The 57671-nt window shown below is 61.3% G+C and carries 46 protein-coding genes and 1 pseudogene (2 of these 47 cut by a window edge); 24 read left to right on the forward strand and 23 right to left on the reverse strand.

Annotation, left to right across the window (positions count from 1 at the left end; genetic code table 11):
• The 9 genes from mdtD to FBY02_RS09325 form a co-directional block, all read right to left on the reverse strand.
• On the reverse strand, window positions 1-1090 hold the 5' portion of the coding sequence (gene mdtD / locus FBY02_RS09285) for a multidrug transporter subunit MdtD (RefSeq protein ID WP_144926355.1). Its footprint begins 338 nt before the window's first position; the window shows 1090 of its 1428 coding nt (coding positions 1-1090); its start codon is at window positions 1088-1090; its stop codon lies off the left edge, out of view.
• A gap of 108 nt (window positions 1091-1198) precedes the next feature.
• Window positions 1199-2536, reverse strand: coding sequence for a TldD/PmbA family protein (locus FBY02_RS09290; protein ID WP_144926358.1), 1338 nt, complete (start codon window positions 2534-2536; stop codon window positions 1199-1201).
• A complete protein-coding gene (locus tag FBY02_RS09295) occupies window positions 2536-3978 on the reverse strand; it encodes a TldD/PmbA family protein (RefSeq protein WP_144926361.1) in 1443 nt (480 codons plus the stop codon). Before FBY02_RS09295 ends, FBY02_RS09290 begins: the two co-directional genes overlap by 1 nt.
• 503 nt (window positions 3979-4481) lie before the next feature.
• Window positions 4482-6185: a choline dehydrogenase gene (gene betA / locus FBY02_RS09300; protein WP_144926364.1), complete on the reverse strand. Its 1704-nt coding sequence runs from the start codon at window positions 6183-6185 to the stop codon at window positions 4482-4484.
• 128 nt (window positions 6186-6313) lie between these two features.
• Entirely contained in the window at window positions 6314-7786 is a 1473-nt protein-coding gene (betB, locus tag FBY02_RS09305; protein ID WP_144926367.1) for a betaine-aldehyde dehydrogenase, read from the reverse strand.
• Between the two features lie 77 nt (window positions 7787-7863).
• Window positions 7864-8484 (reverse strand): transcriptional regulator BetI, encoded by a 621-nt coding sequence (betI, locus tag FBY02_RS09310; protein ID WP_144926370.1) that lies wholly within the window; start codon window positions 8482-8484, stop codon window positions 7864-7866.
• Window positions 8485-8681: 197 nt separating this feature from the next.
• Window positions 8682-9860: a choline ABC transporter ATP-binding protein gene (gene choV / locus FBY02_RS09315; protein WP_144926372.1), complete on the reverse strand. Its 1179-nt coding sequence runs from the start codon at window positions 9858-9860 to the stop codon at window positions 8682-8684.
• Window positions 9857-10702 (reverse strand): choline ABC transporter permease subunit, encoded by an 846-nt coding sequence (gene choW, locus FBY02_RS09320; protein ID WP_144926375.1) that lies wholly within the window; start codon window positions 10700-10702, stop codon window positions 9857-9859. Before choW ends, choV begins: the two co-directional genes overlap by 4 nt.
• A gap of 64 nt (window positions 10703-10766) precedes the next feature.
• The gene (locus tag FBY02_RS09325) at window positions 10767-11714 is read right to left on the reverse strand and encodes a choline ABC transporter substrate-binding protein (RefSeq protein ID WP_144926378.1); all 948 of its coding nucleotides are present in this window, start codon (window positions 11712-11714) and stop codon (window positions 10767-10769) included.
• Window positions 11715-12139: 425 nt separating this feature from the next.
• Between FBY02_RS09325 and FBY02_RS09330 the strand changes: the two genes are divergently transcribed.
• Window positions 12140-13516 (forward strand): L-serine ammonia-lyase, encoded by a 1377-nt coding sequence (locus tag FBY02_RS09330; RefSeq protein WP_144926381.1) that lies wholly within the window; start codon window positions 12140-12142, stop codon window positions 13514-13516.
• Window positions 13517-14003: 487 nt separating this feature from the next.
• Complete coding sequence (locus FBY02_RS09335; protein ID WP_024776554.1) at window positions 14004-15107, forward strand: GlxA family transcriptional regulator; 1104 nt, start codon at window positions 14004-14006, stop codon at window positions 15105-15107.
• Window positions 15108-15221: 114 nt separating this feature from the next.
• Here FBY02_RS09335 and FBY02_RS09340 read toward each other — a convergent pair whose 3' ends face one another.
• On the reverse strand, window positions 15222-15485 hold the full coding sequence (locus FBY02_RS09340) for a hypothetical protein (RefSeq protein ID WP_144926384.1): 264 nt from the start codon (window positions 15483-15485) through the stop codon (window positions 15222-15224).
• Window positions 15486-15945: 460 nt separating this feature from the next.
• On the opposite strand from FBY02_RS09340, the gene FBY02_RS09345 reads away from it, so the two are divergent.
• Complete coding sequence (locus FBY02_RS09345) at window positions 15946-17238, forward strand: AAA family ATPase (RefSeq protein ID WP_144926387.1); 1293 nt, start codon at window positions 15946-15948, stop codon at window positions 17236-17238.
• Complete coding sequence (locus tag FBY02_RS28225) at window positions 17235-18167, forward strand: hypothetical protein (RefSeq protein WP_218570568.1); 933 nt, start codon at window positions 17235-17237, stop codon at window positions 18165-18167. The genes FBY02_RS09345 and FBY02_RS28225 overlap by 4 nt, the downstream gene beginning before the upstream one ends.
• Before the next feature lie 36 nt (window positions 18168-18203).
• Here FBY02_RS28225 and FBY02_RS09355 read toward each other — a convergent pair whose 3' ends face one another.
• The 5 genes from FBY02_RS09355 to FBY02_RS09375 all read right to left on the reverse strand — a co-directional run bounded on the left by FBY02_RS09355 (window position 18204) and on the right by FBY02_RS09375 (window position 23048).
• Window positions 18204-19367, reverse strand: a complete 1164-nt coding sequence (locus FBY02_RS09355) for a gamma-butyrobetaine dioxygenase (protein ID WP_144926390.1) — start codon at window positions 19365-19367, stop codon at window positions 18204-18206.
• 20 nt (window positions 19368-19387) lie between these two features.
• Complete coding sequence (locus FBY02_RS09360) at window positions 19388-19864, reverse strand: thioesterase family protein (protein ID WP_144926393.1); 477 nt, start codon at window positions 19862-19864, stop codon at window positions 19388-19390.
• 126 nt (window positions 19865-19990) lie between these two features.
• Window positions 19991-20956 carry an L-carnitine dehydrogenase gene (locus FBY02_RS09365; RefSeq protein WP_144926396.1) on the reverse strand — a complete coding sequence of 322 codons (966 nt, stop codon included), beginning with the start codon at window positions 20954-20956 and terminating at the stop codon, window positions 19991-19993.
• A 181-nt stretch (window positions 20957-21137) separates the two neighbouring features.
• Window positions 21138-22025 carry a 3-keto-5-aminohexanoate cleavage protein gene (locus FBY02_RS09370; RefSeq protein WP_144926399.1) on the reverse strand — a complete coding sequence of 296 codons (888 nt, stop codon included), beginning with the start codon at window positions 22023-22025 and terminating at the stop codon, window positions 21138-21140.
• A 72-nt stretch (window positions 22026-22097) separates the two neighbouring features.
• A complete protein-coding gene (locus FBY02_RS09375) occupies window positions 22098-23048 on the reverse strand; it encodes a choline ABC transporter substrate-binding protein (RefSeq protein ID WP_144926402.1) in 951 nt (316 codons plus the stop codon).
• A gap of 185 nt (window positions 23049-23233) precedes the next feature.
• On the opposite strand from FBY02_RS09375, the gene FBY02_RS09380 reads away from it, so the two are divergent.
• A complete protein-coding gene (locus FBY02_RS09380) occupies window positions 23234-24175 on the forward strand; it encodes a GlxA family transcriptional regulator (protein ID WP_047702367.1) in 942 nt (313 codons plus the stop codon).
• A gap of 32 nt (window positions 24176-24207) precedes the next feature.
• Here the strand turns inward: FBY02_RS09380 and FBY02_RS09385 are convergent, their stop codons facing one another.
• The 3 genes from FBY02_RS09385 to FBY02_RS09395 form a co-directional block, all read right to left on the reverse strand.
• Entirely contained in the window at window positions 24208-24624 is a 417-nt protein-coding gene (locus FBY02_RS09385) for a DUF3010 family protein (RefSeq protein WP_144926406.1), read from the reverse strand.
• Window positions 24625-24699: 75 nt separating this feature from the next.
• Window positions 24700-25476, reverse strand: coding sequence for a DUF4239 domain-containing protein (locus tag FBY02_RS09390; protein ID WP_144926409.1), 777 nt, complete (start codon window positions 25474-25476; stop codon window positions 24700-24702).
• 100 nt (window positions 25477-25576) lie between these two features.
• Window positions 25577-25978, reverse strand: coding sequence for a lysozyme inhibitor LprI family protein (locus FBY02_RS09395; protein ID WP_144926565.1), 402 nt, complete (start codon window positions 25976-25978; stop codon window positions 25577-25579).
• 234 nt (window positions 25979-26212) lie between these two features.
• Here FBY02_RS09395 and FBY02_RS09400 point away from each other — a divergent pair, with 234 nt between their 5' ends.
• The 10 genes from FBY02_RS09400 to FBY02_RS09445 all read left to right on the forward strand — a co-directional run bounded on the left by FBY02_RS09400 (window position 26213) and on the right by FBY02_RS09445 (window position 42665).
• Window positions 26213-27190 carry a dipeptidase gene (locus tag FBY02_RS09400; protein ID WP_072342246.1) on the forward strand — a complete coding sequence of 326 codons (978 nt, stop codon included), beginning with the start codon at window positions 26213-26215 and terminating at the stop codon, window positions 27188-27190.
• A 210-nt stretch (window positions 27191-27400) separates the two neighbouring features.
• The gene (locus tag FBY02_RS09405) at window positions 27401-27931 is read left to right on the forward strand and encodes a DUF5943 domain-containing protein (RefSeq protein WP_024776567.1); all 531 of its coding nucleotides are present in this window, start codon (window positions 27401-27403) and stop codon (window positions 27929-27931) included.
• A gap of 15 nt (window positions 27932-27946) precedes the next feature.
• Window positions 27947-30007, forward strand: coding sequence for a dimethylglycine demethylation protein DgcA (dgcA, locus tag FBY02_RS09410; protein ID WP_144926412.1), 2061 nt, complete (start codon window positions 27947-27949; stop codon window positions 30005-30007).
• 170 nt (window positions 30008-30177) lie between these two features.
• On the forward strand, window positions 30178-32127 hold the full coding sequence (gene dgcB, locus FBY02_RS09415) for a dimethylglycine demethylation protein DgcB (RefSeq protein ID WP_144926415.1): 1950 nt from the start codon (window positions 30178-30180) through the stop codon (window positions 32125-32127).
• Window positions 32127-33347 carry an electron transfer flavoprotein subunit alpha/FixB family protein gene (locus FBY02_RS09420; protein WP_144926418.1) on the forward strand — a complete coding sequence of 407 codons (1221 nt, stop codon included), beginning with the start codon at window positions 32127-32129 and terminating at the stop codon, window positions 33345-33347. The genes dgcB and FBY02_RS09420 overlap by 1 nt, the downstream gene beginning before the upstream one ends.
• Window positions 33348-33362: 15 nt before the next feature.
• Window positions 33363-34133, forward strand: a complete 771-nt coding sequence (locus FBY02_RS09425; RefSeq protein WP_047702359.1) for an electron transfer flavoprotein subunit beta — start codon at window positions 33363-33365, stop codon at window positions 34131-34133.
• A gap of 193 nt (window positions 34134-34326) precedes the next feature.
• Entirely contained in the window at window positions 34327-34893 is a 567-nt protein-coding gene (locus tag FBY02_RS09430; RefSeq protein ID WP_144926421.1) for a GNAT family N-acetyltransferase, read from the forward strand.
• A gap of 1039 nt (window positions 34894-35932) precedes the next feature.
• A complete protein-coding gene (locus FBY02_RS09435) occupies window positions 35933-39385 on the forward strand; it encodes a GMC oxidoreductase (protein WP_144926424.1) in 3453 nt (1150 codons plus the stop codon).
• A gap of 139 nt (window positions 39386-39524) precedes the next feature.
• On the forward strand, window positions 39525-41393 hold the full coding sequence (locus FBY02_RS09440) for a hypothetical protein (RefSeq protein ID WP_144926427.1): 1869 nt from the start codon (window positions 39525-39527) through the stop codon (window positions 41391-41393).
• Window positions 41394-41420: 27 nt separating this feature from the next.
• Entirely contained in the window at window positions 41421-42665 is a 1245-nt protein-coding gene (locus FBY02_RS09445) for a metallophosphoesterase (protein ID WP_144926429.1), read from the forward strand.
• 87 nt (window positions 42666-42752) lie between these two features.
• On the opposite strand, the gene gbcA is transcribed toward FBY02_RS09445, so the two are convergent.
• Window positions 42753-44048: a glycine-betaine demethylase subunit GbcA gene (gene gbcA, locus FBY02_RS09450; RefSeq protein ID WP_047702354.1), complete on the reverse strand. Its 1296-nt coding sequence runs from the start codon at window positions 44046-44048 to the stop codon at window positions 42753-42755.
• 283 nt (window positions 44049-44331) lie between these two features.
• On the opposite strand from gbcA, the gene gbcB reads away from it, so the two are divergent.
• Window positions 44332-45432, forward strand: a complete 1101-nt coding sequence (gene gbcB, locus FBY02_RS09460; protein ID WP_144926432.1) for a glycine-betaine demethylase subunit GbcB — start codon at window positions 44332-44334, stop codon at window positions 45430-45432.
• A 165-nt stretch (window positions 45433-45597) separates the two neighbouring features.
• Here gbcB and FBY02_RS28355 read toward each other — a convergent pair.
• Together FBY02_RS28355 and FBY02_RS09470 are read right to left on the reverse strand one after the other, a co-directional pair.
• Window positions 45598-45879, reverse strand: a pseudogene (locus tag FBY02_RS28355) (transposase); the annotation flags it as partial.
• An 86-nt stretch (window positions 45880-45965) separates the two neighbouring features.
• Window positions 45966-47006, reverse strand: a complete 1041-nt coding sequence (locus tag FBY02_RS09470) for a low specificity L-threonine aldolase (RefSeq protein WP_144926435.1) — start codon at window positions 47004-47006, stop codon at window positions 45966-45968.
• A 192-nt stretch (window positions 47007-47198) separates the two neighbouring features.
• Here FBY02_RS09470 and FBY02_RS09475 point away from each other — a divergent pair, with 192 nt between their 5' ends.
• The 8 genes from FBY02_RS09475 to fdhA all read left to right on the forward strand — a co-directional run bounded on the left by FBY02_RS09475 (window position 47199) and on the right by fdhA (window position 57180).
• The gene (locus tag FBY02_RS09475; protein ID WP_144926438.1) at window positions 47199-47903 is read left to right on the forward strand and encodes a TraX family protein; all 705 of its coding nucleotides are present in this window, start codon (window positions 47199-47201) and stop codon (window positions 47901-47903) included.
• A 313-nt stretch (window positions 47904-48216) separates the two neighbouring features.
• The gene (glyA, locus tag FBY02_RS09480; protein ID WP_047702350.1) at window positions 48217-49470 is read left to right on the forward strand and encodes a serine hydroxymethyltransferase; all 1254 of its coding nucleotides are present in this window, start codon (window positions 48217-48219) and stop codon (window positions 49468-49470) included.
• A gap of 21 nt (window positions 49471-49491) precedes the next feature.
• On the forward strand, window positions 49492-50742 hold the full coding sequence (locus FBY02_RS09485; RefSeq protein WP_144926441.1) for a sarcosine oxidase subunit beta family protein: 1251 nt from the start codon (window positions 49492-49494) through the stop codon (window positions 50740-50742).
• A gap of 14 nt (window positions 50743-50756) precedes the next feature.
• Window positions 50757-51086: a sarcosine oxidase subunit delta gene (locus FBY02_RS09490; protein ID WP_024779445.1), complete on the forward strand. Its 330-nt coding sequence runs from the start codon at window positions 50757-50759 to the stop codon at window positions 51084-51086.
• Window positions 51083-54100, forward strand: a complete 3018-nt coding sequence (locus FBY02_RS09495; RefSeq protein WP_144926444.1) for a sarcosine oxidase subunit alpha — start codon at window positions 51083-51085, stop codon at window positions 54098-54100. Before FBY02_RS09490 ends, FBY02_RS09495 begins: the two co-directional genes overlap by 4 nt.
• 130 nt (window positions 54101-54230) lie before the next feature.
• Window positions 54231-54863, forward strand: coding sequence for a sarcosine oxidase subunit gamma (locus FBY02_RS09500; RefSeq protein ID WP_144926448.1), 633 nt, complete (start codon window positions 54231-54233; stop codon window positions 54861-54863).
• 131 nt (window positions 54864-54994) lie between these two features.
• Complete coding sequence (purU, locus tag FBY02_RS09505) at window positions 54995-55852, forward strand: formyltetrahydrofolate deformylase (protein WP_144926451.1); 858 nt, start codon at window positions 54995-54997, stop codon at window positions 55850-55852.
• 128 nt (window positions 55853-55980) lie between these two features.
• A complete protein-coding gene (fdhA, locus tag FBY02_RS09510; RefSeq protein WP_047702345.1) occupies window positions 55981-57180 on the forward strand; it encodes a formaldehyde dehydrogenase, glutathione-independent in 1200 nt (399 codons plus the stop codon).
• A 56-nt stretch (window positions 57181-57236) separates the two neighbouring features.
• On the opposite strand, the gene FBY02_RS09515 is transcribed toward fdhA, so the two are convergent.
• Entirely contained in the window at window positions 57237-57590 is a 354-nt protein-coding gene (locus tag FBY02_RS09515) for a hypothetical protein (protein ID WP_144926454.1), read from the reverse strand.
• Between the two features lie 39 nt (window positions 57591-57629).
• Window positions 57630-57671 carry the final stretch of a hypothetical protein gene (locus tag FBY02_RS09520; protein ID WP_178112008.1) on the reverse strand. It continues 297 nt past the right edge of the window, so 42 of the gene's 339 nt are visible here — the last part of the coding sequence; its start codon lies beyond the right edge, outside the window; the stop codon is at window positions 57630-57632.

The following is a 57671-nucleotide window of genomic DNA, read 5'->3' on the forward strand; positions in this document are numbered from 1 at the left end:
GCGCCAAGAGCAGCCAGTACGGGGTCTGCTCGCTGACCAATCCCATGCTCGCCAGCATCACCCCCAAAGCCAGGGTGTTCCCGGTCAGAACGATGCGATAGCCCAGGCGCTCGATCAAGGGCCGGGCCACGGATTTGGCGACCATGGCCGCCGCCGCCAGGGGCAGCATGCTCATCCCGGCCTGGGATGGCGAATAACCCAGGGCCACTTGCAGCAGCAGCGGCACCAGGAAGGGCAGGGCGCCGCTGCCCAGGCGGGCGAACAGGTTGCCAAGAATGCCCACGGCGAAAGTCCGGGTCTTGAACAGCGACGGCGCGAACAGCGGATTCTCGATGTGTCCGGCCCGCAACCAATAAGCCGCCAGGCAGGCCATGCCGCCGAACAGCAGCAACATCACCCGCAGGTGCGGCAAGTGCAGTTCGCCGAGGCCTTCCATGGCGATGGTGATCAACACCATCGCCGCGCCGAACAGCAGGAAGCCCACGCCGTCAAAGCGGGTGCGCTCGCTGCCGCGCAGGTCGGGGATGAATTTCCACACCGCGTAGCAGCCGATCATCCCCACCGGCAGGTTGATGATGAAGATCCAGTGCCAGGTCAGGTATTGCACCATCCAGCCGCCCATGGTCGGGCCGATCAGCGGACCGAGCAGGCCGGGAATGGTGATGAAACCCATGATCCGCACCAGTTCCGAGCGTGGGTAGGCCCGCAGTACCACCAGTCTGCCCACTGGCAGCATCAGTGCGCCGCCCAGACCCTGAACCACCCGGGCGCCGACCAGCATCGTCAGGGAACTGGACAAGGCGCACAGCAGCGAGCCGAAGCTGAACAACAGGATCGCGCCGAAGAAGATTTTCTTGGTACCGAAGCGGTCGGCGATCCAGCCCGAGGCCGGGATCAGCAGCGCCACGGTGAGCATGTAGGCGATGATCACGCCCTGCATGCGCAACGGGTTCTCCGCCAGGTCACTGGCCATGGCGGGCAGGGCGGTATTGAGGATCGTCCCGTCGAGGGACTGCATGAAGAACGCGATCGCCACGACCCACGGAAGCCAGCGGGCGGTGGTTGCGTCGAGCGGTGCACGGTTGGGCATGGGGCCTCTTGTATGGCGTGTTGAAACGGGCGAACACTGTTCCTGTGGCGAGGGGATAAATCCCCTCGCCACAAGTAACCCCCTTCACGGGTGTGAGTAGGGTTGGGTTTACAACGTCAAAGTCAACCGCTTGACCAGCGCCCCCGGCAACAGCATCGAGGCCGTGGCCCGTTGGCTGTAGGTGCTGGCCGAGAGCAGGAGTTCCCGCTCTCGGGTCAGGCTTTCGAGCTGCGAGCCGAGCAGGCTGTAGACGCTGTCGTCGAAGCGCATGGTGCTGACCGGTGCCTGGATCTGGCCGTTCTCGACCCAGAACGTGGCGAAGCGGGTCATGCCGGTCAGTCGTGCGGCGGGTTGGTCCGAGTAGTTCAGGTACCAGAGGTTGCTGATGTACAAACCGGTGCCAAGGCGCTCGAGAATGTCTTTCTGCTCCAGCTGGCCTTCCTGCATGACCAGCGCCGTGGGGTATTCGTAGCTGCTCGCACCGTTGGCGGTGAGGCCGTATTCGGCGGCGCTGCGGGAATTGATCAAGCGGGCATCGGCCGTGCCCTTGACGATCAGCGCCAGGTCGTCGCGCGGATAGCCTTCATCGGAAAACGCCGGGCTCAAGGAGCCGCTGACCTGCTCGCTCAGCCCTACGACGGGGCTGAAGGTAGACTCGTCGGCATAGAACTTCTGCAACGGGCTCTGTTTGCTGGCAATCGCCCTGGCCGAGAACCCGCCCCAACTGAGCATGCCCATGATCTCTTCCAGGGCGGCCGGTGCCAGGTAGGCGCGATACTCACCGGGCGGCAATGTGCGCAGCGGCCGACCAAGAAACGCCAGTTGCTCACGGGCCTGGGCAAAGCGTTTGGCAAATCCTTCGCTGCTCCATTCATGCCCAGCGTAACTGGCTTTCACCGCCTGGCCGTTTTCATGGAACAGGCTGAAGTCGAAGTTGAAGCTGTTGGCCTGATGCCAGCCAAAGGCCCCCGAAGAACTGGCAAAACCGCGGCTGATGGGCCCGGCGGCGTAGAAGCCCACCAAGTCCAGGCCTTCGGCGGCCCGAGCGATTTCGGCTACGGCCTGTTCGGTTTCCGGCAGCGGATGGTCCTGCACATTGTTGCTTTGCCAGTGATTGTGGTTGAGCAGCAGGTAAGGATCCCGGGGCAGCAGCGGCAGGGTATCGCGCAGTTGCTGCAGGCCTTCGCTCAAGCGTTGCAGGTCGGTTTCGGTCTCGCCGGACAAGGTGATCTGCAGATCGGCATGGCGCCCGTCGTCGATCAGTTTGAAGTTCACATTGGCCTGTTGCACCTGCCCGGCCTGGCGCACCTTGCCATGGTTGAAACGCACGAAGGCCGAGGACTCCGCAGCGTAGCCCAGGGTGAATTGTTCAGGCCCCTGCAGCGCAGCGCGTAGCCAGTCGACCAGCGTCTTGAACGCTCCGGCCTGATTGTTGACGGTACTCATCAAGCGTCCCCCCCAAACACATCAACGTTGCTGAACACGCAGGCTGGCGACGCATGGCCGACGCGGATGACCTGGTTCGGCTCGCCCTTGCCGCAGTTCGGCGTGCCCAGCACCTGGGAGGTACTGGCATCGCCCACGGCCCGCAGGCTCTTCCAGAATTGCGCGGAAATGCCCCGGTAGTTGGGATTCTTCACCACACTCTTGAGCTCGCCGTTCTCGATCAGTTGGCCCCATTCGCAGCCGAACTGGAATTTGTTGCGGGCATCGTCGATGGACCAGGAGCGGTTGGTGCGCATCAGCACGCCGTGCTCGATGCCCTGGATCAACTGTTCCAGGGGCTGATCGCCCGGCTCGATGTTCAGATTGGCCATGCGGTCGATGGGTGGGCGGTTCCAGCCGCAGGCGCGGCTGTTGGCGACACCGTCCAGGCCGGCGCGAAACTGTGACAGCGCGCCGCCCAATGGGCGCAGCAGCAAGCCTTCGCGGATGAGGAACTGTTTGCTGGCGGGGCTGCCGTCGTCGTCATGGCTGTAGCTCGCCAGTTCCTCGGGAATGTCCGGGTCGAACGTCACGTTCAGCAGGTTGGAGCCGTACTGCAAATGGCCGAAGTCGCTGGTCTTGACGAAGCTGGTGCCGGCGTAGTTGCGCTCATCCCCCAGGATGCGGTCCAGCTCCAGCGGGTGGCCGATGGACTCATGGATCTGCAGCATCATCTGGTCTGGCATCAACAGCAGGTCCCGCGGGCCTTGCGGTGTGTTCGGCGCCATCAGCAATTGCAGAGCCTGATCGGCGATTTTCGGCCCCGCACCGATGAGGCCGCAACGGTTGATCACATCGAAGCCACCTTGCTGGCCGAAATTCTCGCGGCCCAGGGTGCGGGTCTGGCTGTCATGTCCGTCGAAGGCGGTGACGTCCAGGGCCGGGTAGATGAAACGCTGGGCCTGGCGCAGTTCGGCGCCGGCGCTGTTGAGGTAGATCTGCTCGACCTGGGTCAGGCCAATGCTGACCTGCCAGTTCACCAGGCGCTCGTCCTGGGGTACCGCCGCCGATTCGTCGCCGAGCAATTGGTAGCAATCGCTCAGGGAGGGGAACGCCTGGTCGAAATGCGGCGAGAAGTAATCGGCGCGGTCGCTGGCAACCGCCTGCTCGCGCAGGTCGAGCAGAGCGTGGGGCTTGAGCCGACGGGCGCGTTGCTCGGCTTGTTCGAGCGCTGCTTGCAGGCCGGCCTGGGACAGGTCGTTGGTGGCCGCATAGGCTTCGACACCGTTGACCCGCACGGTGAGCATCGCCCCTTCGTCACGGCCCAGGCTGGGCGGTTCGGCGATGTTCTTGCGCACCGACAGGTGCTGGCCGGATTCGCGCACGTAACGCAGGGAAAAGAATTCAGCGCCCGTGCGCAAGGCAGCAAAACGCTGCTTGAGCTGGGGATGGAAGTCGAACATGAAACCTCCTTGTCTGGAGTGGCAGTGCAGCGAGGTGCGGTGCATTGACGCGGCGGCTCTAGAGTAGGCCTGGGCGGGAGAGGGATCAAGGTAGAAAGGAATACTGAGTGTCAGGGCTACCGCCATCGCGAGCAGGCTCGCTCCCACACTGGATCGGTAGTGGGGCACAAAATTTGTGTCCACCGAGGAACCCTGTGGGAGCGGGCTTGCTCGCGAAGGCGGTGTGACAGTCAGTGAAGGTGTTGAATGTGCCGGCCTCTTCGCGGGCAAGCCCGCTCCCACATTGGATCGGTAGTGGAACACAAAATTTGTGTCCACCGAGGAACCCTGTGGGAGCGGGCTTGCTCGCGAAGGCGGTGTGACAGTCAGTAAAGGTGTTGAATGTGCCGGCCTCTTCGCGGGCAAGCCCGCTCCCACATTGGATCGGTAGTGGAACACCAAATCTGTGTCCGCCGGGGATCCCCTGTGGGAGCGAGCCTGCTCGCGATAGCTGCGCTGCGGTGTTACTGCCCGGCTGGCGCTACTTCACGCATAGGCTTGCCCTTGACCGGCGCGTCGCCAGCCACATAGTACGGTGCGGTGCTGCGTGGCAGTGGCTTGCGGCCGCGGATCTTGTCGGCGATTTTCTCGGCGATCATGATCGTCGGCGCGTTCAGGTTACCGGTGGTAATGATCGGCATGATCGAGGCATCCACCACCCGCAGGCCTTGCAGGCCATGCACGCGGCCTTCGCCGTCCACCACCGCCATGTCGTCGGTGCCCATCTTGCACGAGCAGGATGGGTGGAAGGCGGTCTCGGCGTGTTCGCGGATGAACTGGTCCAGTTGCTCGTCGGTTTGCACCTCGATGCCCGGACTGATTTCGCGCCCACGGAACGGGTCCAGCGCCGGCTGCTGCATGATCTCGCGGGTCAGGCGGATGCCGTCGCGGAATTCCTGCCAGTCCTGCTCGGTGGCCATGTAGTTGAACAGGATGCTCGGGTGCTGGCGGGGATCCTTGGACTTCGCCTGGATCCGCCCTCGGCTCGGCGAGCGCATGGAGCCCATGTGCGCCTGGAAACCGTGCTCCTTTACACCGTTACTGCCGTTGTAATTGATTGCCACCGGCAGGAAGTGATACTGGATGTTCGGCCATTCGAATTCCGGACGGGTGCGGATGAAACCGCCGGCCTCGAACTGGTTGCTGGCACCGATGCCGGTGCCGTTGAACAGCCATTCGGCACCGATGGCCGGCTGGTTGTACCAGAGCAGCGACGGGTACAACGAGACCGGTTGGGTGCAGGCATATTGCAGGTAAAGCTCCAGGTGATCCTGGAGATTTTCACCGACGCCCGGCAGGTCGTGGACCACAGGGATGTCGAGGCTTTCCAGCAATCTGGCCGGGCCGACGCCGGAGCGTTGCAGGATCTGCGGCGAGGCGATGGCGCCGGAGCACAGCAGCACTTCCTTGCGCGCCCTGGCTTCGACGCGTTCTTCAGCGGCGCCCACCAGGTAACGCACGCCCACGGCACGCTTGCCTTCGAACAGGATCTTGTCGGTCAGGGCATGGGTGACGATGGTCAGGGTCGAACGCTTCTTGGCCACATCCAGGTAGCCGCGCGCGGTGCTGGCGCGTCGCCCATTCGGCGTAACGGTGCGGTCCATCGGGCCGAAACCTTCCTGCTGATAGCCGTTGAGGTCTTCGGTGCGCGGGTAACCGGCCTGCACGCCGGCTTCGACCATGGCGTGGAACAGCGGGTTGTTGCCGGGCTTGGGCGTGGTCACGCTGACCGGGCCGTCGCCGCCGTGGTAGTCGTTCGGGCCGATGTCCCTGGTTTCAGCCTTCCTGAAATAGGGCAGGCAGTCCAGGTACGTCCAATCCTCGAGGCCGGGCAGTTTTGCCCAGTTGTCGTAGTCCAGGGCGTTGCCGCGGATGTAGCACATGCCGTTGATCAGTGAAGAACCGCCCAGGCCCTTGCCGCGCCCGCATTCCATGCGCCGACCGTTCATATGTGGCTCAGGATCGGTCTCGTAGGCCCAGTTGTAGCGTCGACCTTGCAGCGGAAACGCCAGGGCGGCGGGCATCTGGGTGCGAAAGTCGAGGCGATAGTCCGGGCCGCCGGCTTCGAGCAGCAGGACGGTGACGCCCTCGTCTTCGGTCAGACGGGTGGCTAATGTATTGCCTGCCGACCCTGCGCCCACAATGATGTAGTCGTATTCTGTAGTCATAGGTTCTCCGGGGAGCTACAAGCTCCAAGCTTCAAGCTGCAAGAAAGAGCAGCGAGCGGTGCGTATGCGAGGGGCGGCAAACCTGAACTGCTTTTACTTGCAGCTTGAAGCTTGCCGCTCGAAACTCCTCAGAACACTGACGCGTAATCGCCCAACTCGACCTGAACCGACTTGATGCGGGTGAAGTTGTTCAGCGAACTGATGCCGTTCTCGCGGCCCACGCCCGATTGCTTGTAGCCGCCCACCGGCATCTTGGCGTCGGACTCGCCCCAGGCATTGATCCAGCAGATACCGGCTTCCAACTGGTGGATGATGCGGTGGGCGCGGTTCAGGTCGCGGGTCACAACGCCGGCGGCCAGGCCGAACTCGGTGTCGTTGGCGCGACGGATCACTTCTTCTTCGGTTTCGTAGCTGAGGATCGCCATCACCGGGCCGAAGATTTCTTCCCGCACGATGGTCATCGCGTCGGTGCAGTCGGTGAACACGGTCGGCGCGACGAACGCGCCCTTGGCGAACTCGCCGTCGGTCAAGCGCTTGCCGCCACACAGCAGGCGTGCGCCTTCAGCCTTGCCCTTCTCGATGTAGCCCAGCACGCTCTCCATGTGGGCGAAGCTCACCAGCGGGCCGAAATTGGTATTTTCGTCCTCTGGGTTGCCGATGCGGATGCGCGCCACGCGTTCGGCGATCTTGGCTTCGAACGCCGCCTTGAGATGGCTTGGCACGAACACGCGGGTGCCGTTGGTGCAGACCTGGCCGGAGCTATAGAAGTTGGCCATCATCGCAGTGTCGGCGGCGCGATCCAGGTCGGCGTCGTCGCAGATGATCAACGGCGACTTGCCGCCCAGTTCCATGGTCACGTCCTTGAGCGACGAACTCGAGGCGCTGGCCATGACTTTCTTGCCGGTATCGGTGCCGCCGGTGAACGAGACTTTCTCGATGCGCGGGTGCTCGGTCAGCCAGGTGCCGACTTCACGGCCGCTGCCGGTCAGTACGTTGAACACCCCAGGCGGAACGCCGGCTTCGGTGTAGATCTCGGCCAGCTTCAGGGTGGTCAGTGAAGTGACTTCGCTTGGCTTGAAAATCATTGCGTTGCCGGCGGCCAGGGCCGGTGCGGACTTCCACAGCGCGATCTGGATCGGGTAGTTCCACGCACCGATCCCGGCCACGATGCCCAGGGGTTCGCGACGGGTGTAGACGAACGAGGTATCGCGCAACGGAATCTGCTCGCCTTCGATGGCGGGCACCAGGCCGGCGTAGTATTCCAGCACGTCGGCGCCGGTGACGATGTCGACGTAGCGGGTTTCGGAGTAGGCCTTGCCGGTGTCCAGGGTTTCCAGGGCGGCCAGCTCGTCGTTGCGCTCGCGCAGGATGTCCACGGCGCGGCGCAGGATCCGCGAGCGCTGCATGGCGGTCATGGCAGCCCAGATTTTCTGGCCCTTTTCGGCACTGGCCACGGCGCGCTCGACGTCCTCGAACGTTGCGCGCTGCACTTGGGCAAGCACTTCACCGTTGGCAGGGTTGATGGCTTCGAAAGTGGCGTCGCCGCTGGCATCGCTGTATGCGCCATCGATGTAGAGTTTTTGCAGTTCGAAACGGGCCATAAAGTCCTCGCAAGTGCATAAGTGGTTGGCTGCCCCGTGCGCGTCTTCTAAAGCTGACTACGCAGTTCGGCGGCGGTTCAGGAGTCCAGCGGCTCTGTGTGCTCTGATGCCCCTGCCTTGCCCAGTTGGAAATCCATGTATTCGTAAGCGATCCGGTGTGCCTGGGCGGTGTCGAACGCGTCTCCCGACAGCGCCCCGCGCAGCCACAAGCCGTCAATCAGCGCGGCCAGGCCCCGTGCCGCACTGCGTGCCTCATCAAGGGGCAGGGCGCGACGGAACTGGCAACACAGGTTGGAATACAGACGGTGATCGTTGATCCGCTGCAACCTGTGCAATGACGGGTGGTGCATGCTGGTGGCCCAGAAGGCCAGCCAGGTTTTCATTGCCGGGCCATTGACCTGGCTGGCGTCGAAGTTGCCCTCGATGATTACTTTCAGGTGCGCCCGCGGGCTCTTGTCCTCCAGTGCCAGCCGGCGCGCGGTGACGTTCTCACTCAGCACCGTCATCAGGTACTGGGCCGTAGCCGCGATCAGGCCATTCTTGTCCTGGAAATAGTGACTGATGATGCCGTTGGACACCCCGGCCAAACGGGCGATCAGCGCAATGCTGGCGTCTCCCATGCCGACCTGATCGACGGCCTGCAACGTGGCTTCGATCAATTGCTGACGGCGGATGGGTTGCATACCGACCTTGGGCATTGGGGTCTCTCTCCTCGATCATCCAGCGGACAGAGAGTTGCCCGATGGAGCTGATGAGCAGTCTATTTTGTTTTGATTGAACGTTCAATCAATAAAAAATCGGACGTACGTCAAGGCCCAAAGATCGCTTTCCAGGCATGCAAAACCCTGTGGGAGCGAGCCTGCTCCCACAGGGCTCGCTCCCACAGGGTTGAGGTTCAGCCCAGGTTCTTGCCCAGCAGCGCGTGGTACAGCTCGCTGTCGCCAAGGATCCCGACTACCTTCTGGTTGTCGTGGAGCACCAGCTTGTTACCGGTCTGGTAGCGGATCTGCAGCGCGTCGCGCATGCCGATGTTGGAGTCCACCAGTGTCGGACGACGGCCCAGGCCTTCGACGGGTTGCCCCTGGACCCAGTTCTGCAGGTCCAGTGCCGCGCCGTTCTGGCGTGCACCCTTGATGGTGTTGCCTTCGGCCAGGTCGAGCCAGGAGTCGCCGCCTGGATCCAGGCACACCGAACCGTTGATGCGCTTGCAGTTGTCCAGGGTGCGCATCAGGCTGCGGCCACACAAGACGTTGAGCGGGTTGGTATGGGCGACGAAAGTGCGCACATAGTCGTCCGCCGGGTTCAATACGATTTCTTCCGGCTTGCTGTACTGGATGATCCGGCCGTCTTTCATGATCGCGATCCGGCTGCCCAGCTTCAGGGCTTCGTCGAGGTCATGGCTGACGAACACGATGGTCTTGCTCAATTTGCGTTGCAGTTCCAGCAGTTCGTCCTGCAGGCCTTGGCGGATCAGCGGGTCGAGAGCCGAGAACGGTTCGTCCATCAACAGGATGTCTGCGTCCATCGCCAGGGCGCGGGCCAGGCCGACCCGTTGTTGCATACCGCCAGACAATTCATCGGGCTTCTTGTTGCGCCATTGGGACAGGCCCACCAGCTCAAGTTTCTCATCCACCAGCTTGCGTCGTTCCTTTTCCGGACGGCCCTGCATTTCCAGGCCGAAGCTGATGTTCTCGCGCACCGTCAGCCAAGGCATCAGGGCGAACTTCTGGAACACCATGGCGATACGCTTGGTGCGCATCATCTTCAGTTCGGCAGGGCTGCAGGAGGCAATGTCGATCTGCCGGCCTTCATGCTCGACGAACAACTTGCCACGGCTCACGGTGTTCAGGCCGTTGATGCAGCGCAGCAGGCTGGATTTGCCGGAGCCGGAGAGGCCCATCAGAACGCAGATTTCGCCTTTCTCGATGTCCAGGCTGGCTTTTTCCACGCCGACGATTTGCCCGGTCTTCTTCAGGATCTCGTTGCGGGTCATGCCTTGGTCGAGCAGTTTGAGGGCCTCGCGTGGATCCTTGGCGAAGATCACATCGACCTGGTCGAAGCGGATTATGCTCATGCGTCACCCCCTGCTTTGGCGTCGGGTTGTTTGCAGATACGGTCGAGCATGATCGCCAGCAATACGATCGCCAGACCGGCTTCGAAGCCCAGGGCGATATCAGCGGTGTTCAGTGCGTTGACCACGGGTTTGCCCAAACCGTCGGCACCTACCAGTGCGGCGATCACGACCATCGACAACGACAGCATGATGCACTGGGTGACACCGGCCGCGATGCTTGGCATCGCATGGGGCAGTTCGATGCGCGACAGGAGCTGGCGACGGGAGCAGCCAAAGGCCTTGCCAGCGTCCATCAGTTCTTCCGGAACGTCGCAGATGCCCAGGTAAGTCAGGCGGATGGGCGCGGCAATCGCGAACACCACCGTGGAGATCAGACCCGGGACCACACCCAGACCGAAGAGGGTCAGGGTAGGAATGAGGTAGACGAAGGTCGGTACGGTCTGCATCAGATCGAGTACCGGACGCATCATGGTGTAGAACATCGGCTTGTGCGCGGCAACAATGCCCAGCGGCACACCGATCACAACGCAGACCAGGGTAGCGAACATCACCTGGGCCAGGGTTTCCATGGTTTCCTGCCAGTAACCCAGATTGAGGATCAGCAGAAAGGAGGCAATGACGAATACGGTGAGGCCCCATTTGCGCTGGATGAAATGCGCCAGCAGGGCAATCAGGCCAATCAAGGCCAGGGGGTTGAACCAGGTCAGCGCAAATGTCACGCCGTGAATCATCGTTTCCAGGAACAGTGCGATGGCGTCAAAGGTGCTGGCGCCATGTTGCGTCAACCATTCGACGAAGTCCGCAATGTACTGGCCCAAGGGTATTTTCTGATCAATCAGCATGGTAGTGAACGTCCGCATGCAAGGGATAAACAGCCCGGGCGGGTGGACCCGCCCGGCATAACTATTACTGTGCGAGCTTGGCTTTCACGGCTTCCAGGCCAGGTTTTCCGTCAATGGTGGTCACGCCAGCGAGCCAGGTATCGAGTACCTGTGGGTTTTTCTGCAGCCACGCCTTGGCGGCAGCTTCAGGCTTCATCTTGTCGTCGAGCACGTTGCCCATCAGCGTGCTTTCCATGTTCAGGGTGAATTCCAGGTTCTTCAGCAACTGACCCACGTTGCTGCATTCCTGGACGTAGCCCTTGCGGGTGTTGGTCGCCACGGTGGCGGCACCGAAGTCCGGACCGAAAAATTCATCACCACCGGTCAGGTACTGGATCTTGAAGCGGGTGTTCATCGGATGTGGTTCCCAACCGAGGAACACCACGTCGGTGTTGCGTTTCGAGGCACGTTCGACTTGGGACAGCATGCCCGCTTCGCTCGACTCGACGACCTTGAAACCGGCGTCCTTCAGGCCGAAAGCGTTCTTGTCGATCATGCTCTGGATCAAACGGTTGCCATCGTTGCCGGGCTCGATGCCGTAGATTTTGCCGTCGAGCTCTTTCTTGAATTTGGGGATGTCTTTGAAATCCTGGAGGCCCTTTTTGTACAAGGCTTCGGGAACCGCCAGGGTGTACTTGGCGCCTGTGAGGTTGGTCCGCACGGTTTCCACGGTACCGGCATCGCGGTAGGCCTTGATGTCGTTTTCCATGGTCGGCATCCAGTTGCCGAGGAACACGTCCATGTTCTTGCCGTCGGCCAGGGACTTGTAGGTCACCGGCACGGAAATCATGGTGGTCTTGGTCTTGTAGCCCAAGGCCTGGAGAATGACGCTGGTGGTGGCGGTGGTCACGGTGATGTCGGTCCAGCCGACGTCGGAGAAGTTAACAGTGCTGCACTGTGCGGGTTCAGCAGCGTTGGCCAGCATGGGAAGACTCAGCATGGCGGCCAACAACAACGTCTTGGAACCTTTCATGAGTGGACTCCTGGTGTTTTATTGGCGGTGTCCGGTCGGACAATCGCGCTTTGTATTGGATGTTGCGGTTGGGGCGCGTGAACACTGTCTCGACACGCGGCCTTGAAAACGAGCCGTAACCGATCATGTACCAGCGCAAATCTGTCGCCTACAGGGTGAGTCGTATCCAGTACAGGGAGGGTCGCATCCAGTGTCGGTGACGTCGTTTACAGATTTTTTCCGCCTCTGGCAGGTCTCTGACACGCAAAAAAACGGCGTAGAACCCTGTCATGGGGCCGGCGACGTTGGTGGGCATAATTGCGTCGGTGTCAGACGTCGACCCCTAGGGCAAAAACCGGATGATGCGGCCATCCGGCGTTGAGCGTAGCAGCTCCGTCACCGGGCGCTCCTGCGCCCGGATATGCCCGTTCTGGAGGTTCTAGGCAATGGCAATCAGTGTGTTCGATCTGTTCAAAATCGGTATTGGCCCGTCCAGTTCTCACACGGTCGGCCCGATGCGCGCCGCGGCGCTGTTTGTCGAGGCGCTGCGGGCAAAGGCGTTGTTGAACGACGTGCGGCGGGTCGAGGTTCAGCTCTATGGTTCGCTGTCGGCCACCGGCATCGGCCACGGCAGCGATACCGCGGTCATCATGGGGCTGATGGGCGAGTGGCCGGATGCGATCGATCCGTCGCAGATTGCGCCGCGCATCGCGCGGTTGCGCGAAACCGAGACCCTGCAATTGGACGGTCGCTTGCCAGTACCTTTCGTATGGGCGCGGGACATGCGCCTGATCGACGAAAACCTGCCGTTCCATCCCAATGCCATGACGCTGGTGGCCGAAGGCGCCAGCGGTGAGTTGTTCCGCGACACCTATTATTCAGTTGGCGGTGGCTTTGTCGTCGATGAGGCCCAGGCCTCCAGCGGCGTAGCGGACCTGGACACCACTCAGCTGCCTTATGATTTCTCCAGCGCCGAAGAACTGCTCATGTTGTGTCGCACCCACAACCTGCGCGTGGCCGAACTGATGATGGCTAACGAAAAGGCCTGGCGCTCGGAAGAAGAAATCCGCAGTGGGCTGATGAAGCTCTGGCGGGCCATGCAGGATTGTGTCGAGCAGGGTCTCAAGCACGAAGGTATCCTGCCCGGCGGGTTGAACGTGCGCCGGCGTGCGGCCAAGTTGCACCGCAGTCTGCAAGAATTGAACAAGCCGAATGTTATCGGCTCGACCCTGAGCGCGATGGAGTGGGTCAACCTCTTCGCCTTGGCGGTCAACGAGGAAAACGCCGCCGGTGGACGCATGGTGACGGCGCCGACCAATGGCGCGGCCGGGATCATTCCAGCAGTGCTGCACTATTTCATGAAGTTCAGCGAGGACGTTACCGACGCCAACGTGGTGGATTATTTCCTCGGCGCGGCAGCGGTGGGCATCCTGTGCAAGAAGAACGCCTCGATTTCCGGTGCCGAAGTCGGTTGCCAGGGCGAAGTGGGCTCGGCCTGCGCCATGGCGGCGGCGGGTCTGGCGGAGATTCTGGGGGCCACGCCGGAGCAACTGTGCAACGCGGCGGAAATCGGCCTGGAGCATAACCTCGGCCTGACTTGCGACCCGGTGGGCGGTCTGGTTCAGGTGCCTTGCATCGAGCGCAATGCGATTGCCGCGGTAAAAGCCATCAATGCGGCGCAAATGGCCCTGCGGGGTGACGGCCAGCATTTCATATCCCTCGACCGGGTGATCCGCACCATGCGTGATACCGGCGCCGACATGCACGACAAATATAAAGAGACGTCGCGCGGTGGGTTGGCGGTCAGTGCGGTGGAGTGTTGATCGGATCGCAACGGTCCCTCCTTGTGGCGAGGGGATAAATCCCCTCGCCACAAGCGCCTCTGAAACTGCTCAATAAACGAACATTGCCTCCTGAATCCGCCACCTTTTAGCGCGTCGCAATCAGATAAGACCCTGTTCTCGGATCAGCCGGCGCGCAGCTTTCGACCGTTCGTCTCCCGTGCTTGCGGTGACACTGTGCCGAAAACGGCGCAGCCCAGTTACCACAAGTGCTACCGAACTGCTCACTGCTCGCTGGACCAAGCGCCGGAAGCCTTTGAAGACCCCGATAATCCACACGCGGTATGCGCCTTATATAGACGGCTCGGCATGTCGTTTTCAGGATTTATTGAATGCGTATTCAAATTTAGGCACGGCAATTGCTCTATCCATAACAAAGCCCGTCTCCTGCGTAGAGACCGAGGGCAATCACCAATAAAAAGAGCCTCCGCCTGAGGCCATCACCCGCTTTGTGTGAGGAGATACCGCGATGACGTCGACCCACTCCGGGGCCCAACCCCAGAACCGTGCGCCTCAGTCCATCGGCTTTTTGCTGCTGGACAATTTCACGCTGATTTCCCTGGCGTCCGCAGTGGAGCCCCTGCGCATGGCCAACCAGCTATCCGGTCGCGAGCTGTATCGCTGGACCACCCTCACCGTGGATGGCGGGCAGGTCTGGGCCAGTGACGGTCTGCAGATCACTCCGGACGCGTCCATGCACAAGGCACCGGCTCTGGATACCGTTATCGTCTGTGGCGGCATCGGCATCCAGCGCACCGTTACCCGCGAACACGTGTCCTGGCTGCAGGGCCAGGCCCGCCAGTCCCGCCGCCTTGGCGCGGTCTGCACTGGCAGTTGGGCATTGGCCTGCGCCGGTCTGCTCGATGGGTTCGATTGCAGCGTGCACTGGGAATGCCTGGCGGCGATGCAGGAAGCTTTCCCGCGGGTGTCGATGAGCACCCGCCTGTTCACCCTCGACCGCAACCGTTTCACCAGCTCCGGCGGTACCGCGCCGCTGGACATGATGCTGCATCTGATCAGTCGCGACCATGGTCGCGAATTGTCGGCGGCCATCTCGGAAATGTTTGTCTATGAGCGCATCCGCAACGAGCAGGATCACCAGCGTGTGCCGCTCAAGCACATGCTCGGCACCAACCAGCCGAAGTTGCAGGAAATCGTCGCGCTGATGGAGGCCAACCTCGAAGAGCCGATCGACCTGGACGAACTGGCGGTGTACGTCGCCGTGTCCCGGCGTCAGTTGGAGCGGCTGTTCCAGAAATACCTGCACTGCTCGCCGTCGCGCTATTACCTCAAGCTGCGACTGATCCGTGCACGGCAACTGCTCAAGCAGACGCCGATGTCGATCATCGAAGTGGCATCGGTGTGCGGCTTCGTCTCCACGCCGCACTTCTCCAAGTGCTACCGCGAATACTTCGGCATTCCACCGCGCGACGAGCGCGTCGGTTCCAACACCACGCAACAGGTGGCGATGATGCCATTGCCGCAGGCCCTGGTGCTGTCGCCGTTGTCCGGTCCGTTGTCGGCATTGAGCCAGGCGCGCAACGAGTCGACGTTTGCCAGTGTGAGGCTCTAGACCGAGGCGCCTTCATCGCGAGCAGGCTCGCTCCCACAGGGGATGCTGCGGGTGTCACAGATAGTGTGCACGCCGCAGACCACTGTGGGAGCGAGCCTGCTCGCGATTGGTTTTTCAGGCGCTGTGGTTCTGTTGGTATTGCGCCAGTGCCGGCAACAGCTGCTTGTCGATCGCCTGGCGCACAGCCGGCAAGATGGTAGCGCTGCTGGTGTACATTTCCTTGACCATCCGGCGCAGTTCATTGGCACGAGCCTTGTCCAGGCCGCGCACCGCACACTCGCAGGCCTGCTCGGCGGTAGAGCCGCTGGGTATCTGAAGACCGAGAGCCTTGAACTGGCCCAGCAGGTCTTCCTGGTCGATCAAATCGGCGTGCATCATGACGCTTTTCCTTGTTCCGGGATTGGGGTCTGATCCGATTCTGGTAGCCACCCGAAGCGGCGGCAAGGGCAAATCGTCGCGATGACCTATATGGCTATGAGTGTGTCGTTTTCGGCTAACTGACGCTGATCGGGACTGGGCACACTGGCCTCAAGCTGAATCACGATGGTTTGGTCACCCTCGCGCGACAGCTCCTCCAGTAACGCCTCCTGCCCCGATCCTGTCACGGCTTGATCGGGGATTTTTTTGTCTTCTGCAACTGTAAAATCAGTTTACGACTGCTCGTATGCAAAGGATGGCTACGAGTTGCTGTTTGGCATTAGCATTACGACCAATTCAGATTGGACTGTCTATGCTTGCTCTTCACTTGTTCCGCGCTCGATAGGGCGACGGTTACAGGCTGAAACTCGTCTATCCGGGCCGAACCTCCAGTCAGATGGACAAAACGGAAGGTAACGTAATGCTGAAACTCTTGACCCTTAAAGGTGTTGGCCCTGCAGAGGTCTTCGGGCCTGTCGAGTTTGCTCCTCGTCTGAATTTCATCACTGGCGATAACGGATTGGGGAAAAGTTTTCTGCTGGATGCTGCGTGGTGGGTTCTCACACGAACTTGGGCGAGAGGTATCGAAGCCGTCCCCCGGGAGAGCGCTACCAGTGCCAGTATCGGATTTGCTTTCAGCAAAGTGACAGCGGGAGACAAGGAAGGCGTAATTCCATTCGATGGCGGTATTTGGCGAAAGCCGAAGGCACGCCCTTCTATTCCGGGTGTGGTGATCTATGCCGGAGTGGACGGAAGCTTTTCTGCGTGGGACCCAGCACGAAATTACTGGAGTGACCAGCAAGCGGATGCAGAAGAAAAAATCCGTGCGTTCAATTTTTCACCCGATCAGGTCTGGAAAGGAGCGGTATCCGACAAAGGTACGAATATCTGTAATGGCCTTATTCACGATTGGGTTCGCTGGCAACGAACCAGCGGTGATTCTGCATTCAAGGAATTGACGCTGGCGCTGGATGCTTTATCACCTTCAGGCATCGAGAAGTTATCACCGGGTGAGCCTTGTCACATCGGTGCGCTCGATGAAACTGAATATCCAACGTTGAGGATGTCGTATGGCCTTGATGTTCCGTTGGTGCATGCATCGGCGGGGATGCGTCGTATTGCGGCCCTGGCCTACATGTTGGTCTGGACTTGGAATGGCCATAAGCGCGCGTGCAGACAACGGAAAATCAAACCGGCGAAGGAAATTATTTTTCTCGTCGATGAGGTGGAGTGTCATCTTCATCCTCAATGGCAGCGTCGAATCGTTCCCGCATTGCTCAAGGTCGTTCAAGCCATGACGGGGGAGGAGGTGGCTGTTCAATTGTTGATTGCCACTCACTCTCCTCTGGTCCTTGCGTCTGTTGAGCCTGACTTCGATCAGTCGATCGATGCGGTGTTCAACATCAATCTTGAGGCGGGTGAAGCCCATATCTCCAGAGAGATTTGGGCCAAGCAAGGGGATGTTGTCAATTGGTTGGTCTCGGAGTCTTTTGGCTTGAGGCAGGCTCGGTCCGTGGACGCTGAGCTGGCGATAGAGGCAGCCGAGGCTTGGATGCGAGATGATCGAAAGGATCTGCCTGCGCACCTTGATAGCGAAAAGGAAATTCACGAGGCGCTAATTAAGGCCCTGCCCGAAACCGACCATTTTTGGCCTCGCTGGATTGTCTCTGTGGAGAAGAGCGTTGAAGACAGACGGCGTAGGCGGCAGAAATGATTCCTGTACCTAATCCTATCGATGAGCCAAAAGAATTCGACAAGGACTGTCGCAAGAAAGGAGCCGCTTGGCTCCTGGCCAATCCCGATAAAAGCCGTCCTACAGACTTTTGGTCCGCATTCAAACCGGCCCTTGCACAAGGATTCAGTGACCGTTGTGCATTAGGTGCCATGTGGATATCGGACGGCACCGTTGACCATTTTGTCAGCTGTCATGAAGACATGGCTCTTGCCTACGAATGGTCCAACTATCGATATATGGCAGGCTGGCTGAACAGTTCCAAAAGCAAGAAGAAAGCGGCTGACTTACTTGATCCGTTCCTTGTTGGTGCTGGTTGGTTTGAAATATTACTGCCTTCACTTCAGTTGGCGCTCACAGACGAAGTTCCCCAGCGTTTTCGAAAGCGCGCAGAAAATATGCTGACCAAACTGCCTATTCGAGACGACGAGCGCTTGCTGCGCACTCGCCGCGAATGGTTGCGAATGTATGAAGACGACGAGCTCAGCCTGGAAGGATTGCGTAAGAAAGCACCTCTGATTGCCGCTGCCGTTGAGAAGCGAAACATCAAACAACAGATTGTTGCTCTGTCGCACGAGCAAGTAAGAAATGCCTATGAAAGCGCGTGTAGTGCGGGTCGGGACGCGGTTCGGGAGCAAACAAGACTGAACGGTCGTCGTGGCGAGGATGGTCACAGGCGCCAAATGATAATTTGGACAGCAGAAGGGAGAGCGGATGCCGTCGTTACACTGATAGCCCTTCAGCTTGCCACTCCGAGGGGTGGGGATTTCCATGAGTTGTCCATGGGGGTGGTCGATGCCTCTGGCGATATTGCTTTTCAGGGGGCAAGGCAAGCCGCCGCCAGCTTGACGGATTCGTTGGGAGTGCAATTCCATGCCGGCGATGATCACGTGCTGCGGCGTGATGATTGAATCCAACCAAAGCCCGCGACGGCACGCTTGCCGTGTCTAGCGCTGCAACACCAGGATCCGCGACAGCAACTCATCCCGATCCACATAGCAGCCCTGGAAATGCCGCGCGCCGGTGGCCGGGTCGAAGGCGTTGCGGGCATGGAGGGTGCGGCGGTTGTCGAAGCACCACAACTGGCCGGGCTCCAGCCGCTGCATCAGGCGAAATGACGGTTCGCGGGTCAAGGCGATGAAGCGCCGGTAGGCGCGGTAGAGCCTGGGCATCTGCTCGACCGAGGTGTCGAACGGCCCGCGCAGGAAGTTGGCCATGCGGATTTCCGCAACCTGCCCCAGCGCATCCAGCGCGATGATCGGCGCCAGGCAGCGATAGTCGCTGTGGCGATCCTTGTTGCGAAACTCCACTGGGATCTCGCATAACGCTGCAAAAGCCTCGGGGTCTTCCTGGCGCAGGGCTTGGGCGATGGCGAAACCGTCGACGAAAATGCTCTCGCCGCCGTCCGCGTCATTGACCAGGCAATGCAGGAACTGCAACCCCGGCTGCAACTCTCGGGTCGGCAAGTCGCTGTGCAAGGGCAGGTTGAAGGCGGTGTAGGCGTTACTGTCGGCATCGGCCTTGGATTGCACATTGAACAGCACGCCGAAGTTGCTCTCGCGGATAAACGAGATGCGCTGGGCAATCTGTTTCAGCGAGCCGGGTTCGGTGGGCACACCGCGGACCTGGGTCAGGCCGACGTCCCGTACCGCCAGCAGCCATTGCAGCAGCGCGTCGGCATCTTCCATCAGCGCCGGGTAATCGAATACCGGCAATTGCAGATCGTGTTTCCACAATTGGCGCTCGGCCTTGCCTGCCAGACGCTCGGCCCTGGATTCATCATCGTAGGCGTGGGCACGGAGCCAGCCCGGATCGAAACGGCTGCAATGGCCGTCCTGCCAATCCACACACAGGCAGCCTTCGGCATCGAGGCGGATCGCACCAGGCGCCAGCTCTTCAGGCACATCGACGATTTCCAGCACCTGTTCCCGGGTAACGGTATAGACGCACTGCGGGCAGGGGCAGTTATCCCGCAGCCATTGATGATGAAACGGGCTGAGCCGGCCGTCGGCCCAGGTGACCTGTATCCGGTCGGCGAAGGGACTTGCCGCGGTCAGCGCGCAAACCAGGGGATAGCGGCGGAAGTCGGCAAAGGCAGCGGCGGTGTTCATGGCGATCTCCTGTTCGAAGCTTAACGGGCAGGCGGCAGGGCAATGATCCGACCGATGTAGTCCGGCGATGGCAGATCGGATTGTTCAGTGATCAAGGCCTTGAGTTTGCCCAGGGTGGCCTCCGTGAAGGGCGCCGAACGCGGGCCCGACAGATCGACGTGCAGCAGCATCTGCTCGTTACCCGCCAACGCCTTGTCCCCGCCGACCAGGTGCAGGCTGTGATAGAGATGCAGGCGTTTGGCGTCGTGACCGATGATCTGGGTATGCACCTCGACGTCGGCGTCGACCTTCACCTCGTGCAGGTAATTGAGGTGCAGTTCGAGGGTGAACAGCGAGTGGCCGCTGGCGTCGCGGTTCTGGCTGTCCATGTCGAGCATGTCCATCAGCGCGTCGGTGGCGTAGCTGAAAATCAGCAGGTAGTACGCGTCGCGCAGGTGACCGTTGTAATCGACCCATTCGGGGCGAATATGGGTTTGATAGGTGGTGAGGGTGGGCATGATGACAATCCAACTGAAGATTGGGTTTCATGTGGGAGCGGGCTTGCTCGCGAAAGCGGTGTATCGGCCAGAACATCTTTAGCGGATGTACTGGCCTCTTCGCGAGCAAGCCCGCTCCCACAAAGGTTATTCGGTGAAGTTCATGCCATGTTTGGCCTTGGTGGTCTTCACCGCCTCCAGCACCGCCAGCAGGCAGTCGTCACGATAGCGCTCCAGCGCCGCAATGCTGTGGCTGCCCAACTGATCGCTGGTGCCTTCCACCACGTCGTCGATCAACTTCTCAGTCAGTTCCGGTGCCGGTAGGTAGGTCCACGGCAGTTGCAATGCCGGGCCGAACTGGGCCATGAAATGACGCATCCCGGCATCGCCGCCGGCCAGGGTGTACGTCAGGAACGTACCCATGAACGACCAGCGCAGCCCGGCACCGAAGCGGATGGCGTCATCGATTTCGCCGGTGGTCGCCACGCCGTCGTTGACCAGGTGCAATGCTTCGCGCCAGAGCGCTTCAAGCAGGCGGTCAGCGATGAAACCGGGTACTTCCTTGCGCACGTGCAGGGGGCGCATGCCGAGCGATTCATAGACCTGCATGGCGGCCTGGATGGCTTCTGGCGCGGTGTTCTTGCCACCGACCACTTCCACCAGTGGCAGCAGGTACACCGGGTTGAACGGGTGGCCGACCACGCAGCGCTCGGGATGAGTGGAACCTTCGTAGAACTCGCTCGGCAGCAAGCCTGAGGTGCTGGAGCCGATCAACGCGCCCGGCTTGGCGGCGGCGCTGATCCGGCTGTGCAGATCGAGTTTGAGTTCCAGGCGCTCGGGGGCGCTTTCCTGGATGAAGTCGGCATCGCGTACACACTCCTCGATGGTCGCGACAAAACGTAGCCGGTCCTGGGAGGCGCCAGGCGCCAGGCCTTGCTTCTCCAGTGCGCCCCAGGCACTGGCGACGCGTTTGCGCAGCGCTGCCTCGGCACCCGGTGCCGGGTCCCAGGCCACGACGTCCAGGCCGTGGGCCAGGGCTCGGCTGACCCAGCCGCTGCCGATGACGCCACTGCCCAGGGCGGCGAAGGTCTTGATGTCGGTGATAAAGCTCATGGTGGTTTCCTGAATAGTTCGGTGAGCCAATTGTGGGAGCGGGCTTGCTCGCGAAGGGGCCGGTACATCCAATGGCTATCTCGTGAACGGAACACCGTCTTCGCGAGCAAGCCCGCTCCCACATTTGTTCTGTAGCGTACAAAAATCTGGGTTTTCAGTAGGTGTGATGTACAAGCTCGGTTCAGCTACGCTTGACTAACCCCATCTTCTTGCGGCCTTCGGCGGGCGTGAGCACGCGGGCACCGAGGCGGCTGAGAATCTCGCCAGCGCGCTCCACCAGTTGGCCGTTGGTGGCGAGCACGCCCTTGTCCAGCCACAGGTTGTCTTCCAGGCCGACCCGCACGTTGCCGCCGAGCAGCACCGCCTGGGCCGCCATCGGCATTTGCATGCGGCCGATGCCGAAGCCGGCCCACACCGCGTCTGCCGGCAGGTTGTCGACCATGGCCTTCATGGTGGTGGTGTCGGCCGGTGCGCCCCATGGGATGCCCAGGCAGAGCTGGAACAGTGGGTTGTCCAGCAGGCCTTCTTTGATCATCTGCTTGGCGAACCACAGATGGCCGGTGTCGAAGATTTCCAGCTCGGCTTTGACCCCCAGCTCGGTGATGCGCCTGGCCCCGGCCCGCAGCTGCGCCGGGGTCGAGACGTAAATGGTGTCACCGTCGCCGAAATTCAGGGTGCCGCAGTCCAGGGTGCAGATTTCCGGCAGCAGTTCTTCGACGTGGGCCAGGCGGGTCAGCGGGCCAACCAGGTCGGTGTTGGGACCGAACTCCATCGGCCGTTCGCCGGGCCCGATCTCCAGGTCGCCGCCCATGCCGGCGGTGAGGTTGACAATGATGTCCACGTCCGCCTCGCGGATGCGTTCCATCACTTCGCGATACAGCGCCACGTCGCGGCTGAACTTGCCGGTCTGCGGGTCGCGGACGTGGCAATGGACCACCGTGGCCCCGGCCTTGGCGGCTTCCACGGCGGCTTCGGCGATCTGTTTCGGCGTGACCGGTACGTGAGGGCTCTTGGCGGTGGTGTCGCCAGCACCGGTGAGTGCGCAGGTGATGATGACGTCGTGGTTCATGGTGCGGTTTCCTTCAGGCGTAGTGAGTCACTGCGCAGCCAGTCGGGTGCTGCGCAGAGGGATAACGTTCGATCAGTTACTGGTCAGTTTCAGGTTGTCGGCGGCCGGCTTGCCGTCGAAGGTGGTCACGCCTTCGAGCCAGCGCTGCTTGTCCTGGGGGTGGTCCTTGAGCCATTGCCGGGCCGATTCGAGCGGGTCCTTGTGATCCAGCAGTGGCTGCATCATCTTGCTCTCGTCCTTGGCACTGAAGGTCAGGTTGCTCAGTAGCCGGCTGACGTTCGGGCATTGTTCGGCGTAGTTCGGTGCGGTGACGGTCCATACGGTGGCCATGCCTTCATTCGGGCCGAGGGCGTCTTGGCTGCCGGTGAGGTAGGTCATCTGTACGTTAACGTTCATCGGGTGCGGCGCCCAACCGAAGAACACCACGGCTTCCTTGCGCCGCACGGCACGGTCCACGGCGGCGAGCATGCCGGCCTCGCTGGACTCCACCAGTTGGAACTTGCCCAGGCCGAACTGGTTCTTGGCGATCATTGCCTTGATCTGAGTATTGGCGCCGGAGCCGGGTTCGATGCCATAGATCTTGCCGCCCAGTTCCTTCTCGAACTTGGCGATGTCGGCGAAGGTCTTCAGGCCCTTGTCGGCCAGGTAAGTCGGCACCGCCAGGGTGGCGCGGGCGTCCTTCAGGCTGGGTTGCTCCAGTACCTTCACCTGCTTGGCCTCGACGAACGGCGTGATGGTCTGGGTCATCAGCGGGTTCCAGTAGCCCAGGAACAGGTCCAGGCGCTGGTCGCGGATGCCGGCGAAGATGATTTGCTGGGAGGCGCTGGTTTGCTTGGTCTGGTAGCCGAGACCGTCGAGCATCACCTGGGTCAGGGCGCTGGTGGCGATGACGTCGGTCCAGTTGACCACGCCCAGGCGCACGTTCTGGCACGCTGCCGGTTCGGCGGCCAGGGTGGCGGAGCTCATGCCCAGGAAGGTGGTACCGCTGAGTGCAAGAACGCAGGAGCTGATCAGTCGTTTCATGTCGGGTTCCTCGGCAGCTTATTGTTATGGGTTCCGGCGTCTGCGCGCCGGTGATGCCAAGTTACGCAGCCGGCCCTTTCGCAAAACGCACTGCGGCGACCCGCACTTGCACTGCGGCGACCTCTTGAACGGCCCCGGCAAGTGGCGTATCAAGATCTCCACGCTGCCCGTCGACCGAGTGCGCCATGTCCCAGGACTTCTATTTCTTGCTGATGCCGGGTTTTTCGGCCATCGGCTTCATTTCGGCCATCGAGCCGTTGCGGGTAGCCAATCGCTTTCGCGGTGAACTGTACCGCTGGCATGTGTTGAGTGCCGATGGCGGTGCGGTCCTGGCCAGCAACGGCATGTCGGTCAACGCCGATGCTGCGCTGGAGCCGTTGAAGAAAGGCGCGACGTTGTGGGTGGTGGCGGGGTTCGAACCGCTGAAATTCGCCACGCCGGCGTTGGAGCGCTGGTTGCATCGACTGGACAAGGAGGGCGTGACCCTCGGCGGCATCGATACGGGCAGTGTGGTTCTGGCCGACGCGGGGTTGCTGGAAGGGCACCGGGTCACCCTTCACTGGGAGGCCATCGAGGCGTTCAAGGAGTCTTATCCACAGCTCAGCGTGACCCAGGAGCTTTTCGAAATCGATCGTCGCCGCATCACCTGTGCCGGGGGCACTGCTTCCATCGATCTCATGCTGGACCTGATCGGCCAGGCCCATGGCGCGGACCTGGCGATTCAGGTCAGCGAACAATTCGTGCTCGGCCGCATCCGCCCGCGCAAGGATCACCAGCGCATGGAGATTGCCAGCCGCTACGGCATCCGCAACAAAAAGCTGGTGCATGTCATTGGTGAGATGGAAACCCACAGCGAACCGCCCCTGAGCACCCTTGAGCTGGCCGAATCCATCGGTGTCACCCGGCGCCAGCTCGAGCGGCTGTTCCGCCTGCACCTGAACGACACGCCCAGCAACTTCTACCTGCGCCTGCGTCTGGAAAAGGCCCGGCAACTGCTGCGCCAGACCGACATGAGCGTGCTGGAAGTGAGCATAGCCTGCGGATTCGAGTCACCGTCGTACTTCACCCGCAGTTATCGGGCGAGGTTCGAGCGGTGTCCTCGGGAGGATCGGCGCAAGGTGGTCTGATGGCCGAACAAAGGGCCTGTGGGAGCGAGGCATTATTGTTTCATCAACGCCGCACACGCCGCCTTGTACGCCTCATGCTGATACTTGTTCAGCGTCGCCGGCAAAGCGAAGTCATGTTTCTTGCTCTGTGCATTGATGGTCTGTGGCGAAAGCAGGGTCACTTCGCAGCCTTCCAGCAACTGGAAAATCCCTTCGATCTTGAACGTTGTGGGGCCGCCGGCGAATTCGCCCTTCTTGCTGCGTTTCTTGATGGCGATGCGTTCGATGCCGTTCTCCAGCACAAACGCCCGTACTTGAGCAGCGAACGCTTTGACGTTGGCGGCCTCGTCATCCTCGTCCAGGGTGATTTTCTTGGTATTGAGCGCGACGTGGCTCAAGGCCTGTTGATCCAGTGAAGCGACGGCGATGATTGCTTCGCTGCCTTTGATTTCAATGCCGCAGATAATCATTCGAACCTTCGGGATTTGGATATGAGGCTCAAGTCTATCCACATCGAAGCCAGGAGACGTGGTGATTTTGTTGCCTCAGTCCATGGTCTTGCGCAGGTCCAGCATGATTTTGTCGAAGTAGTCGACCCGGATGACGCCGAAGCGGGGGTACTCGAAGTCCAGGATCACATACAACACGCAGACCATGACCGCCGCGTAGCCCAGGCTGTGCAGCCAGTGACGCTGCGCCGTACCGGCCATGCCGTAGCCGATCAGCACGGCACTGACCAGGGTCATGGTCACCAGCATCAGGTAGATGATCAGTGGTGGGTGGGTTTCGTGGGCCACGGCGCGGGTGGTGGTGATGTCGATCATTTCATTCTGCGCCTGCAGCGCACTGACCCCCAGGGTCGGCGTGGGCATCTGCTGCAGGGCGGCGACCGTGCGTTTCCAGATGGTTCGCTGCAACTCATTGGCCCGGTCATGGGCGGTTTCGTCGATCTCGTCCTCGCGCAAGTCGCGGTAGTAGTCGATCCGGGCGTCGACATAATCCCTGAAAACCTGGCGCACCGCCGGTTGCTCGCTGGCCGGCAGCAGGTCCAGACGCAGCCAGGCGGTGCCCATGGCGTTGGTTTCGGCAACGATCAAGGCTCGCCGCTGATCCAGGCGCGAGGCCGCACCGGAGAAGGTAAAGGCAATCAACAGTGCCAACAGGCCGAACACCGCGCCCTCAATAGCCCCGATGCCCTGGCGGGCGCCCTCGGGATCCAGGGTCAGATGGCGATTGCCGATCCGGCGACCGGCCTCGATGCCCAGCACGATGGCGATGAAAATGGCCAGGCCGTAGAGGGGCAGGACGGTGAGCGCATGCATTCGAGAATCCCCGCAAGGCGAAGCGTGGGCTCATCCTAGGATTCTCGTTGTGATCCGCCTACTGTCAGAGTTGACAGTAGGCGGGAGTGACGCCTCTGGGTCACTCCTGTCCGATTGACTCCAAAAACTCCGACCGATCATCGCTCACCTGGGCCATGCAGTCGTTTTCAGCGATCTTGTACGCTTCGCTGCCCGGTTTGGCCGGAAAGGCGGCGATGGCGCAGTCGGCGTCGCGCTGCTTCTGCCACAGTTGCTGGGCGGCCTTGATCTTGGCGGTGATGTCGTTGAGCTGGGCCTTGTCGCTGCCGTAACGGGTCTGCAGGCGTTCGTTGAGGCTTTGCAGGTTTTCGCTCAGCAGCTGTTCGGCGGCCGTCTTGCCGTAGGCGGAGCAGGCGAGGGTCTGGACGTCGTTTTCGACGGCGTCGCAGGGGTTCTGTTCGGTGTCTTCGGTCGCGTGGGCGACGGTGCTGATCAATGCCAAAGCCAGGAAGATTGATTTCATTGCGTTGCCGCTCAAGTCCAGTGAAAACCAGTGATGCAGCGGATTCTGGCGCAAGCGCCGGGCAAAGAACAGACGGCGAGGGTGGGCCTCGCGCAGCCCTTTGTCGCGGATTGACGCTTTCGGCAATTCCCCTGTCGTTTTTGCACCGGGTCGCCACGGCCCTCAGGCATATGCTGGCCCCAAAGCGCCGGCAGACGATTCGGCGCATGAAATCCGATAAAAGGGGACTGCCTGATGAGCCCAGCCGAATTGCACGCCGACAGCATCGTTATCGACGGGCTGATCATTGCCAAATGGAACCGCGAACTGTTCGAAGACATGCGCAAGGGCGGCCTGACCGCAGCCAACTGCACCGTGTCGGTATGGGAAGGCTTCCAGGCCACCATCAACAACATCGCAGCCAGCCAGAAACTGATCCGTGAAAACAGCGACCTGGTGATCCCGGTGAAAACCACCGCCGACATCCGCCTCGCCAAGGAGCAGGGCAAGACCGGCATCATCTTCGGCTTCCAGAACGCCCACGCCTTCGAAGACCAGCTCGGCTATGTCGAGATCTTCAAGCAGCTCGGTGTCGGTGTGGTGCAGATGTGCTACAACACCCAGAACCTGGTGGGCACCGGCTGCTACGAGCGCGACGGCGGCCTGTCGGGCTTCGGTCGTGAAATCGTCGCCGAGATGAACCGTGTCGGCATCATGTGCGACCTGTCCCACGTCGGTTCCAAGACCTCCGAAGAGGTCATCCTCGAGTCGAAGAAGCCGGTCTGCTATTCCCACTGCCTGCCGTCCGGCCTGAAAGAGCACCCGCGCAACAAGTCCGATGAAGAACTGAAATTCATCGCTGATCATGGCGGTTTCGTCGGCGTGACCATGTTCGCGCCGTTTTTGGCCAAGGGCATCGATTCGACCATCGACGATTACGCCGAAGCCATCGAATACACCATGAACATCGTTGGCGAGGACGCCATTGGTATCGGTACCGACTTCACCCAGGGCCACGATCAGGCGTTCTTCGAAATGCTGACCCACGACAAGGGCTACGCCCGTCGTCTGACCAACTTCGGCAAGATCATCAACCCCCTGGGCATCCGCACCGTGGGCGAGTTCCCGAACCTCACCGAGACGCTGCTCAAGCGCGGTCACTCCGAGCGGGTGGTACGCAAGATCATGGGTGAGAACTGGGTGAACGTTCTGAAGGACGTCTGGGGCGAGTGAATACCTCTGGAGCCTACTGCGCTCGCCGATAGCTGCGTCAGGTCCTCGCGCCAAGCTCGCCGTACATGCGTACTGTCTCGCTTGTCGCTCCGGTCCTTCCTTGCTCTCGACGTGCTCGCTACGGCTCCAAAGGCATTCACACAGCTTTTTATAAGAGCAGAAGCAAACGCTTCGCTCAGTAACGATTACGAATTCTGGAGTCAAGTTTTCATGGCCAAAATCGCCCCTCAACTGCCTATCGAAGTCGACAGCGAAACCGGTGTCTGGACCTCCGACGCCCTGCCGATGCTCTACGTGCCGCGTCACTTCTTCGTCAACAACCACATGGGTATCGAAGAAGTGCTGGGCGCCGACGCCTACGCCGAGATCCTCTACAAGGCCGGCTACAAATCCGCCTGGCACTGGTGTGAAAAAGAAGCCGAATGCCACGGCCTGGAAGGCGTCGCGGTGTTCGAACACTACATGAAGCGCCTGTCGCAACGTGGTTGGGGCCTGTTCAAGATCCAGGACATCGACCTCGACAAAGGCACCTGCAGCGTCAAGCTCGAACACTCGGCGTTCGTCTACGTGTACGGCAAGGTCGGACGCAAGGTCGACTACATGTTCACCGGCTGGTTCGCCGGTGCTATGGACCAGATCCTCGCTGCCCGCGGCAGTTCGATCCGTACCGTGGCCGAGCAGGTCTACGGTGGTTCCGAAGAAGGCCACGACGACGGCCTGTTCATCGTCAAGCCGTTGTAAGTCGAGGATTGCGCCATGGCTTTTGAAGCAATGTTCCAGCCGATCCAGATCGGCAAACTGACCATCCGCAACCGCGTGCTCAGCACCGCTCACGCCGAGGTCTATGCCACTGACGGCGGTATGACCACCGAGCGGTACGTGAAGTATTACGAAGAGAAGGCCAAGGGCGGCATCGGTCTGGCGATCTGCGGCGGCTCGTCGGTGGTCGCCATCGACAGCCCGCAGGAATGGTGGAGCTCGGTGAACCTGTCCACCGACCGCATTATCCCGCACTTCCAGAACCTGGCCGACGCCATGCACAAGCATGGCGCCAAGATCATGATCCAGATTACCCACATGGGCCGTCGCTCGCGCTGGGACGGCTTCAACTGGCCGACCCTGATGTCGCCGTCGGGCGTGCGTGAGCCGGTGCACCGTGCCACGTGCAAGACCATCGAGCCGGAAGAAATCTGGCGGGTGATCGGCAACTATGCCCAGGCCGCGCGCCGGGCCAAGGCCGGTGGCCTGGACGGCGTCGAGCTGTCCGCCGTGCACCAGCACATGATCGACCAGTTCTGGAGCCCGCGGGTCAACAAACGTACCGACGAATGGGGCGGCAGCTTCGAAGGCCGGATGAAGTTCGGCCTGGAAGTGCTCAAGGCCGTGCGTGCCGAAGTGGGCGACGATTTCTGCGTGGGCATGCGCATCTGCGGTGACGAGTTCCACCCGGACGGCCTGTCCCATGAAGACATGAAGCAGATCGCCAAGTACTACGACGACACTGGCATGCTGGATTTCATCGGTGTGGTAGGTTCGGGTTGCGACACCCATAACACCCTGGCCAACGTCATCCCGAACATGAGTTATCCACCGGAGCCATTCCTGCACCTGGCCGCCGGCATCAAGGAAGTGGTCAAGGTACCGGTGCTGCACGCGCAGAACATCAAGGACCCGAACCAGGCCACGCGGATCCTGGAGGGCGGTTACGTCGACATGGTCGGCATGACCCGCGCCCACATCGCCGACCCGCACCTGATCGCCAAGATCAAGATGGGCCAGGTCGACCAGATCAAGCAATGCGTCGGCGCCAACTACTGCATTGACCGTCAATACCAGGGCCTGGACGTACTGTGCATCCAGAACGCCGCAACCTCCCGTGAATACATGGGCGTGCCGCACATCATCGAGAAGTCCACCGGGCCGAAACGCAAGGTGGTGGTGGTCGGTGCCGGCCCGGCGGGGATGGAAGCCGCTCGCGTGGCGGCCGAACGTGGGCACGACGTGACCCTGTTCGAGAAGAAGGAATTCATCGGTGGACAGATCACCACCGCTTCGAAAGCCCCGCAGCGGGACCAGATCGCCGGTATCACCCGTTGGTTCCAACTGGAGCTGGCGCGACTGAAAGTCGACCTGCGCCTGGGCGTGGCGGCCGACGCGGCAACCATCATGGACCTGCGTCCGGATGTGGTAGTGCTGGCGGTGGGCGGTCATCCGAACCTGGAGCAGAACGAACACTGGGGCGCCGCCGAAGGGCTGGTGGTCAGCAGTTGGGACGTGCTGGACGGCAAGGTCGCTCCGGGCAAAAACGTGTTGGTCTACGACACCATTTGCGAGTTCACCGGCATGTCGGTGGCCGACTTCCTCGCCGACAAGGGCAGCCAGGTCGAGATCGTCACCGACGACATCAAGCCGGGTGTGGCCATTGGCGGGACGTCGTTCCCAACCTACTACCGCAGCATGTACCCGAAAGAAGTGATCATGACCGGAGACATGATGCTGGAGAAGGTCTACCGCGAAGGCGACAAGCTGGTGGCGGTGCTGGAGAACGAATACACCGGTGCCAAGGAAGAACGCGTGGTGGATCAGGTGGTGGTGGAGAACGGCGTGCGTCCGGATGAGGAAATCTACTACGCCCTCAAGGAAGGTTCGCGCAACAAAGGCCAGATCGATGTCGAAGCCCTGTTCGCGATCAAGCCTCAACCATGCTTGGAGCAGAGCGGCGATGGCTATCTGCTGTTCCGCATTGGTGACTGTGTAGCGCAGCGTAATACCCACGCCGCGATCTACGACGCCCTGCGGCTGTGCAAGGATTTCTAACGGCTTGTGGATAACCCTGTGGGAGCGGGCTTGCTCGCGAAAGCGGTGGATCAGTCGACATCAATGTTGAATGTGAGTCCGCCTTCGCGAGCAAGCCCGCTCCCACAGGAATCGAGCAAGACATCCAGGTTTCTGTGCCTGCAAGACCTGAGGTCTTTGGGAGCTTCACCATGCTGAACACCCTTCTTCCAATCCTGCTGTTCGCCGCCCTGGGCCTCGCGGCCCTTGGCGCCTTGCGGCGGGTGAACATGTGGCGTCGAGGGCGACCGTCCAAGGTCAACCTGATCGGCGGCCTTTTAGCCATGCCCAAGCGCTACATGGTGGATTTGCACCACGTGGTGGCGCGGGACAAATACATTGCCAACACCCACGTTGCCACGGCCGGTGGTGCGGTGGCGTCGCTCGTGCTGGCGATCCTGGTGCACGGTTTCGGCCTGCATAACCGCATCCTTGGTTATGCACTGCTGTTGATGTCGGCGGTGATGTTCGTCGGTGCGATCTTTGTCTACCTGCGTCGGCGCAATCCGCCGGCGCGCCTGTCGAAAGGCCCGTGGATGCGCCTGCCGAAAAGCCTGTTGGCGTTCTCGGCTTCGTTCTTCCTGGTGACCTTACCGGTGGCCGGTATTCTCCCGGAGAACTTCGGTGGCTGGTTGTTGGCGGCGATCCTCGGCGTCGGCGTGTTGTGGGGCGTGTCGGAACTGTTGTTCGGCATGACTTGGGGTGGGCCGATGAAGCACGCCTTCGCCGGTGCCCTGCACCTGGCCTGGCACCGCCGTGCCGAGCGTTTTGGCGGCGGTCGTTCTACTGGCCTGAAACCGCTGGACCTGAACGATCCAACCGCGCCGTTGGGCGTGGAAAAACCCAAGGACTTCACCTGGAACCAGTTGCTCGGCTTCGACGCTTGCGTGCAGTGCGGCAAGTGTGAAGCTGCCTGCCCGGCGTTCGCCGCCGGCCAGCCGCTGAACCCGAAGAAACTCATCCAGGACATGGTCGTCGGCCTGGCCGGTGGCACCGATGCGAAGTTCGCCGGCAGCCCGTATCCGGGCAAACCGGTGGGTGAGCACGGCGGCAACCCGCACCAGCCGATCGTCAATGGCCTGGTGGACGCTGAGACGCTGTGGTCCTGCACCACCTGCCGTGCCTGCGTCGAGGAATGCCCGATGATGATCGAGCACGTCGACGCCATCGTCGATATGCGTCGGCACCTGACCCTGGAAAAAGGCGCTACGCCGAACAAGGGCGCCGAGGTGCTGGAAAATCTCATCGCCACCGATAACCCTGGCGGCTTCGCACCGGGCGGCCGGATGAACTGGGCGGCGGACCTCAACCTGAATCTGCTCAGCGAGAAGAAATCCACCGACGTGCTGTTCTGGGTCGGCGACGGTGCCTTCGACATGCGCAACCAGCGCACCTTGCGCGCCTTCGTCAAAGTGCTGAAGGCGGCGAATATCGATTTCGCCGTGCTCGGTCTCGAAGAACGCGACAGCGGCGACGTGGCCCGGCGCCTCGGCGACGAAGCGACGTTCCAACTGTTGGCCAAGCGCAATATCCAGACCCTGGGCAAATACAGCTTCAACCGCATCGTGACCTGCGATCCCCACAGTTTCCACGTGCTGAAAAACGAATACGGCGCTTTCGATGGCAACTACCTGGTGCAGCACCACAGCACCTACCTGGCGGAGATCATTGACGCCGGTGCGCTGAACCTCGGCCAGCACAAGGGTGACAGTGTGACCTATCACGACCCGTGCTACCTGGGCCGCTACAACGGCGAATACGAGGCACCGCGCCAGGTGCTGCGTGCGCTGGGCATCGAGGTCAAGGAAATGCAGCGTTCCGGCTTCCGTTCGCGTTGCTGCGGTGGTGGCGGCGGTGCGCCGATCACCGACATTCCGGGCAAGCAGCGGATCCCTGACATGCGCATGGAAGACATCCGCGAAACCGGCGCCGAGTTGGTGGCCGTGGGTTGTCCACAGTGCACCGCCATGCTTGAAGGCGTGGTCGAGCCACGGCCGGTGATCAAGGACATCGCCGAGCTGGTGGCTGACGCCCTGCTCGAAGATGCAGCGCCGAGCAAGCCTGCGGCCTCGGTCAAACGTGAACCTGCGGAGGTGCATTAATGAGCGACATCATCCGCCGCGACCCTCGCGCCGAGTGGATCGCCCGCAACCGCCTGCACCCGCTGCACGCGGCCATGCAACCGGTCCAGCACAGCTGGATGGGCCCCAACGGCATCGTTCGCAAGAACGTCCATGGCGTCGGCTTCATCGGCCCCAACGGTATCAAACGTATCGACCGCAGCGGTGCCCAACAGGGTGGCACCGCCAAGCGCAGTGCCGCGACTGAAGTGCAACTGCCGTTGCATCAAGTGCCGCAACCGGCGTTCCACATCTGTGTGGTACCGGACATGGTGGGCGGACGCCTCAGCAGCCACGACCGCGATCTGCTCGGCCTGGCCCATCAGCTGGCCGGTACGGACGGTGCCGTGCTGGCAGTGGTCTTCGGCGAGCACAAGGAAAGCGCGTTCGCCACGGCCGGCGTCGATCGCCTGTTGGTGCTGGACGGCGAGGAGTTCAGCGGTTATGCACCGGAACAACGGGTGCAAGGCCTGCGCGCTGTGGATAACCAGTTCAACCCACGTCATTGGTTGCTGCCTGACAGTCGCAGCGGTGGCGCCGAGCTGGGCCGGCGCTTTGCTGCGGCCCTGGGCGAACGCCCGGCTACCCGCGTCTGGCAAGTCAAGGGCGAGGAGTGCATCGGTCGCGCCGGCGCGGGCTTGCAGGACTTGGCCCGGCCTCTGGCCCGGTTGATCCTGGCCGCCGCCGAATGTGCCGAACCGGTCAGCGAAACCCGACACGAGGCGTTGCCGGTGGAGTTATCCACAGGCGTGGCCCGCAGCCTGTCGCGCATCGAGGATTTGGGTGCGGTGGCGGTGGACCCGGGTGCGATCCCGATGGCCGAAGCCGAATTCATTTTCTCCGGCGGTAACGGGGTCAAGGACTGGGCGCTGTTCCATCAGACCGCTGCGGCCCTGGGCGCCACCGAAGGCGCTTCGCGGGTGGCGGTGGACGATGGGTTCATGGCCCGGGACCGTCAGGTCGGCGCCAGTGGTACCTGGGTCACCGCACGGGTCTATGTGGCCGTTGGGATTTCCGGAGCGATCCAGCATCTGCAAGGCATCGGTGCCTGCGACAAGGTGGTGGCGATCAACCTCGATCCGGGTTGCGACATGATCAAGCGGGCGGATCTGTCGGTGATCGGTGACAGCGCGGCGATTCTCCAGGCGCTGATCGCGGCCGTAGAGGCTTACCGCAACGAAGCCAAACGCGATGCGGCTTAAGTTAAGGATTCAACCATGACGATTCAAGTGATCAGCCTCGTCTCCATCGGTGCCCACCCTACCTCCGGTCGGCCAAGGCGTGCCGATCAGGACGCCCGGGCTGTGGAGTTGGGCTTGCAACTGGCCGGAAGCGACCTGCAAGTACTGCATGCCGGCGACGTGGCCGAACCGGCCCTGCGCGCTTACTTGGGCATGGGCCTGGACGAGCTTCGCGTGCTGGAAAACCCGGCGGGGGCCGACGCGCTACCGGCCCTGACCGATTACCTGCGCGACGCGGGGCCCCAGGTGGTGCTCACCGGTAGTCAGGCTGAGACCGGCGAAGGCTCGGGAATGCTGCCGTTTCTGCTGGCGGAGAATCTGGGATGGCCGTTGGTGGTGGGGTTGGCCCAGGTGGAATCCATCGACAACGGCGTGGCTCTGGTGTTGCAGGCGTTGCCTCGTGGCCAACGGCGACGGCTGAAGGTGCGCCTGCCATTTCTCGCCACTGTGGATAACGCGGCGCCAAAGCCTCGCCAAAGTGCCTACGGTCCGGCCCGACGTGGCGCCTTGCATGCCGAAGAAGTCGAAGTGATCGACGACGAGTTGCTCGCGGCGGCAACGCTGCAGCCGGCCAAGCCACGCCCCAAGCGCCTGAAAGTGATCAAGGCCAAGAGTGGTGCCGATCGCATGAAAGCCGCCACGGCCAAGGCCAGCGGCGGAGGCGGGCAAGTACTCAAGGGCGTCAGCCCGGAGGCCGGTGCCGAAGCGATTCTCAAGTTGTTGGTGGAGGAAGGGGTGGTTCGCTAGTCCGCTGTAACCACTGCAAATCCCTGTGGGAGCGGGCTTGCTCGCGAAGACGGCACGTCAGCAACATTTTCGTCATTGACACACCGTCTTCGCGAGCAAGCCCAAACAAGGGAGTCCGGTTTACCCACAATTCCTGTGTGCGCCTCTGTGGATAAGTCATAAAGGCGTCTGATAGCTACTGGAATCTCCTTTCATGAATATTGAATTTCGCCCGGCTTTACCCGCGGATACGCCCGATATTGCTCGCTTGTTCCAGATTTCCTCCGAAGGTGCTTCGGATTATATCTGGAGCCAGTTGGCGGAGCCTGGGCAGGACCTCGTGGAGGTGGGCGCAGCTCGTTACGCACGTGAGGATGTCGATTTTTCCTACCAGAACTGTGTCATCGCAGAGGCTGAGGGGCGAGTCATCGGAATGATGCATTGCTACGTGATGCGTCATGATCCGCTGGCGACTCCTGTCACCGATCCGGTGCTGGCGCCTTACGCCGATATGGAAATTCCCGATACGCTCTATATATCAAGCCTGGCCTTGCATGAAGGTTGGCGCAACAAGGGCCTGGGCGTGCGCTTTCTCGAGCTGGCACAACAGCGGGCCGATCGATTGAAGCTCAAGGGGTTGAGCCTGATCGACTACGCAGCGAACACTGGCGCCCGGCGCTTCTATGAGCGCCACGGCTTTGAAATCGTTAAAACCTGTCAGATTTTTCCGCATCCGATGATTCGGGTGACGGGAGAAGCGTATCTCATGCATCGGCCCTGACCGCTGAAGGAAAAAATCCTCGAGAGCGAGCGGGTTCTTCCCCAGGATCAGTGCTTACCCACAATTGCTGTATACCCACTTGTGGATAACCTGTTCGCTCCTTGCCATACCCCTTGCCAATCAAGCACTCCAGGCTTGCGATCAAAAATTGAGCAGCTCAACCCACGGTTTTTATTGGCTTTTTCCCGCCACTGCAGACAGGTGTGATGCCCATTTTGCCCCCAATAGTTGTTGGCGCTTTTGTGGATAAGATGTTCGCCGTCCTCTACAAGCCGCGCGGGACGGGCCTTTCACTGAGTTGATCATAAAATGATCAATTCGTCTCTCCGAGAGGAAAACTCCCCATAAAACCTTGGATTAAGGCTCGTGGAAGTGTTTTTCCACAGATTCGTCAAATTTACCCCCAAACGCTGTTGGCGCTTCTGTGGATAAGGTGTTCGCTCACCTCTGCAGGCCATGCAGATCAAGCTCTCACGACTTTTGGTTAAAAAATATCCAATATGGCGGAAGAACCCTTCACTGTGCATAAAACCCGGTTTTTGCTCAGTTTTTTCCTGGGCTCATCTATCTCGGACCGCATTTGTCCCCATTAGCTGTGGGTGGCCATGTGGATAACTTGTTCGCGAAAGGCTGCGGCGCCCGGCGGGCATAGTCTTAAACGCTATAGGTCAAATTTCATACAGTTCTAAGGAACTGCCTTGACGCAAACCTGTCGCGTGTCTTCACTCCAAACCACAAGGACATCAGCGTTTTTATCCACATCTGGTTCAGGGAGAACAGGATGGATAGCCGACACCCTCACTCGTACCTCCCCCCCTCGGTGAATTGCATCCCGACGCCGCCCATGTTGTTGCCCAGGCGCATTCGCCGTCGCGCCGCCAATCAGCGTGCACGCCAATAGCGTTTCACCCACGGCTCGTTTCACCTGCCATACCGTTGACTGCCGCAGGTCCCTCTACGGGACTGTGGCCAGGCGCTTGGACGCCTTCGATTTACAGGCAACCGCAGAGTTGCCCTTTCTGCCTGAGAGGACTTGGACATGACACGGATCTCGACCCCCATCAGTGATATCAAGGAACACTATGACGTGATCGTCATCGGCTCCGGTTACGGCGGCGGTATCGCCGCTTCACGGCTATCCCGGGCCGGGCGCAAGGTGTGCCTGCTGGAGCGGGGCCGTGAGATTCAACCCGGCGAATACCCCAACACCCTGCTGGCGGCCACCGAGGAGTTGCAGGTGCATGACCCTGACGGCCACATCGGCTCGCGCACCGGCATGTTCGACCTGCACGTCAATGCCCAGCAGAACGTGGTGGTGGGTTGCGGCCTGGGCGGCACTTCGCTGATCAATGCCAACGTCTCCCTGGAACCGGAGCCTGGCGTGTTCGAAGACCCACGCTGGCCGTTGGAGGTGCGCGAACACCGTGACACGCTGCTCAAGGACGGTTACGCGCGGGCCAGGGAGATGCTCAAGCCCAATGCCTACCCGTCTTCGGAGCCGAAGCTGCCCAAGCTCGAAGCCCACCGCAAGTCGGCCGACTACCTCAAGCAAACGGCGCATTTCTATCGGCCACCCATCAACGTCACGTTCGACAAGCTGCCCAACAACCTCAACCACGTCGGCGTCGAACAGTTGCCATGCAACGGCTGCGGCGACTGCGTCTCCGGTTGTAACAACAAGGCCAAGAACACCACGCTGATGAATTACCTGCCGGATGCCTGGAACCACGGCGCGGAAATTTTCTGCCAGGCTGAGGTGCGGCACCTGGAGCGCGACGGCGATGGTTGGATCGTGCACTTCCAGTACCTGGATAGCGGTCGCGAATTGTTCTCGGCACCGACCCTGTTCGTGCGGGCCGACATCGTGGTGGTGTCCGCCGGTACCCTGGGTTCTACCGAGATCATGTTGCGCTCCAGGGACAAGGGGCTGTCGATGTCCAATCAGCTGGGCGAGAACATGAGCGGCAACGGTGACATCCTCGGGTTCGGCCACAACTGCGACCAGACCATCAACGGTATCGGTTTCGGCGCCCATTCGGCCAAGGAGCTGGAGCCGGTGGGGCCGTGCATCACCTCGATCATCGACATGCGCACCGAGGGCGACTGGCGCAGCCGCATGGTCATCGAGGAAGGTTCGATCCCCGGCGCCCTCGGCCGGCCGATGGTGCCGAGCATGGCGGCATTCGCCGAGATGATTGGCGTGCCCACCGATAAAGGTTTCGGTGCCAGCCTGAAATACAAGGGGCGGGAAGCCGAAAGCTTCCTGCGCGGCCCGTATTACGGCGCGTTGCACAACATGCAGACCTACCTGATCATGAGCCACGACAACGGCAAGGGCCGCATGGTGCTCGACAGCAAGGACCAGTTGCGCATTGACTGGCCCGGTGTTGGTGAGCAGGAAAACGTCACCCTCGGCAATGAGCGTCTGCATCAGAGCACCAAGGCCCTGGGCGGGATCTGGGTCGAGAATCCGATCTGGACCAAGCTGCTCAAGCACAGCATCGTCTCGGTTCATCCCCTGGGCGGTTGCGTGATGGGCGAGGACGCGACGCAAGGCGTAGTCAACCACAAGGGCCAGGTGTTCAGTGGCACCAGCGGCACGGATGTCTACCCCGGCCTGTATGTGGCCGACGGTGCGGTGATTCCGACGTCCCTGGCGGTCAATCCGCTGCTGACCATTTCGGCGGTGAGCGAGCGCAACATGGGCCTGCTGGCGGCCGATCGCGGCTGGATGATCGATTACACATTGCCCTCAGCCCCGCAAAAGTCGGTGGCGCCGCCAACCCTCGGCGTGCAGTTCACCGAAACCATGAAGGGCTATTTCTCCACCGCCTTCACCCAGGCCCAGGGCACCGATCTCACGCTTTACGAAGCGGCGGCGAAACGCGGAAAAACCGACAACTCGACCATCGAGTTCACCCTGACCATCACCGCCGATGACCTCAATCGCATGATCAAGGAGCCGGAGCACGCCGCGACGTTGGTGGGTACCCTGGATGCGCCCCTGCTCTCGCCGCAGCCGCTGGTTGCCAGCAATGGCGTATTCAACCTGTTCGAGCAATATCAGGAGCAGGTGGGCGTTCGGCACATGAACTACGACATGAAGCTGACCGCCGAGGACGGCAGCGACTATTACTTCAGCGCCTTCAAGACCGTGCCCGAGGACAACGGCGTGCTGAATGTCTGGCATGACACCAGCACCCTCTATGTCACCCTCTATCGCGGGCCGGACAAGACCGGCGCGGTACTCGGCTCGGGTGTGATGCACATCCTGCCGGCGGATTTTGCCAAGCAGATGACCACCATGAAGGTGCTCAACGCCCGTAACGAGCGCGAACGGGTCGAGGCCCTGGCACGGTTCGGCAAGTTCTTTGCCGGCATCCTGTGGGAGAGTTACGGCGGGGTGTTCGCCGGGGATATCTACTTCAACCCGGATGCGCCGCCGAGGATCAAGCGGCCGCTGGACGCACCGGCACCGACCGTGCATTTCTTCGAAACCGAAGACAGCGTCCAGTTGCGCCTGACCCGCTATCAGGCGGGCAGCAAAGGTCCGGTGATGCTGGTTCACGGCCTGGGCGTGGGCTCGAACATCTTTTCCACCGATACCATTCACACCAACCTGCTGGAGTACCTGTGCAAGCATGAGTACGACGTCTGGCTGCTGGACCTGCGGGTGAGCATCCTGCTGCCCGCCAGCAAGCATGAGTGGAACGGCGACCAGGTGGCCCAGTACGACTTCAAGGCAGCCATCGAACAGATCCAGCAGGCGACCCTCGCCCGCGACGTGCAATGCGTGGTGCATTGCTACGGTGCGACGACCTTCTTCATGTCCATGCTGGCGGGCCTGCAAGGCGTGCGCTCAGTGGTCTGTTCGCAGATCGCCGCCGATACGGTGGTTGCCACGGCCACCGGCCTGAAGGCCGGCCTGCACCTGCCGGGCATGCTCGACGCCATCGGCATCAAGTCCCTGACCGCCTACGCCGACACCAAGGAGAACTGGTTCAACAAGCTCTACGACAAAGCGCTGAACGGCTATGCCCGGATCGAGGCCCAGGGCTATTGCACCAACCCGGTCTGCCATCGCATCACCTTCATGTATGCGTCGCTGTACCGCCACGACACCCTCAACGAAACCCTGCACGACAACCTGCATGAACTGTTCGGCGAGTCGAACATGCACACCTTCGAGCACCTGGCGCTGATCGTGCGCAAGGGGCACCTGGTGGACTTCAAGGGCAATGACGTCTACATGCCGCATTTCGATCGGTTGAAGTTGCCGATCTGCTTCATCAGCGGCGCCGACAACCAGTGCTACCTGCCGCAAAGCACCCTCAAGACCTATGAACGGCTGTGCGACATGCATGGCCCGCAACTGTTCAGCCGCCACGAGGTGCCAGGCTACGGCCATATCGACTGCATCTTCGGCAAGGATGCGGTGGTGGATGTGTATCCGATCATCCTTGAGCACCTGGAGAAAACGGCCCTCGGCTGACATCAGATCGAGTCGACTTCTTCGCGAGCAAGCCCGCTCCCACAGGGGCACGCGATCTCCTGTGGGAGCGGGCTTGCTCGCGAAGACGGACTGAAAAGCACCGCATTTCAGGAACAGGCCCCAAGGAAAAAGGATGCCCATGAACACTTACATCCGCTGGTACCAACGCATCATCTGGGTCGGAATTGTCATGAACATGTTCTTCGCGATTCCGGCGTTGTTCGCGCCGGCGTTGCTGACGTCCATGCTCGGGCTGCCGCCTGTGCTGTCCGATCCCTGGCTGGAAAACACTGGCATGTTGCTGGTGGGCATCAGCCTGTTCTACATGCCCTCGGGGTTCAATGCGCCGCGTTTCGTGGTGAATTCGTGGTTGTGCGTGCTCTCGCGACTGGTGGCGGTGGTGTTCTGGATCTACCTGATCAACACCAACAACCAAGGTCCGTTGTTCGTGCCGATGCTGATGGGCGACCTGAGCATGTTCCTGATCCTGGGCGTGCTGCTGTACCTGGGCAGCCCGGTTGCCAATCGCCCCCTGGCCTTGATCTGTGCCGGTTGCCGGGAGTGGCGTGATGGCTGGATACGGCATTGGCACAGTCCCCGCTTCAGGACCGGTGCGCTGGTGGTGGTGCTGGTGCTGGGCTTCATCGGTTACCAGACCTGGTACCAGATGATCCGCGAGGTACCGCAACCGGACTTCGCATCCGACGAAGACCATTACAAATACGCCGCCATCGGCCTCGGCATCGAGGCGCGGATTCCTTACTACCTGTTCGCCGTGCTGCCGCAGATGTGCCCGGAAAAGATGCCCAAGCCTGGCGGTTACGAAGTGTTCGGCTTCCTCTACGAGAACGGTAGGGACCTGCCCATCGGCATGGCCAAGCGGCAACTGGGTTACCCCACCGTGGAGCCGAACTGCGCCCTGTGTCACACCGGCTCCTACCGGGCCAGCGCCACTGATGTCGCGGTTCCGGTCGCGAGCGCGCCGGCCAATACCTTGCAACTGCAAGCCTTCCAGTGGTTCGCCTACGATTGCGCCAGCGACCCGAAATTCACCCCCGATGCGATCATGGCCGCGATCAACGGCAAGTTCCAGCTGGGCTTTTTCGAGAAGCTGTACAACCGCTACCTGATCATCCCGATGGCCAAGAGCGCGCTGCTCAAGCAGAAGCAGGCCTACGCTTGGCAGAAACTGCGTCCGGCCCAGGGGCCCGGGCGGACCGACACCTTCAACCCGACCAAAATGGTGGTGTTCGGCTTCCCGGATGACTCCACCATCGGCACCGTGGACCTGCCGCAGGTCTGGAACCAGAAACCCCGCGAGTCGATGTACCTGCACTGGGACGGCAATAACAACAATATCCACGAGCGCAACTACGCAGCCGCCATGGCTGTGGGGGCGACGCCGGAATCGGTGCTGCCGCCCAGCTTCAACCGGGTGACCAACTGGTTACTGGGGCACAAGGCGCCGGCCTGGCCGTTCGCCCTGGACCAGGCGAAGGTGGCCCAGGGCAAACCGATCTGGGAGAAGAACTGTGCCGGTTGCCACGACTTCGGTCGCACCGACACGGGCCAGGTCACCACCAACATCGACCAGTTGGGCACCGATCCCCATCGCCTGGATTCCTTCACCATCGGGTTGGTGACGGCGTTCCATGGCTTCAAGAAACCGCCGTTCGACTTCAGCGCGTACCGCAAGACCCAGAGCTACAGCAATACCCCCACCGACGGCGTCTGGTTGCGTGCGCCGTACCTGCACAACGGTTCGGTCCCGACCCTCTGGGACCTGCTGCTGCCGCCGGAACAGCGTCCGCAGGTGTTCTACACCGGCTCCGATATCTACGACCCGCAGAAGGTCGGCTTTGTCACCAGTGGTGCGCAGATGAAGGCGTCGGCGGATTTCAAATACGACACCCGCCTGGAAGGCAACCACAACGGCGGTCACCTGTATGGCACGCAACTGTCGGACACCGACAAGCGAGCCCTGATCGAATTCATGAAGACCCTGTAGCCCAGGGCACGGCGAAGGAGCATCCACATGTCATTACTGCACCATTGGGAACATGAGATCGACAAGGTCAAGGTCCGCCTGCATGGGTTGGTCACGCGGCTGGAGATGTCCTGGAAAAAACTCGTCAATGACCTGGAACCCGAGGAGTTCGAGGCCATCGTCAAGCTGTTGCAACGCGGTCACGACCAGGCCCGGCACGTGATCGAGCATGGCGACCTGCCGGACGACGAACCGGCGGTGCCGTGGGAACTGGCCCACGGCCTGTCGATTCTGAAGATCGGCAACGCCAAGCCCTTGCCGCAAAGCGAGGACGAGTTGCCGACCCGGGTACTCAAGGACGGCACGTTGCTGGGCTGTCGCAAATGGGAGCTGTTGGATCTGTTGTGGAGCGAGGCGCTGCTCAAGTGGATCGAGAACCTGCGCCACCACGCGACGTTCGGCACCACGCCGGCACTGGTGAAAATGGACAGCGACGTGGTGCTGGCCATCGCTGGCGACTGGGGCACCGGACCGTTCGACAGCCACGCCCCGGCGGTGGCGGTGGCCAATCAGATGCAACTGGCCCAGGCTGATTTCACCATTCACCTGGGGGATGTCTACTACGCCGGTTCACATTCCCAGGAGGATGTTGACATGGTCGGCTGGCCCCAGGGCAAACATGGCTCGTTCACCCTCAATTCCAACCACGAGATGTACAGCGGTGCCCATGGCTATTTCAAGGAGCTGGCCAAGCGCTTTCCGGGACAGCAGGGCACCAGTTACTTCGCCTTGTACAACGACGACTGGCTGGTGGTCGGCCTCGACAGCGCCTACGCCTCGGACGCCATGAACCTGTACATGGACGGCACGCTCAACAGCCAGCAGATCGACTGGATGAAAAGCCTGCCCAAGCGCAAGAAGCTGATGGTGCTCAGTCACCACCAGGGGTTCGATATTTCCGGGCACAACAAGACCGCGCTATACCAACCGGTGTGCGATGCACTGGGCCGTGAGCCGGATTACTGGTACTGGGGTCACCTGCACAACGGTATCTGCTACGCCACCCAGGGCGGATTGCACGCACGTTGCGCCGGGCATGGGGCGATTCCCTATGGCACCACCAGCGAACTGAACGGGCATGCGCGGGTATTGTGGTCGGAAACGGAACTGGCCGGGGATGAGGTGTATCCGGAGCGAGTATTGAATGGGTATGTGAAGGTGCGGCTGGTGGGGGAGAACATCGAAGAGACGTTCTATGGCGAGGATGGGTCGGTGCGGTGGTCTTCGAAGTGATCGGTGCTGCTTAAGCCGCTTTCGCGAGCAAGCCCGCTCCCACATCAGTCCGGTGTGGGAGCGGGCTTGCTCGCGAAGCTTTTGCTTTTAGGCCTGGACCTTGATGCCCTTGAGGTACGGCGCAGGCTCGGCGCCCAGGTTGTTCAGCATGCGGCCGCTGTACCAGTCCACGAAGTTGACCACGCCAAACTCATAGGTCTTGGAGTATGGGCCCGGCTGGTAGGCCGTGGAGTTGATGCCGCGCTGGTTTTCCTCGGCCAGGCGACGGTCCTGGTCGTTGGTGGCGTCCCAGACTTCGCGCATGCGCGCCACGTCGTAGTCCACGCCTTCGACCGCGTCTTTGTGCACGATCCACTTGGTGGTAACCATGGTTTCCTGGGCGCTGATCGGCCACACGGTGAACACGATGATGTGGTCGCCCATGCAGTGGTTCCAAGAGTGCGGCAGGTGCAGGATACGCATCGAGCCCAGGTCCGGGTTCTTGATGCGGCCCATCAGTTTGGCGCAGCCCTGCTTGCCGTCCATGGTCATCGACACGGTGCCCTTGAGCAGCGGCATGCGCACGATGCGGTTACGCAGGCCGAAGCTGGCGTGGGCGTAAGGGATCTTCTCGGCTTCCCAGGCGGCGGCGGAAGCGGCCACGTGGTCCTTGAACGCCTGGTCGGCGCGCGGATCGGTGACGTCGTCCCATTCCAGCAGGGTCTTGAGCAATTCCGGGTGCGAGCCGCCGCAGTGGTAGCACTCGCGGTTGTTTTCCAACACCAGTTTCCAGTTGGCCTTTTCCATCAAGGTGGTTTGCACCGCCACCTTGGTGTTTTCCATGTCGTAGGGCTCCATGTAATGGGCCAGGGTCGACAGGAAATCATCGATGGCCGGCGGATTCTCTGCCAGGCTGATGAAGATGTAGCCGCCGGCGGTTTTCACGTTCACCGGCTTGAGGCCGTACTGCTTCATGTCGAAGTCGGCGCCCATTTCGGTGCCGGCGAACAGCAGGCGACCGTCCAGCTCGTAGGTCCATTGGTGGTAATGGCAGACCAGCTTGGCGACCTTGCCCTTGTCGCTGGTGCACAGGCGCGAGCCACGGTGACGGCAGACGTTGTGGAAAGCGTGGACCACACCATCAGCGCCGCGGATCACGATGATCGGATTCTTGCCTACTTGCAGGGTCAGGTAGTTGCCCTTGGCCGGGATCTCGCAGGTCATGCCGGCGATCAGCCATTCCTTCTGGAAGATCTCCTGCATGTCGATGTCGAACAGGCGCTCGTCGCTATAGAATGGCTGCGGCAGCGAATAGGTGCGCTCGCGCTCCTGCAGCATCTGCACGGTGGCCTTGCGTGCGGGTTCCAGTGGATCGCCCAGGCTCAGGGTTGTGGTCACGTCCATCGTTTTATCCTCATGGCCATCTGTGTGGCCGGCGAAATATGGCTAATCGGTTGTGCTACGCAAGGCAGAAAACGTTGTTTGTCTGTTGGGGCGAGTGTGGGGCCGCGCCGGGCTGGAACCTTATCCATGGGCGACATGGCCCAATCTGTTCCCGACGCGCCAGAGCCGGTAGTTAGGGGCTGGTCGCGATAAGTATGTGAATGTCGCGAATAGGTAAATGGCTGTTTCGGCGCCTGAGCACAATCACAACCATGAAGGCCGACAGTCGGCCGTGGAGATCAGCATGTCCAATAATTTCCTGAACCCGGTCACCACCCAGACCTGGGCCAATGGCCGACATATCGTGCGTTGCGTCAAAGTCATCCAGGAAACCTGGGATGTGCGCACATTCTGTTTCATGGCCGACCAGCCGATCATGTTCTTTTTCAAGCCCGGGCAGTTCGTCACCCTGGAGCTGGAAATCGAAGGCCAGCAGGTCATGCGCTCCTATACCATTTCCAGCTCGCCGTCGGTGCCCTACAGTTTTTCGGTGACCATCAAGCGCGTGCCGGGGGGCAAGGTTTCCAATTGGCTGCACGACACCCTGCACGAAGGCCAGGAACTGGCCGTGCACGGGCCGGTGGGGTTGTTCAATGCCATCGACTTCTCTGCCCCGAAGGTGCTTTACCTCAGCGGCGGTGTCGGCATCACCCCGGTCATGTCCATGGCGCGCTGGTACTACGACACCAACGGCAACGTCGACATGGTGTTCATTCACAGCGCCCGTTCGCCCAAGGACATCATCTATCACCGCGAGCTGGAACACATGGCGTCGCGGATCGACAACTTCAGCCTGCACCTGATCTGTGAAAAGCATGGCCTGGGCGAACCCTGGGCCGGCTATCGCGGCTACCTGAACCACAAGATGCTGGAGCTGATGGCGCCAGACTTCATGGAGCGCGAAGTGTTCTGCTGCGGCCCGACGCCGTACATGAACGCGGTCAAGCGCCTGCTGGAAGCCGCCGGCTTCGACATGAAGCGTTATCACGAGGAATCCTTCGGCGCCACGCCGCCGGAAGCCCGCGCCGACGCGGTTGAACAGGCCGAGCAAGCCGCCGATGCCCCCGAGGTCGATGCTGCGGACCTGCACCTGGTGGAATTCACCTCCTCCGGCAAGAGTATCCGCGTGGCTCCGGGAGAGACTGTACACGCCGCCGCCGCCAAGCTCGGCATGATGATCCCCAAGGCCTGCGGCATGGGCATCTGCGGCACCTGCAAGGTGTTGAAGCTGGGTGGGGAAGTGGAGATGGACCATAACGGCGGGATCACCGAGGACGACGAGGCCGAAGGCTATATCCTGTCGTGCTGCAGTGTGCCGAAAGGGGATGTGCGGATCGAGTTCTGAGTCGATCGCATGGGGCGCTGAAACCGGAACGCGGAGCGTCCCGAGATGCATTCCCACGCAGAGCGTGGGGAACGAGGTGGCAGGTATTGTGCTGATCGTTCCCACGCTCCGCGTGGGAATGCCGCCAGGGACGATCCGCGTCCCAGCTTCCCAGCCGTCTGCACGCTACCATCGTTGAATCTCGATCAAGCCTTCCATCCCCGCATAATTGCGCGCACTGGAATACCGCCAATGTTCCGGTAATTCCACATACCCACGCTTCACCGGGTTGAAGTGGATGTAATCCAGCTTTTGGCGCATGACCGTTTCGCTATGAATCTGCTCAGCATGTGAGCCTTCCTGCCAAAGCTGATATACCCGGTCCTGCTTATGTGCCCGCTTGCTGAACCTCAGGCGTTGCAGCGCTCGCTCTGCGCCTTTGCTCCGCAGGTCATCAATGATCTGGCGAGTTCGTTTGCAGGCCGAACGCGGAGCGTCCGTGGAGGCATTCCCACGCAGAGCGTGGGAATGATCAGCAGGCCAGGCGCCAGGCCTCAGGCGCTCATCACTTCCCGAATATCCGCCGCCAATTCCCTTACCCGCGCTTCTTCGGTATCCCACGAGCACATGAACCGTGCGCCGCCCTTGCCGATGAAGGTGTAGAAGCGCCAGCCCCGTGCCGTGAGGGCGGCGATGGCGGGTTCCGAGAGTTGCAGGAATACGCCGTTGGCCTGGACCGGGAACATCAGTTCCACGCCAGGGATGTCGCTGACCAATTGTGCCAGCAGTTGGGCGCAGTGGTTGGCATGGCGGGCATGCTTGAGCCAGGCGTCGTTTTGCAGCAGGCCGACCCAGGGGGCGGAGAGGAAGCGCATTTTCGATGCCAATTGCCCGGCCTGTTTGCAGCGGTAGTCGAAGTCCACTGCCAGGTCGTGGTTGAAGAACAGAATGGCTTCACCCACCGCCATGCCGTTTTTGGTGCCGCCGAAGCACAACACGTCCACGCCCACTTTCCAGGTCAGGTCTGCCGGTGAGCAGCCGAGGAAGGCACAGGCATTGGAAAACCGCGCGCCGTCCATATGCAGGTTCAGCCCCAGCTCCTTGCAGGTATTGCTGATGGCGCGGATTTCGTCCGGGGTATAGATGCTGCCGACTTCCGTTGCCTGGGTCAGGGTCACGACCCGGGGCTTTGGATAGTGGATGTCCTGGCGTTTGAGGGCGATTTCACGGATCGAGTCAGGCGTCAGCTTGCCGTTTTCAGTACGTGCCAGCAGTAGCTTGGAGCCGTTGGAAAAGAATTCCGGTGCGCCGCATTCGTCGGTTTCGACGTGGGCGGTTTCCGAGCAGATCACGCTGTGGTAACTCTGGCACAGCGAGGACAGCGCCAGGGAGTTGGCCGCGGTGCCGTTGAACGCGAAGAACACTTCGCAGTCGGTTTCGAACAGGGTGCGGAAATCGTCCGCCGCCCGATGGGTCCATTCATCGTCACCGTAGGCGCGTTGGTGGCCCTGGTTGGCTTCTTCCATGGCAGCCCAGGCTTCGGGACAAATGCCGGAATAGTTGTCGCTGGCGAACTGTTGACTCTTGTCGGTCATGGCCTTGCTCCTGGAGTAGAGGTCCTGGGTAAAGATCCCTGGCAGAAACTCCCGGGTGGGGAGTTTCATGGTTCGGCGTGTTTGATCAACGGCGCCGTGGTCGATATTGGTGCGCACTTTACCCAAGATTAGTGGGGGAACACACCGGATGTTTCTGTCAGGAAATCACAAAGTCGCCGAACGACTGTGCACATGAACCGGCGTGACGGGGCCTTGGACCTGCTCAAATGGCTGGCTTTGTTGGTGATGGTGCTCGATCATCTGCGATATGTCGGTTTTTCCGCCGATTGGCTCTATGTGCCGGGACGCCTGGCGTTCCCTGGGTTCTGTCTGGCGATGGCGGCAAACCTGGTCCGGGACGGGGTCGGTGTCATGCCTTGGCGTTATCTGGGCTGGCTGTTGCTGTTCAGCGCGATCAGTGAAATCCCTTATCGACTGTTCATCCCTGATCCCTCCACGTTGAATGTATTGCCGACGCTGATCCTGGGGCTGCTGGTGGCGCGCGGCTGGCAGGTGCCGCAATGGGAGGCCCGATGCCTGGCGTTGGGGGCGTTGCTGCTGGCGGCACTGTGTGCTTCACGACTGATGTTCGGTTTCTTTGGCGTGCTGCTGCCCCTGGCGATGTTGCTGGTGTTTCGTCGGCCCTGGTACTTCGCATGGTTGCCTGGGCTGGTGTGCCTGGCGGCCAACCAGTGGCGGGTGCTCTATGGCGCCGCGTGGCTGGGGAATGAGGTGGCGGTATGGGGCATGCTGGCTTGCCTGTTTGCGCCAGGGCTCGGGCTGTTGCTCTTGCGCCGGGCGGGGCGTTGTCATCCACCGGCGATGCGGCGCTGGGCGTATGCCCTGTATCCCGGGCACTTCCTGGTGTTACTCGCGATCCGCCTGATCGCCGCGTAGCGCGTGTTACCCAGGGCGCTGTGGCGAGGGGATTTATCCCCGCTGGGTTGCGGAGCAGCCCCAAAAGCGCCCAACTCAATCAATATCACACACGCAGACGTCTGGTTTCAGGGCCGCTTCGCGCCCCAGTGGGGATAAATCCCCTCGCCACAATGATTGCGTCATATGCCATGTCGTAAACGCGCCTTTGCGTGGCGTCCATAGGCATTTGACCTGCCTGCGCCAGCCATACCATCGCATCCAAAGGGCACTGTCGAACGGGCGGTGCCTCACCAAGACAAAAAGGCGTACCGACGCCGCTGGGAGAGACGCGATGTTCAGCAAGCAAGACCAAATCCAAGGTTACGATGATGCACTGCTGGCGGCGATGAACGCCGAAGAGCAACGCCAGGAAGATCACATCGAACTGATCGCGTCAGAGAACTACACCAGCAAGCGTGTCATGCAGGCCCAGGGCAGCGGGCTGACCAACAAATACGCCGAAGGTTATCCAGGCAAGCGCTACTACGGTGGCTGCGAACACGTCGACAAGGTCGAGGCCCTGGCCATCGAGCGCGCCAAGCAACTGTTCGGCGCCGATTACGCCAACGTCCAGCCGCACTCCGGTTCTTCGGCCAACAGCGCCGTGTACCTGGCCTTGCTGCAAGCTGGCGACACCATCCTGGGCATGAGCCTGGCCCACGGCGGTCACCTGACCCACGGCGCTAAAGTGTCGTCCTCGGGCAAGCTCTATAACGCCGTGCAGTATGGCATCGACACCACCACCGGCTTGATCGACTACGACGAAGTCGAGCGCCTGGCGGTCGAGCACAAACCGAAAATGATCGTGGCCGGTTTCTCGGCTTACTCCAAGACCCTGGATTTCCCACGTTTCCGTGCAATCGCCGACAAGGTCGGTGCCTTGCTGTTCGTCGACATGGCCCACGTCGCTGGCCTGGTGGCCGCCGGTCTGTACCCGAACCCACTGCCTTACGCCGACGTGGTCACCACCACCACCCACAAGACCCTGCGTGGTCCGCGTGGCGGCCTGATCCTGGCCAAGTCCAACGAAGAAATCGAGAAGAAGCTCAACGCCGCGGTATTCCCGGGCGCTCAGGGCGGCCCGCTGATGCACGTGATCGCCGGCAAGGCGGTGTGCTTCAAGGAAGCGCTGGAGCCTGGCTTCAAGGCCTACCAGCAGCAAGTGATCGAAAACGCCCAGGCCATGGCTGGCGTGTTCATCAAGCGCGGCTACGATGTAGTGTCCGGCGGCACCGATAACCACCTGTTCCTGGTCAGCCTGATCCGTCAGGGCCTGACCGGCAAGGACGCCGATGCCGCCCTGGGTCGCGCTCACATCACTGTCAACAAGAACGCTGTGCCGAACGACCCGCAGTCGCCATTCGTAACGTCGGGCCTGCGCATCGGTACTCCGGCGGTGACCACCCGTGGTTTCAAGGTTTCCCAGTGCGTGACGCTGGCCGGCTGGATCTGCGACATCCTCGACAACCTCGGCGACGCCGATGTCGAGGCCAATGTCGCCCAGCAAGTGGCAGCCCTGTGCGCGGACTTCCCGGTTTATCGCTGAGTCGGTTTTGGAGTAATGACTATGCAACGCTATTCGGGCTTCGGCCTCTTCAAGCACTCTCTCAGCCATCATGAAAACTGGCAGCGGATGTGGCGTACGCCGACACCGAAAAAGGTCTACGACGTGGTTATCGTCGGTGGTGGCGGGCATGGTCTGGCGACCGCCTACTACCTGGCCAAGGAGCACGGCATCACCAACGTGGCCGTGGTCGAGAAAGGCTGGCTGGGCGGCGGTAACACCGCGCGCAATACCACCATCGTGCGCTCCAACTACCTGTGGGACGAATCGGCCCACCTGTACGAACATGCGATGAAACTCTGGGAAGGCCTGTCCCAGGACCTGAACTACAACGTGATGTTCTCCCAGCGCGGTGTGTACAACCTGTGCCACACCCTGCAGGACATCCGCGACTCCGAGCGTCGGGTCAACGCCAACCGCCTCAACGGCGTGGACGGTGAGCTGCTCAACGCCAAGCAAGTGGCCGACGAGATCCCGTACCTGGACTGCTCGAAGAACACCCGCTACCCGGTGCTGGGCGCGACCGTCCAGCGTCGCGGCGGCGTGGCCCGTCACGATGCCGTGGCCTGGGGCTTTGCCCGTGCCGCCGATGCCCTCGGTGTGGACTTGATCCAGCAGACCGAAGTGATCGGTTTCCGTAAGGAAAACGGCGTGTGCATCGGTGTGGAAACCAACAAGGGCTTCATCGGCGCCAAGCGCGTCGGCGTGGTGACCGCCGGTAACTCGGGGCACATGGCCAAGCTGGCCGGCTTCCGCCTGCCGATCGAGTCCCACCCGCTGCAAGCGCTGGTGTCGGAGCCGATCAAGCCGATCATTGACAGTGTGATCATGTCCAACGCCGTGCACGGTTACATCAGCCAGTCCGACAAGGGCGACCTGGTGATCGGCGCCGGTATCGACGGCTGGGTCGGCTACGGCCAGCGCGGTTCGTACCCGGTGATCGAACACACCATCCAGGCCATCGTCGAGATGTTCCCGGTGCTTTCGCGGGTGCGCATGAACCGTCAGTGGGGCGGTATCGTCGACACCACGCCGGACGCCTGCCCGATCATCTCCAAGACGCCGGTGCCGAACATGTTCTTCAACTGCGGTTGGGGTACCGGTGGCTTCAAGGCTACCCCGGGCTCGGGCAACGTGTTTGCCGCCAGCCTGGCCAAGGGTGAAATGCACCCACTGGCCGCACCGTTTTCCATCGACCGTTTCCACAACGGTGCGCTCATCGACGAACATGGCGCTGCTGCCGTCGCCCACTAACAGGAGAAATCCCTATGTTGCACATCTTCTGTCCTCACTGCGGCGAACTGCGCTCCGAAGAGGAATTCCATTCGTCCGGCCAGGCGCACATCCCGCGTCCACTGGACCCGAACAGCTGCACCGACGAGGAGTGGGGCGACTACATGTTCTTCCGCGACAACCCTCGCGGCCTGCACCATGAGTTGTGGATCCACGCTGCCGGTTGCCGCCAGTACTTCAATGCGACCCGCGACACCGTGACCTACGAGATCCTGGAAACCTACAAGATCGGCCAAAAGCCGCAATTCACTGACAAGGCTGACAGTCCGAAAGCGGCCGCACAGGCTCTGGGAGAGAAGGTATGAGCCAGATCAATCGCCTGTCCAACGGCGGACGGATCGACCGCAACAAAGTACTGAGCTTCACCTTCAACGGCCAGACCTACAAAGGCTTCGAAGGCGATACCCTGGCCGCTGCACTGCTGGCCAACGGCGTCGACATCATTGGTCGCAGTTTCAAGTATTCCCGTCCACGGGGCATCTTCGCCGCCGGTGCGGAAGAGCCGAACGCGGTGCTGCAGATCGGCGCCACCGAAGCCACGCAGATTCCTAACGTGCGTGCCACGCAACAGGCGCTGTACCAGGGTCTGGTCGCCACCAGCACCAACGGCTGGCCGAGCGTGAACAACGACGTGATGGGTATTCTCGGCAAGGTCGGCGGCAAGATGATGCCGCCGGGCTTCTACTACAAAACCTTCATGTACCCGCAATCGTTCTGGATGACTTACGAAAAGTACATCCGCAAGGCCGCCGGCCTGGGTCGCTCGCCGACCGAGAGCGATCCGGATACCTACGACTACATGAACCGTCACTGCGACGTGCTGATCGTCGGTGCCGGCCCTGCGGGCCTGGCCGCCGCTTTGGCCGCCGGTCGCAGCGGTGCACGGGTGATCGTGGCTGACGAGCAGGAAGAGTTCGGCGGCAGCCTGCTCGATTCCCGCGAGAGCCTGGACGGCAAGCCGGCGACCGAGTGGGTCGCGGCGGTGGTGGCTGAGCTGCGTTCGATGCCGGACGTATTGCTGTTGCCACGTGCCACGGTGAACGGTTACCACGACCACAACTTCCTGACCATCCACGAACGCCTCACCGACCACCTCGGTGACCGCGCGCCGATCGGCCAGGTGCGTCAACGCATCAACCGCGTTCGCGCCAAGCGCGTAGTACTGGCCACCGGTGCTTGCGAGCGTCCGCTGGTCTACGGCAACAACGACGTGCCTGGCAACATGCTGGCCGGTGCGGTCTCTACCTACGTGCGTCGCTACGGCGTGGCACCGGGCAAGAAGCTGGTGCTGTCCACCAACAACGACCACGCCTATCGCGTTGCGCTGGACTGGTTCGACGCCGGCCTGCAAGTCGTCGCCGTCGCCGATGCCCGCAGCAACCCACGCGGCGCGCTGGTGGAAGAAGCCCGCGCCAAAGGCATCCGCATCCTCACCGGCAGCGCCGTGATCGAGGCCCGTGGCAGCAAGCGCGTGACCGCTGCCCGCGTCGCCGCGATCGATGTGCGCGGACAAAAAGTCACCAGCCCCGGCGAATGGCTGGACTGCGACCTGGTCGCCAGCTCCGGCGGCTACAGCCCGGTGGTCCACCTGGCTTCGCACCTGGGCGGCAAGCCGATCTGGCGTGAAGACATCCTCGGTTTCGTACCGGGCGAAGCACCGCAGAAACGCGTATGTGTCGGCGGCGTGAATGGCGTCTACAGCCTTGGCGATACCCTGGCCGATGGTTTCGAGGGCGGCGCACGCGCGGCCAGCGAAGCCGGTTTCAAAACCGTGGAAGGGGTGCTGCCTAAAGCCCTGAGCCGCCACGAAGAGCCAACCCTGGCGCTGTTCCAGGTGCCGCACGAAAAAGCTACCGCACGGGCGCCGAAGCAGTTCGTCGACCTGCAGAACGACGTCACCGCCGCCGCTATCGAGCTCGCTACCCGCGAAGGCTTCGAGTCGGTGGAGCACGTCAAGCGCTATACCGCACTGGGCTTCGGTACCGACCAGGGCAAGCTGGGCAACGTCAACGGCCTGGCCATCGCGGCCCGTTCGCTGAACGTGAGCATCCCGCAGATGGGCACCACCATGTTCCGTCCGAACTACACGCCGGTGACATTCGGCGCGGTGGCCGGTCGGCACTGCGGGCACATCTTCGAGCCGGTTCGCTTCACCGCGCTGCATGCCTGGCACGTGAAGAACGGCGCCGAGTTCGAAGACGTCGGCCAGTGGAAGCGCCCTTGGTACTTCCCAAGGAACGGCGAAGACATGCATGCCGCGGTCAAGCGTGAATGCAAGGCCGTGCGCGAAAGCGTCGGCCTGCTGGACGCCTCGACCCTGGGCAAGATCGACATCCAGGGCCCGGACGCCCGTGAGTTCCTCAACCGCATCTATACCAACGCCTGGACCAAGCTCGACGTGGGCAAGGCTCGCTACGGCCTGATGTGCAAGGAAGATGGCATGGTGTTCGACGACGGCGTGACCGCCTGTGTCGCCGACAACCATTTCATCATGACCACCACCACCGGCGGCGCGGCCCGTGTGCTGCAATGGCTGGAGATCTACCAGCAGACCGAATGGCCGGACCTGAAGGTGTACTTCACCTCGGTCACCGACCACTGGGCAACCATGACCTTGTCGGGGCCCAACAGCCGCAAACTGTTGAGCGAAGTCACCGACATCGACCTGGATCGTGACGGCTTCCCGTTCATGACCTGGAAAGAAGGCCTGGTGGCTGGCGTACCGGCGCGGGTGTTCCGGATTTCGTTCACCGGCGAACTGTCGTACGAAATCAACGTGCAGGCCGACTACGCCATGGGCGTGCTCGAGAAGATCGTCGAGGCCGGCAAGAAGTACAACCTGACCCCGTACGGCACTGAAACCATGCACGTATTGCGGGCCGAGAAAGGCTTCATCATCGTCGGCCAGGACACCGACGGCTCGATGACCCCGGATGACCTGAACATGGGCTGGTGCGTGGGCCGTACCAAACCGTTCTCGTGGATCGGCTGGCGTGGCATGAACCGTGAAGATTGCGTGCGTGAAAACCGCAAGCAACTGGTGGGCCTCAAGCCCATCGACCCGAATGTCTGGCTGCCGGAAGGCGCGCAACTGGTCTTCAACCCCAAGCAGGCGATCCCGATGACCATGGTGGGCCACGTGACCTCCAGCTACGCGCACAACTCCCTGGGCTATTCGTTCGCCATGGGTGTGGTCAAGGGCGGCCTGAAGCGCATCGGTGAGCGGGTTTTCTCGCCGCAGGCCGATGGCAGCGTGATCGAGGCAGAGATCGTTTCTTCGGTGTTCTTCGATCCGAAGGGTGATCGGCAGAATATTTGATACCTGATCGTTCCCACGCTCCGCGTGGGAATGCATCCCGGGACGCTCCGCGTCCCAAAGCGGACGCAGAGCGTCCATGGCGGCATTCCCACGCAGAGCGTGGGAACGATCAACTCAAGACAGGTGCTATATGACAGCAGCCAATGTTTACCAACAACGCCCAACCACCGGGGCCAAAGCCGAGTCGTCGTTGCATCATGCCGACCTCGCCAGCCTGGTGGGCAAGGGGCGCAAGAACGCCGGCGTGACCGTGCGCGAGAAAAAACTCCTGGGTCACCTGACCATCCGTGGCGATGGCCACGATGCGGCATTTGCCGCGGGCGTGCACAAGGCCCTGGGCATCGAATTGCCGGGCGCGTTGAGCGTGATCGTCAAGGGTGAGACCAGTTTGCAATGGATGGGGCCGGATGAATGGCTGCTGGTCGTGCCGACTGGTGAAGAGTTCGCCGCCGAAAAGAAACTGCGTGAAGCCCTGGGCGACCTGCACATCCAGATCGTCAACGTCAGCGGCGGCCAGCAGATCCTCGAACTGTCCGGTCCGAATGTGCGCGATGTGCTGATGAAATCCACCAGCTACGATGTACATCCAAGCAACTTCCCGGTAGGCAAGGCCGTGGGCACAGTGTTCGCCAAGTCGCAACTGGTGATCCGCCACACCGCTGAAAACACCTGGGAACTGCTGATCCGTCGCAGCTTCTCCGATTACTGGTGGCTGTGGCTGCAGGATGCGTCGGCTGAGTATGGCTTGAGCGTACAGGCCTGACTTGAGTTGATCGTTCCCACGCTCTGCGTGGGAACGCATCCCGGGACGCTCGGCGTCCCCAAAGGCGGACGCAGAGCGTCCATGGCGGCATTCCCACGCAGAGCGTGGGAACGATCAGAGGAGTATCACGAATGAGCCGCGCCCCGGATACATGGATTTTGACTGCCGACTGCCCCAGCGTGCTCGGCACTGTGGACGCGGTGACTCGCTTTCTGTTCGAGCAGGGCTGCTATGTCACCGAGCACCACTCCTTCGACGACCGGCTTTCGGGACGTTTCTTCATTCGTGTGGAATTTCGCCAACCCGATGGTTTCGACGAGCAGGATTTCCGTACCGGCCTGGCCGGGCGCGCCGAAGCCTTTGGCATGGTCTTCGAACTGACGCCGCCCAACTACCGGCCGAAAGTGGTGATCATGGTGTCCAAGGCCGATCACTGCCTCAACGATTTGCTCTACCGCCAGCGCATTGGCCAGTTGTCCATGGACGTGGTCGCGGTGGTGTCCAATCACCCGGACCTCAAGCCGCTGGCCGACTGGCACCAGATTCCCTACTACCATTTTCCCCTGGACCCGAACGACAAGCCGGCCCAGGAGCGGCAGGTGTGGCAGGTGATCGAAGACACCGGCGCCGAGCTGGTGATCCTCGCCCGCTACATGCAGGTGCTGTCGCCGGAGCTGTGTCGCAAGCTCGACGGCAAGGCGATCAACATCCACCACTCCCTGCTGCCTGGCTTCAAGGGCGCGAAACCGTATCACCAGGCCTACAACAAAGGCGTGAAGCTGGTCGGTGCCACGGCGCACTACATCAATAACGACCTGGACGAAGGCCCGATCATCGCCCAGGGCGTGGAGGTGGTGGACCACAGTCATTACCCCGAGGACCTGATTGCCAAGGGGCGGGATATCGAAGGGCTCACATTGGCCCGGGCCGTGGGATACCACATTGAACGGCGGGTTTTCCTGAACGCCAATCGTACTGTCGTTCTTTAGATGCTTGGCGGCGCTCTGGGGCCCGTTGGCGAGCAGTTCTTCTTTGATAATCCCAGTACTAATCCGAGCACAAACGCGCTGCCTGCCTGGGTGACGCAGTTCCACAAAAACAACAGCGAGGTGAAAGCATGTCCGGTAATCGTGGTGTCGTCTATCTCGGCAACGGCAAGGTCGAAGTACAGAAGATCGACTATCCAAAAATGCAGGACCCGCGTGGCAGAAAGATCGAGCACGGCGTCATCCTGCGCGTGGTATCCACCAACATCTGCGGCTCCGACCAACACATGGTGCGCGGCCGTACCACCGCCCAGACCGGCCTGGTCCTGGGTCACGAGATCACCGGTGAAGTGATCGAGAAGGGCAGCGACGTCGAGAACCTGAAGATCGGTGATCTTGTGTCGGTACCGTTCAACGTCGCGTGCGGTCGTTGCCGTTCCTGCAAGGAACAGCACACCGGCGTCTGCCTGACCGTCAACCCGGCCCGTGCCGGTGGCGCCTACGGCTATGTCGACATGGGTGACTGGACCGGCGGCCAGGCCGAATACGTGCTGGTGCCATATGCTGACTTCAACCTGCTGAAACTGCCGGACCGTGACAAGGCCATGGAGAAAATCCGCGACCTGACCTGTCTGTCCGACATCCTGCCTACCGGTTACCACGGCGCAGTGACTGCCGGCGTGGGGCCTGGCAGCACCGTGTACATCGCGGGTGCCGGTCCGGTCGGCCTTGCTGCTGCGGCTTCTGCTCGTCTGCTGGGCGCGGCAGTGGTCATCGTCGGCGATGTCAACCCGGTTCGCCTGGCTCACGCCAAGGCCCAGGGTTTCGAAATTGCCGACCTGTCCAAGGACACCCCGCTGCATGAGCAGATCGCTGACCTGCTGGGCGAGCCGGAAGTTGACTGCGCTGTCGACGCCGTGGGCTTCGAAGCCCGTGGTCATGGCCATGAAGGTGTCAAGCAGGAGGCTCCGGCCACCGTGCTCAACTCCCTGATGCAAGTGACCCGTGTCGCCGGCAAGATCGGTATCCCTGGCCTGTACGTCACCGAAGATCCGGGCGCGGTCGATGCCGCCGCCAAGATCGGTGCCCTGAGCATCCGCTTCGGCCTCGGCTGGGCCAAGTCCCACAGCTTCCACACCGGCCAGACTCCGGTGATGAAGTACAACCGCGCGCTGATGCAGGCGATCATGTGGGACCGCATCAACATCGCGGAAATCGTCGGCGTACAGGTGATCAGCCTGGACGACGCGCCGAAAGGCTACGGCGAGTTCGACGCCGGTGTACCGAAGAAATTCGTGATCGACCCGCACAAGCTGTTCAGCGCGGCGTAAGGCTGTAGGCAAGACGGAAAAAGGGCGACAGTGATGTCGCCCTTTTTATTTGCGATTTATTTGTCTTTGGTCAGGGTCAGCTCTCGGGTATAGATCACGTTGCCCTGATTGTCTTCCTGGGGATTGCCCCTGTATTGGCAGGTGTCCCCCGTGGGGGAAATGGAGACTGCTTTGAGATTGTGGCTCAGGAAGTCGTCTGAGTTGGATTGAAATTGTGACCCCGACCAAGTGCCTCCGTTTGCATCGGTCGCGGTGTATTTGAAGCCTTCATTATGTGGAGGCGGATAGGATGACGACGCATGAGAAGACTTTATAGTGCCCGGCTGAGGGCATGATGCGATCGTCGAGGCGTGCACAAGGCCAGGTAAAGCCAGCAGCGCAAACATACCGGCAAGTATCAACTTGTCCATAACAGGTACTCCGCTATTCGAAGGGTGATGGTGCTGGCGCTATTCTTTCTTCAATCTTAAATAGGGCGTCGACTTTTCGTT

This window comes from Pseudomonas sp. SJZ078 (genome assembly GCF_007828255.1).
GTDB lineage: Bacteria > Pseudomonadota > Gammaproteobacteria > Pseudomonadales > Pseudomonadaceae > Aquipseudomonas.

Excerpts from the sequence above, each read along its gene's own strand:
- FBY02_RS09425 (WP_047702359.1), top strand. The coding sequence starts at position 33,363 with ATGACGATTCAAGTGATCAGCCTCGTCTCCATCGGTGCCCACCCTACC.
- FBY02_RS09385 (WP_144926406.1), bottom strand. The coding sequence starts at position 24,624 with ATGATTATCTGCGGCATTGAAATCAAAGGCAGCGAAGCAATCATCGCC.
- betB (WP_144926367.1), bottom strand. The coding sequence starts at position 7,786 with ATGGCCCGTTTCGAACTGCAAAAACTCTACATCGATGGCGCATACAGC.
- FBY02_RS28225 (WP_218570568.1), top strand. The coding sequence starts at position 17,235 with ATGATTCCTGTACCTAATCCTATCGATGAGCCAAAAGAATTCGACAAG.
- purU (WP_144926451.1), top strand. The coding sequence starts at position 54,995 with ATGAGCCGCGCCCCGGATACATGGATTTTGACTGCCGACTGCCCCAGC.
- FBY02_RS09375 (WP_144926402.1), bottom strand. The coding sequence starts at position 23,048 with ATGAAACGACTGATCAGCTCCTGCGTTCTTGCACTCAGCGGTACCACC.
- gbcA (WP_047702354.1), bottom strand. The coding sequence starts at position 44,048 with ATGGACGTGACCACAACCCTGAGCCTGGGCGATCCACTGGAACCCGCA.
- FBY02_RS09360 (WP_144926393.1), bottom strand. The coding sequence starts at position 19,864 with ATGCCCACCCTCACCACCTATCAAACCCATATTCGCCCCGAATGGGTC.
- FBY02_RS09390 (WP_144926409.1), bottom strand. The coding sequence starts at position 25,476 with ATGCATGCGCTCACCGTCCTGCCCCTCTACGGCCTGGCCATTTTCATC.
- dgcA (WP_144926412.1), top strand. The coding sequence starts at position 27,947 with ATGGCTTTTGAAGCAATGTTCCAGCCGATCCAGATCGGCAAACTGACC.
- betI (WP_144926370.1), bottom strand. The coding sequence starts at position 8,484 with ATGCCCAAGGTCGGTATGCAACCCATCCGCCGTCAGCAATTGATCGAA.
- betA (WP_144926364.1), bottom strand. The coding sequence starts at position 6,185 with ATGACTACAGAATACGACTACATCATTGTGGGCGCAGGGTCGGCAGGC.
- FBY02_RS09365 (WP_144926396.1), bottom strand. The coding sequence starts at position 20,956 with ATGAGCTTTATCACCGACATCAAGACCTTCGCCGCCCTGGGCAGTGGC.
- FBY02_RS09420 (WP_144926418.1), top strand. The coding sequence starts at position 32,127 with ATGAGCGACATCATCCGCCGCGACCCTCGCGCCGAGTGGATCGCCCGC.
- gbcB (WP_144926432.1), top strand. The coding sequence starts at position 44,332 with ATGTCCAATAATTTCCTGAACCCGGTCACCACCCAGACCTGGGCCAAT.
- fdhA (WP_047702345.1), top strand. The coding sequence starts at position 55,981 with ATGTCCGGTAATCGTGGTGTCGTCTATCTCGGCAACGGCAAGGTCGAA.
- glyA (WP_047702350.1), top strand. The coding sequence starts at position 48,217 with ATGTTCAGCAAGCAAGACCAAATCCAAGGTTACGATGATGCACTGCTG.
- FBY02_RS09335 (WP_024776554.1), top strand. The coding sequence starts at position 14,004 with ATGACGTCGACCCACTCCGGGGCCCAACCCCAGAACCGTGCGCCTCAG.
- FBY02_RS09515 (WP_144926454.1), bottom strand. The coding sequence starts at position 57,590 with ATGGACAAGTTGATACTTGCCGGTATGTTTGCGCTGCTGGCTTTACCT.
- FBY02_RS09330 (WP_144926381.1), top strand. The coding sequence starts at position 12,140 with ATGGCAATCAGTGTGTTCGATCTGTTCAAAATCGGTATTGGCCCGTCC.
- FBY02_RS09345 (WP_144926387.1), top strand. The coding sequence starts at position 15,946 with ATGCTGAAACTCTTGACCCTTAAAGGTGTTGGCCCTGCAGAGGTCTTC.
- FBY02_RS09500 (WP_144926448.1), top strand. The coding sequence starts at position 54,231 with ATGACAGCAGCCAATGTTTACCAACAACGCCCAACCACCGGGGCCAAA.
- FBY02_RS09495 (WP_144926444.1), top strand. The coding sequence starts at position 51,083 with ATGAGCCAGATCAATCGCCTGTCCAACGGCGGACGGATCGACCGCAAC.
- FBY02_RS09475 (WP_144926438.1), top strand. The coding sequence starts at position 47,199 with ATGAACCGGCGTGACGGGGCCTTGGACCTGCTCAAATGGCTGGCTTTG.
- FBY02_RS09340 (WP_144926384.1), bottom strand. The coding sequence starts at position 15,485 with ATGATGCACGCCGATTTGATCGACCAGGAAGACCTGCTGGGCCAGTTC.
- FBY02_RS09355 (WP_144926390.1), bottom strand. The coding sequence starts at position 19,367 with ATGAACACCGCCGCTGCCTTTGCCGACTTCCGCCGCTATCCCCTGGTT.
- FBY02_RS09380 (WP_047702367.1), top strand. The coding sequence starts at position 23,234 with ATGTCCCAGGACTTCTATTTCTTGCTGATGCCGGGTTTTTCGGCCATC.
- choV (WP_144926372.1), bottom strand. The coding sequence starts at position 9,860 with ATGAGCATAATCCGCTTCGACCAGGTCGATGTGATCTTCGCCAAGGAT.
- FBY02_RS09295 (WP_144926361.1), bottom strand. The coding sequence starts at position 3,978 with ATGTTCGACTTCCATCCCCAGCTCAAGCAGCGTTTTGCTGCCTTGCGC.
- FBY02_RS09325 (WP_144926378.1), bottom strand. The coding sequence starts at position 11,714 with ATGAAAGGTTCCAAGACGTTGTTGTTGGCCGCCATGCTGAGTCTTCCC.
- FBY02_RS09485 (WP_144926441.1), top strand. The coding sequence starts at position 49,492 with ATGCAACGCTATTCGGGCTTCGGCCTCTTCAAGCACTCTCTCAGCCAT.
- FBY02_RS09395 (WP_144926565.1), bottom strand. The coding sequence starts at position 25,978 with ATGAAATCAATCTTCCTGGCTTTGGCATTGATCAGCACCGTCGCCCAC.
- dgcB (WP_144926415.1), top strand. The coding sequence starts at position 30,178 with ATGCTGAACACCCTTCTTCCAATCCTGCTGTTCGCCGCCCTGGGCCTC.
- FBY02_RS09405 (WP_024776567.1), top strand. The coding sequence starts at position 27,401 with ATGGCCAAAATCGCCCCTCAACTGCCTATCGAAGTCGACAGCGAAACC.
- FBY02_RS09435 (WP_144926424.1), top strand. The coding sequence starts at position 35,933 with ATGACACGGATCTCGACCCCCATCAGTGATATCAAGGAACACTATGAC.
- FBY02_RS09430 (WP_144926421.1), top strand. The coding sequence starts at position 34,327 with ATGAATATTGAATTTCGCCCGGCTTTACCCGCGGATACGCCCGATATT.
- choW (WP_144926375.1), bottom strand. The coding sequence starts at position 10,702 with ATGCTGATTGATCAGAAAATACCCTTGGGCCAGTACATTGCGGACTTC.
- FBY02_RS09440 (WP_144926427.1), top strand. The coding sequence starts at position 39,525 with ATGAACACTTACATCCGCTGGTACCAACGCATCATCTGGGTCGGAATT.
- FBY02_RS09445 (WP_144926429.1), top strand. The coding sequence starts at position 41,421 with ATGTCATTACTGCACCATTGGGAACATGAGATCGACAAGGTCAAGGTC.
- FBY02_RS09290 (WP_144926358.1), bottom strand. The coding sequence starts at position 2,536 with ATGAGTACCGTCAACAATCAGGCCGGAGCGTTCAAGACGCTGGTCGAC.
- FBY02_RS09370 (WP_144926399.1), bottom strand. The coding sequence starts at position 22,025 with ATGAACCACGACGTCATCATCACCTGCGCACTCACCGGTGCTGGCGAC.
- FBY02_RS09400 (WP_072342246.1), top strand. The coding sequence starts at position 26,213 with ATGAGCCCAGCCGAATTGCACGCCGACAGCATCGTTATCGACGGGCTG.
- FBY02_RS09470 (WP_144926435.1), bottom strand. The coding sequence starts at position 47,006 with ATGACCGACAAGAGTCAACAGTTCGCCAGCGACAACTATTCCGGCATT.
- FBY02_RS09490 (WP_024779445.1), top strand. The coding sequence starts at position 50,757 with ATGTTGCACATCTTCTGTCCTCACTGCGGCGAACTGCGCTCCGAAGAG.